Raw genomic sequence first — 57,671 nt, forward strand, 5'->3', positions numbered from 1 at the left:
CCCATCTGGCGCTCCCGGTGGTGAACCTAAGAGATCAGATCACCAAACTGCGGGATAGTTCCCTGATTTGAGCAACAACGCCAGAGAAAGTTATACATGCTACTGACTGCCGACAATTGAGCGTGCCGACTCTCGGATTGATAGCGCAGTAACAGACCGCGGGGATGAGCCTGCATCGACATGACATCACATTCACCAATCAAGGGCCGGTAGAGCAAATATAAGCGCAAGGCTTCACGCAGCGTCGGCGCATTACTGCAAACGCAGGCCAACGGCAGAAAGTCTTCAAAGAGGTGTTGTAATCCTGGCTCTTCCGGCAATTGAATATCCGGTTGATGCTTCATCAACAACTGCAGAAACCGGAAATGGCGGCTGGCATCAATACGCCCCATTGGATTCAATAACTCATAACGGTGGATCCCGCTGGCGCGAAATAGTTGTTCATCATCCAGGTGATCGAGCACACCGCTTCGCAGGCAGTTGATCGCGATTTTAGAGGAGACCGTTTTGATCACAATGAAGACCCAATTTAATGCTGCACCCCGGGGGCGCGATGATTGCCGGTTTTTCGCCCTAACAATGTGATCTAGGCGTCCTTGCTTGTTACATTTATGTAACCAGATGTAAGTTTGCAACCGCTTTCACAAGTTTTATACATTGCCACATCCAGCTAAAAAATCGTTCATTTTGGTAAAAACAAAGTCGACTCGCTTTCCTATAGTGCCGTCTCTGGAACTTCCAGTACCCATAACAATATTCAGACCGACGGAGCTCATCATGCGAACCACCACACGGATCTTTACTCTCACCGCCCTGACCGCCGCCCTGCTGGGCGGTTGTGGCAGTTCTGACTCTGAACCCACGACGAGTTACACCCAACCGACATTGGGATACCGGAGTGCAACCCTGCTGACTGCCGACGGCTACAGCTTTAAAGACCTGAATAAAGACAGTCAGTTAAACCCCTATGAAGATTGGCGGTTGGACAGTGCCACCCGGGCTGAAGATCTGCTAGCCCGCATGACGCTGGCGCAAAAAGCCGGCTTGATGATGCATGGCACGCTCACGCTGACCAGTGCCGGCCGGGTTAATTTCGATGCCATGTCATCGGTACTCAACAGCAATTACGTCAATACCTTCATCACCCGGATGTCCGGTGATCCGGCCACCATAGCCGCCGATAACAATACTCTGCAGCAGACGGTCGAAGCCATCGGACTCGGCATCCCGGTGACCATCAGTACCGACCCCAGAAACCACTTCACCAATGATCCGAATGCGACCAGCGTCAGTGCCGGTGCTTTCTCCCAATGGCCGGAGCTGCTGGGTTTTGCCGCCATCAAGGATGCCGAACTGGTACGGGAATTTGGGGATATCGCGCGTCAGGAGTATCGGGCCGTGGGGATCCAAGAAGCCCTGTCACCGCAAGCCGACTTGGCGACCGAGCCGCGTTGGGGACGGATCAGCGGGACCTTTGGTGAGAGTAACACCGTGGCCAAGGATCTGGTCGGCGCCTATATCGACGGGTTCCAGAAAGGTACAAGCGGCCTCAACGACAAGAGCGTCATTACCGTGGTCAAACACTTTGCCGGTGGCGGTCCGCAACTCAATGGTCTGGATCCGCATAATTCCTATGGCAAGGATCAAGTCTATCCGGGCGACAACTTTGCCTATCATCTGGTGCCGTTCGAGGGGGCCTTCAGCGCCAATGTTGCGGCCGTGATGCCCTACTATGGCAAGCCGGTCGGTCTGAATTATGACGGCAAGGCGATCGAGGAAGTCGGCTTTGGCTTCAACAAGCAGATCCTGACCGACCTGCTGCGCGGCCACTTCGCCTTCAGCGGCGTGGTGCTGAGCGACTGGGGGATCGTCAATGACTGCGTCGATAAATGCGTGTCTGGCCTCAGCGATGAAGAAGTAGCCGCCGGAGTCAGCCCCTGGAGCATGTCGTTCGGTATGTCCTGGGGTGTAGAAAGCATGACGGTCGCCGAGCGCTATGCCAAGGCCATTGACGCTGGTGTCGATCAGTTTGGCGGCGTCGATGAACCCGCCTATCTGTTAACGGCAATCGAGAGTGGTCTGGTTACCGAGGCGCAAATCGATGCTTCCGTGCTGCGGATCCTCAAGCAGAAGCTTGATCTCGGCCTGTTTGAAAATCCCTATGTGGACGAAGCGGCTGCCGTCGAGCTGGTCGGCAACAGTGACTTCCAGGCTAAGGGGCTCGCGGCACAGAGTGCGGCCCATATCCTGTTAAAAAACAATGACAACATACTGCCGCTGAGTGCCGAAACCATCGCCAGTAGCTATAAGAAGGTCTACCTGTACAACGTCAATGCGACCGTGGCCGCGCAATATGGCTTTACGGTTGTCACAGATCCGGCGGAGGCCGACCTGGCTATCTTGCGCATCAGCACTCCGTATGAAACCGATCCGCACTTCCCGTTCGGCAGCGTACACTTCGGCCAGCTCGGATTCGCGGACAGCAGCAGTCTGATCCAAGATACCGACCATGCCGGTGTCTATACCGGTAGTGCCGACTATGCCGCCATCAAGGCTGCCAAAGCCGCCGGCATTCCGGTTGTCGCCTCGATTTACCTCGACCGTCCGGCCATCCTGACCGACGTGATCGGCGATATCGATGCCCTGCTGGCCAACTTCGGTGCTCTGGATACCGCCTTCTTCGATGTCCTGACCGGTGCCGCCGCGCCCAAGGGCAAACTGCCGTTCGAGCTACCGTCCAGCTGGAGTGCGGTGCTGGCACAGGATGAAGACGTGGCTCACGACTCGGCTAACCCGTTGTACGAATATGGCTTCGGGCTGAGTTATTAAGCACAGCTAGCGTGAACCTGTAGAGCTAGCCCCTTGCCCCCGGCGATAGGACCGTACCAGCGGACCGCTCCCCGGGGGCTTCTTATATCCGAACGGCCCAGCACACCCAACGGACTAGTGAGGCGCCAGCATCTGCTGGGGCTGAACCCACTGGTTAAACTCCTGCGCCGACAAACAGCCACTGCGGATCACCTCCTCCCGCAACGTGGTGCCATTGCCCAGTGCCGCCTGCGCCAAGGCGGCCGCCTGCTCGTAGCCGAGACGCGGCGCCAGGGCCGTGACCAGCATCAAGGAGCGCTCCAGTAATTCCGCCATCCGTGCGCGATCCGGTTGCAAGCCCGCAATGCAATACTCGGCAAAACTGGCCATGGCATCACTCAATAGCTGCAGGCTCTGCAGCAGGTTGTAGATCATCAGCGGCTTGAATACGTTCAGCTGCAACTGCCCTTGGGCGGCAGCCATGTTGATGCTGGTATGATTGCCAATCACCTGGGCACAGACCATGGTCAGCACTTCACACTGGGTCGGATTTACTTTGCCCGGCATGATGGAGGAGCCGGGCTCATTGGCCGGTAACAGTAATTCCCCCAGTCCCGACCGCGGCCCTGATCCCAGCAAGCGGATATCGTTGGCCATCTTGTTCAGACTGACGGCCAGTGTCGATAACATCGCCGAGAGCTCGACCAGCGGCTCATGCCCGGCCAGCGCGGCAAATTTATTTTCAGCAGAGGTAAATGGCAGCCCGGTCAACATGGCAATCCGGGCGGCAAACTGTTCAGCGAATCCAATGGCGGTATTCAGGCCGGTTCCGACCGCAGTCCCACCCTGCGCCAGCGGATAAAGCCGCGGCAGTGTCGCCTCCAGCCGCGCGAGTCCCCACCCCAGCTGGGTCACATAGGCGGAAAACTCCTGCCCTAACGTCAGGGGGGTTGCATCCTGCAAGTGAGTACGCCCCAGCTTGATGATGTCCTGCCATGCCACGACCTGCTGCTGCACCGCTAACTGCAATCGCAACAAGGCCGGAAACAACTGCTGGTGCAGTTGCTCGACTGCGGCAATATGCATGGCGGTTGGAAACAGATCATTGGTCGATTGCCCCAGATTGCAGTGATCATTGGGATGAACCGCTCCGGGGGTGCCCGCGAGTTCACCGAGTTGCCGGTTGGCCACATAGGCCAGCACCTCATTGGCATTCATGTTGGTTTGGGTTCCGGAGCCGCTTTGCCAGATGGTCAGCGGAAAATGGGGATCCAGCTCGCCCGCTATCATCCGGATCGCGGCCGCGACGATCGCCTCCCCTCGCCGTGGATCCAACCGTTGCAACTGCATATTAGTTTCGGCGGCTGCCCGCTTGGCCAGACCCAGTGCACGGATAAAACTGCGCGGGAAGCGTTCCTGACCAATGTGGAAATGCAGGAGCGCACGCTGGGTCTGTGCGCCCCAGAAGGCATCCTTCGCCACGCCGATCACTCCCATGGAATCCCGCTCCAGTCGTTCGTCCGTCATGGCCTGGGCTCCCGCAGCAGTAAGTCCAGCTCATCCACCACCTCGGCCCAGTCAGCATCATCCTCCAAAGCCTGAGCTAATAACTGGGCTTGGGCGCTGCTCCAGCAAGGGGCATCCACCAGCAGTAGATGGGCGGGTAATGGCGCCTGACGGGCCACAAACGCGGCAATCGCCTCAGGGGTATCCGCCAACCCTAGTTGGCGAAACAACGCCGGCAAACTATGTAACTGACTTTCCATGGTGTTTTCCCTCTACAGACTCAGATCGTGGGGTCGAAATCCTCTTCGGGCAATCCCGCTGCGGAGAGCGCGAGATGACAGAGCAAGGATTTAACCCTCGCCTAGTCAGTATGGCAGGACAGATCCATGTCGTACCCGCCGCTATTAGACGGCAGAAGAATTATGTAGGCCTGCAAGGCGCGCCGCTTCAGGCTTCTTTACCGCGAGAAACAGGCGGGACAGGATCAGATCAAGACGGGAACAGTTGGTGTCGAGCAAAGCGCCTGGCTTGGCAAAAGCACAGAAGTTCAGCCAGATGATTCCATCGCGGACGCAAATAAGGTACAAGGACGTCATGAAAATTCCAAAACGAATCCAACCTCTGGTTGATGACGGCTTGGTTGATGAAGTCATCCGCCGATTGAAAAGTGGTAAAGAAGCCGACGTCTTTGTAGTGCGTAGCGGTACCGATATTCGCTGCGCCAAAATCTACAAGGAAGCGAGCCAGCGCAGCTTCAAGCAAGCCGTGCAATACCAGGAAGGACGCAAGGTCCGTAACAGCCGGGATGCCCGGGCCATGGAGAAGGGTTCCAAATTCGGGCGCAAGCAGCAAGAAGAGAGCTGGCAGCACACCGAAGTGGACGCCTTGTACAAGCTGGCCAGTGTCGGAGTGCGGGTGCCACAGCCCTATGGCTGTTTCGATGGCGTGCTCTTGATGGAGCTCATCACCGATGAAGAGGGCCATGTTGCGCCACGGCTGGCTGATGTCACCATGTCCGACGAGCAAGCCCTGGAAGATCACGACATCATGATCCAGTACGTGGTGCGCATGTTGTGTGCAGGCCTAGTCCATGGCGATCTCTCCGAGTTTAATGTGCTGGTCGACGAGTTTGGCCCGGTGATCATCGACTTGCCCCAAGTGGTGGATGCCGCCGCCAACAACCACGCCAAGGCCATGCTCGAGCGCGATGTGAATAACCTTACCGAGTATTACGGCCAGTTCGCCCCTGAATTGCTCGGGCGTCGTTACGCCAAGGAGATGTGGGCGCTGTATGAAGATGGCAAACTGACGCCAGAGAGCCAGCTGACCGGCCACTTCGAAGAGAGCACCGAAGCAGTAGACCTGGATTCGATCCTGGATGAAATCAATACCGTGCGTGACGAAGAAGAGGCCCGCCAACTGCGCCTGCGCGAAGCTCAGGAGTTCGATTGAACCAAGCCTTCGGCCATCCTGCACCCGAGAGTCACGTCACGGCGCTGGCTCTCTTTTTTATGACGCAAAAATGCCCTTTTATCGAGCAGGAATGCCCTCCTTGGCCACACTGGAGATCCTGATGGCGAACCCGCGGCTGCCTCACAGCATCTTTATCTGCCTGTTCAGTGCCCTCGCCGTTCCGGTGCAGGCCGATCAGGTATGGCTCAAGAATGGCGATCGACTCAGTGGCACAATCGAGCAACTCCAGGATGGCAAGCTGCGGCTGGCGACGAAATATGCGGGCACCCTCTCTATTCGCTGGCCTGAGGTGCAACGCATCGAATCCACGCAACCCCTACTGATCACCCTGGCCCCGGGTGAACAACCGCCGCCGGCGGGAGCCAGCCTGGTCGAATTCAAAGCGCCGCAACAACAACGGGTGTTGCGGCAAGAGCAGATCACCGATATTCAGCAGCCAGCACATTTCAGTCCAAAGTTCAGTTGGAAAGGCAATCTGGATCTCAGTCTGGATCTGGAGCGGGATCAGGATTCCAGTGACAAACTGCGCCTGAAGACCAGCAACGAATTCTTGAAAGGCTATTGGCGTGACAAACTGAATGCGGATTGGGAATTGCAAAAAACCAACGGCGAGCGCGACCGTCACAATTACGGCCTGACCAACTCGCTGGACTATTTCTGGAGTAAAAGCTGGTTCTGGCGGGGTGATGCCAGTTTCTCTCGCGATTTTCAAAATGATCTCTATCAGGAGCTCAAATATGGCAGCGGCCCGGGCTATCGCTTTTATGACGACAAGAGTGGCCGTTTCGAACTGGGCACCACGCTAGGTCGTCAGGGCTACCGGTATTACAGCCAACCAGATCTGCGCTTTTCCATCCTGACCCTGAACTGGGATTATCGCCGTTTTCTGCTCCAGGATGGTTTACTGGAGCTCTACACCAACGGCGAATACAGCTATCCCTATTTTCAGGAGGTGGACTATGCCATCACCGCCGAAGCTGGGATGCGCATCCGCCTAACCCAACACCTGAGATCGACCTTCTCCACCGAGCTTGATGCCTTGCAAAGCACTCAGGAATCCCACAGCGACTGGAAGCACTTCTTCGGTCTCGGTTACAACTGGTAGCCCCGAGAGCCGATTATTTCGACTTGCGTTTTTCCACCCTCTGTCGCGCAATCTGATACCGCCGCAAACCATCGACATCCGCCAATTTAGTGTTCTCCGGAAGCTGGCCCGTGGTCTTGACGCTCCCCACCCGCTGGGAGCGATAGATACTGGCATAACCAGAACAGAGGTAACTCATGACACAAGCCACCCCAGCATAGATGCCAATCTCGCTACCAAATAACTCCATCGCCATCAGGGTGGAGGCCAGCGGAGTATTGGCGGCGCCAGCAAACACAGCGACAAAACCAATTCCGGCCAAGAGTGGAAACGGCAACTGCAGGACCGGCGCCAGCGCATTGCCCAGGGTGGCGCCGATATAGAACAGCGGCGTCACCTCCCCCCCCTTGAAACCACTCGCCAGCGAGGCAATGGTGTAGCCCATCTTGGCCAGAAAATCATAGGCCGGCAACGGCTGACTGAATGCCTCGAGGATGGTTGGGATCCCCAAGCCGATATAGCGATCGCCATGACAAAACCAGGCGACAGCGGCGATCACAGCCCCGCCGAGCAAAGGCCGCAACGGCCCATAGCTGACCCGTTGTTTGAATTGGGCACCGAGCCAGTGGGTTGCCACGGCAAATAGCTTGCCAGTGAGCCCGAACAGAGCCCCGGCGATCAGCATGGCTCCCAGGCCCCACCCCGTGACCTCGGGGATCTGCGGGATCAGATAATGAGTATGCTGCACACCCCACCAGAGCCCGACCTGATCGGCAATAATCGCCGCGATAAAACAGGGTAACAGCGCATCGTAGCGCATGCGGCCGATGGCCAGCACCTCCAGGCCGAAGATGGCGCCCGCCAAGGGCGTACCGAACACCGAAGAAAAACCGGCACTGATCCCCGCCATCAACAATATCCGCCGATCATCCCGCTGCAACCGAAACAGCCGGGTCACCTGATCGGCTAACGCGCCGCCCATCTGCACCGCGGTTCCTTCCCGGCCGACCGAGGCACCAAACAGATGGGAGATAACGGTTGCCCCCAGCACCAGGGGCGCCATGCGCAGGGGAATGGTATTTTTCGGATCGTGAATTTCATCAATCAGCAGATTATTGCCCGCTTCCACCTGCTGACCGATTTTCAGATACACCCAGCCCACCGCAAAACCGGCCAGCGGCAACAAGGCCAGCAACCAGCGGTTGGCGACCCGGGTCTGCGTGGCCCATTCCAGCGCAAACAGAAACAGGGCCGAGGCAGAGCCTGCCAGCAGGGCGACTAAGCTGGCCAACAGCAACCATTTCCCCAGGTAGGGCAACAGTGCAAATGGCGGTGGCGCGAATCTGAATTTCATAGCAATCCCTTGGCATGGTAGAGCCGGCATATTGAAGCGAGGCAAGAGCAAGCTGGCGCTGTGCAAATACTCCTACGGCAGATGGTGTCAATCTTACCCTGTCAGGGTATTCCATCGCCAGCAACCGGGAGGCCGGAGTCCACTCACCCCCAGCGGAAACGACTCCAGGCCTGTTGTTGGGCCAGAGGCTGGAAGGTCCAGGCCACCAGACGACTGGTTTTTTGCCCTTGCGCCATATCGATCACCCGCACCTCGACCGCCTTGGCCGCGATCAGAGCCTTGCGGAGCGGCGCGACATGTTCGACCTTGGAGACCAGGGTGGAAAACCAGAACACTTGACCGGCAAACCGCTGGCTGTCGTGGATCATGCGCAGGATAAATTTCAGCTCGCCACCCTCGCACCAGAGCTCATTCTGCCGGCCACCAAAATTCAGGGTCGCCTGATCCAGATTGGCCCTTTGTTCATTGCGGGCCTTCTGGCTATTGAGGTTGCGCACCTTGCGCAAACTACCGGCCGCCGCCTCCTGGGCCGAGGCATGAAACGGCGGGTTGCACAGCGTCAGATCGAAGATATCGCCGCCCTGGATGATATTGCCAAAGATCTGGCTGACATCCGGCTGCAGTCCGCACACCAGAGCCTGTGACAGTGATGGATTGGCCGCCTGGATACGCGCCACCGAGGCCAGGGAATCGGCATCGACATCGCTGCCGACAAAAGACCAGCCATAGGCGTGATGACCGATGATGGGATAGATGGCATTGGCGCCCACCCCGATATCCAGCACCCGGATCTGGTCGCCTGTGGGTACCTTGCCCTTATGACAACTGGCCAGTAGATCGGCCAGATGATGAATATGATCCGCCCGTCCCGGGATCGGCGGACACAGGTAACCCTCCGGGATATCCCAGCCCTGAATGCCATAGTCAGCCGCCAGGATCGCCCGGTTCAGGGCCTTGACCGCCAGAGGATCGGCAAAATCGATTGTCTGTTGCTGGCTCTGGGCCTGGATGCGCACAAACGGCTGCAACTCCGAAGACGCGGCTTGCAAGCGGCCAAAGTCATAGCGCCCCTGATGGGGATTGCGCGGATGCAGGCTGGCTTTGATGGACGCAGCAGGCGGCGTTGTGCGGGATGCGCCTCGGGGCTTAGAGGGTTTCGACATAACAGACTCGAAGGTAGAAACAGATCAGCGGCGATCTTGGCGATTGGCGGGCGCAAGTGCAAGCAAAAGCCGGTGTTCCCCCATAACCCACTCGAAAAGACACGCTGTTTGCTGGCTCAGATTCTTGGGCCGCTGATGTATTGCGCATAATTTGCGCCGGTTCACAGAATCAGGACTTTACAAAATTTAACGCCTATTTATTATGTCGACATGTTTAACATATTCGAAATGAGTCCATGCATCACGACTACTCACGCGCCATTCCCGAGACCTGGCAACAGATTGCCAAGGTGTTCAATGCCCTGGGAGATGAACATCGCCAGCGACTGCTGCTGACCTTCGAGCCCGGTGAACGCCTGACCGCGGGCCAGTTGGCCGAAGTCTCCACTCTCTCGCGCCCGACGGTCTCTCATCATCTGAAGATCCTGCGCGAAGCCGGGGTACTGCAGCATGAACGCCAGGGCAAAACCATCTACTTCTGGATCGACAAACCCTATTTGAATGATTCACTGCAGGCGGTGCTCACCTACCTGCAGGATGAGGCCTGAGCCCCAGTAACAAACCCGAACGAGGAAAGGAGTCCCGATGCGAATCCTGATTAAATTGTTGTTGCGTGTATTGTTTACCCTGCTATTTCGCGTGCGAGTCCGCGGCGACTGGCAGGCTCTGAAGCAGGAGCGTGTGTTGGTGGTCGCCAATCATGAATCCTTCCTCGATGGCATGTTGCTGGGGATCTTCATGCCCGGCAATCCGGTGTTTGTGGTGCATACCTGGGTTGCCGAGTACTGGCTGTTCAAACCTCTGCTGGCGCTGGTTGATTATCTGCCAGTCGACCCGACAAGCCCTATGGGCATGAAGCAGGTCGTTCGCCTCATCGAACAGGGCCGTCCCGTGGTCATATTCCCCGAAGGCCGCCTGACGGTCACCGGCTCCCTGATGAAGATCTATAACGGCCCGGCCTTTATTGCGGCCAAGACTGGCGCCACTGTGCTGCCGGTGCATCTGGATGGTCCGGCACGCACCTATTTCAGCCGCATGGGCGGTCACTATCCGCGTCGCTGGTTACCCAAGATGCGCATCACCATCATGCCGACTGAAACCATCGCCATGCCGCAAGCCAGCAGCAGCCACGAACGTCGCGCCAAGGCTGGGGAAGCGCTGCGTCGCATCATGCAACATATGCTGTTTGTCTCCCGCCCCCGCGGCACCCTGTATGAGGCACTGCTCGGTGCCATCTCCTTGTATGGCCGTCGTTATCTGCTGCTCGAAGATATGCGTCAGGTGGAACAAAGCTATGGCGATCTGCTGAAGATGACCCTGGCGCTGGGTCGCATGACCACCCGTCTGGCCGCCCCCGGCGAGCGCATCGGTCTGTTGTTGCCCAATCTCGCCGCCACCTTGGGATTGATGATCGGCAGCGGTGCCTTCGGTCGGGTTCCCGCCATGCTCAACTACACCGCCGGTCGGCAAGGGATAGAATCTGCCTGCCGGGTCGCCGGGATCAAGACGCTGATCAGCTCCCGCGCCTTTATCGAAACCGCACGGCTACAGGAGGTGATAGCGGCACTGCCGGAGAGCCTGAATGTGCTCTATCTGGAAGACTTGCGCGCCGCCTTCACCTGGCAGGACAAGCTGTGGGTGCTGGCGGCCCTCTGCCTACCCCGTCTGCTGGTTCCAACCCAGCACAGTGAGGCCGAAGCCGTCACCCTGTTTACCTCAGGCTCTGAAGGGGTACCCAAGGGGGTGGTGTTGACCCACCGCAACCTGTTGGCCAATCTGGCACAGATCCAATCGGTCATCGACTTCTCGGTGGATGACAAGTTTATGAATGCACTGCCGATCTTCCATGCTTTTGGCCTGACGGCCGGCACCTTGCTGCCAGTGGTCACCGGGACCAAGTTGTTCCTCTACCCATCGCCCTTGCACTACAAGGTGATCCCCGAGGTGGTCTATGATCGCAACTGCTCGGTACTGTTCGGCACCAGTACCTTCCTCGGCAACTATGCCAAACACGCCCACCCTTATGACTTCTTCCGTATGCGCTACGTGATTGCCGGGGCCGAGAAGCTGGCACAACCGGTACGCGAGCTGTGGTTTGAAAAGTTCGGTATCCGCATCCTCGAAGGCTACGGTGCCACCGAAACGGCCCCCGTGCTGGCAGTCAATACCCCCATGGCCTATCGCACCGGCACGGTCGGCCAATTCCTGCCCGGTATCGAATGGCGTCTGGTTCCGGTTCCGGGTATCGAACAAGGCGGTATCCTGCACGTCAAGGGTCCCAATCTGATGGCTGGTTACCTGCGTGACAGCAATCCTGGCGTGTTGGAGGCGACGGCCTCGGAGCTGGGAACCGGTTGGTACAACACCGGCGATATTGTCGCCGTGGATGAGCAAGGCTTTGTCACCATTGCCGGTCGTCTCAAACGCTTTGCCAAGATTGCCGGCGAGATGGTCTCGCTGGAGGTAGTGGAAAAACTGGCAGCTCTGGCCAGCCCGGAGCAACAGCATGCCGCCAGCGTGCGACCGGATGAGAGCAAGGGCGAGGCTCTGGTGCTGTTCACCACGGATCCTGAACTCAACGCCGAACAACTCAGCCAAGTGGCTCGTGAACTGGGAGCCCAGGCCCTGGCGGTGCCGCGGGATATCCGCCGGATCGACGCCCTGCCGTTGCTCGGCACCGGTAAAATCGACTATGTCAGTCTCAAGACCCTGGCTACGGCCTGATCAAGGAGCGATCACCATGCATACTTCAACCCCTGTTGCGGCCAGCAAGCCGCTCTTTTCCCGCGGCATGAGCGCTGTACTGGTCGCCCAGTTCCTCTCAGCCTTTGCGGACAATGCCATCCTGGTCGGCGCCATCAAGCTGGTGCTCTTGTTGTCCGCCGAAAAAGGGATGGATGCCCTGCTGCAGGGCAGCTTCGTGATGCCCTATATCTTGCTGGCACCCTTTGTCGGCCTGCTGGCCGATGCCTTGCCCAAGGGACGCGTGATGTGGCTCGCCAACAGCATCAAACTGATCTCCGGCATCGTCATGCTGACCATCGCCTTGCAGGGCGATCAAGCCACCATCCTCTGGGTGATCATCGCCTATGTGCTGACCGGGATCGGGGCGGCGGTCTACTCGCCCGCCAAGTACGGCATCCTGACCCAGCTGTGCGGTACCGAGCAACTGGTTAAGGCCAACGGCCTGATGGAAGGCTCGACCATAGTCGCTATTTTGCTGGGCTTTGTTTGCGGGGGCTGGTTGGCTGATAGCTCCTTGGTGCTATTGTTGGCGGTGGTGACCGGCTGCTACGCGCTGGCGGTGCTGTTATCGCTGCTGATCCCGCGACTGCCCATAGTGCACGCGCTGGAGCAGGCTTCGGTGGCCGTGATGGTGCGGGATTTTGCCGGTGCAGTGGTCACCTTGTTGCGGGATCGCCAGGCCCGCACCTCGCTGCTGGGCACCAGTCTGTTCTGGGGCTCCGGTTCGACCCTGCGTCTGGTGCTGTTTGCCTGGGTTCCCTTTGCGCTGGGATTGGCGGACACCAGCTCGGCCACTAATCTGGGCGGCGTAGTCTCCATCGGTATCATAGTCGGCGCCGGTCTGGCCGGGGCCTTCATCCGCCTGGAGCATGCCCCCCGCGCCCTGTGGGCCGGTTTGCTGATTGGCGCTCCCCTGCTGTTTATGGGCCTGGCCACCGAGTTGTGGCATGCCGGTGCCTTGCTCATCGGTCTTGGCGCCGCCGCCGGTTGCTTCGTGGTTCCGCTCAATGCCCTGCTGCAATCCCGCGGCCAGGCCAGCGTCGGCGCCGGACACGCCATTGCGGTGCAAAACTTCTGCGAAAACTTGCTGATTGCGGCCTTTGTCGGTCTGCACTATCTGGCCAGCCAGTGGTTCGATCCAGCCCAGGAGGTCTTCGCCTTTGGCGTGCTGCTCATCGCCATCATGGGTCTGCTGTTTATCAGCTATCGCCTGAGTGGTCGTCACGTGGCGCTCGCCGTCGAAACGGCGTAAGCCACCGCAAGATGACAGAGGCGGACCGGTTCGATGACCCGGCCCGCCCATTACCACCCACAAGGAGCTGTTATGCCGAGCGTTTATCAACTCAAGCCGCGCTTTCTGGCGCTGCTCGCCCCTCTTACCGCCCGACTGGCCCACCTGGGCGTTACCGCCAATCAGGTCACGACGTTGGCGTGTCTACTCTCCATAGGGTACGGCGCAGCCCTGAGCCTGCTGCAATGGCAACAGCTGGATGCCGCGCGCTGGCTCTGGCTGGGATTGCCGCTGTTTTTGTTTATTCGCATGGCGCTCAATGCCATCGATGGTCAACTGGCTCGCGACTATGGACAGAAGAGTCGCCTCGGCGGACTACTGAACGAAATGGGCGACGTTCTGGCCGATGGCGCGCTATTTGTGCCGCTGGCTCTGGTGCCAGAGCTCTGGGCTCCGCTCATCGCCCTCTTTATCTGGCTGGCGTTGCTGACCGAGTATGCCGGAGTAGCCGGGCTACTGATTGGCGGTGGCCGTCGCTATGAGGGTCCCATGGGCAAGAGTGATCGCGCTACCTTGATCGGCGCCTGTGGTCTGGCACTGGGCTCTGCCCTACTCGGCGATGTCCTCACGTCCCTCATCAACATACTGCTGCTTCTGGCCTGTGGCCTGATGATCTGGACCTGTTACAATCGGCTGCGAATGGCGCTATCCCATTCGCAGAGTCATTAAGACGACAAGGAGAGCCGCGCTCATGGATCCGCTCTATTACGGCATTGCTTTGGTGGTCAGCGTACTGGCTGCCGGTTATCTCATCACCCGCTGGCGAGTGCCTGCCTGCCATCCGGCGCGCGGCGAGATCCTGCTGCGCATTCGTACCTGGTGCTGGATCATCGCCTTCTTTGTGCCCATCCTGGTGACGCCGCAACCGCTGCCCAGTGTACTGCTGGCCATCGTCAGCTTTATGGCGTTCAAGGAGTACATCACCCTGACCCCAAACCGGCAGCAGGATCGCTGGGCCTTCCTCTGGGCCTATGTCGCTATACCGCTGCAATATTTCTGGGTCGTCCAGGCCTGGTACGGCATGTTCATCATCTTCATTCCTGTGTATCTGTTCCTGCTGTTGCCGACCCGGCTGGTGCTCTCCGGCCATCCCAAGGGATTCCTCAATTCCACCTCGACCCTGCACTGGGGGCTGATGACGACTGTCTTTTCCTTAAGTCATATGGCCTACCTGCTGGTGCTGCCAGATTATCAACTCGATGGGCGCATAATCACAGGTGCTAGCCTGCTGTTCCTGCTTGTATTTCTGACCCAGATGAACGATGTGGCGCAATTTGTCTGGGGCAAGACTCTCGGCAAACGCAAGATTTTGCCTCTGGTCAGTCCGAACAAGACCTGGGAGGGTTTCTTGGGCGGTGCCGTCACCACCCTGCTGGTCAGTTTGCTGCTCACCCCGCTGTTCACGCCACTCGATCTGCCACGGGCGGCACTGGTTGGCCTGGAGATCGGCATATTCGGCTTCATTGGTGATGTGGTGATGTCGGCGGTGAAACGGGATATCGGCGTCAAGGATACCGGTACCCTGCTACCCGGCCATGGTGGCATTCTGGATCGGCTGGACTCGCTGACTTTTACCGCCCCCCTCTACTTCCACACCCTGTACTACTTTTACTACTGAGGAGGAGCGGCATGTACGCCTTGTGTCGCTGGTTATTTGTGACCCTGCTGGCTTGGCCCGTGGTGCTGTTGTGGTTAGGGTTGACAGTGCGCCATCGCCAGCGCCTGCCTCGTCAGGGGCCAGCCATTCTCATCGCCAATCACAACAGCCATCTGGATTTGCTGGTCCTGCTTACCCTGCTGCCGCTGTCGCGCATTCCGCAGGTACGTCCCGTGGCGGCGGCCGATTATTTCTTTCGTAATCGCGTCTTACGGTTTATCACGGTCTGGTTTCTGGGCCTGATCCCCGTGGTCCGCGGCAAGACGCCTCGTCGTGACCGTTCAGATCCTGTGACCACCAACGAAACGCTCGGTGAGAGTGTCGATCCATTAGCGGGCTGTCGACAGGCTCTGGCCAAGGGGGAGATCATCATCCTGTTCCCAGAGGGCACCCGGGGCGAGCCGGAAGTGCTCTCTCGCCTCAAACCCGGGCTCTGGCATCTACTCCGACGCTGGGCTTGCAGGCCATCGAACACGCCGAACAATCCCTCGGTATGTCGGTCGAGTTTTTGCAGATGGCCAAGGAGATCGCTTATGGTCACCACGAGAAATGGGATGGCTCCGGCTATCCCCAAGGGTTAGTTGGCGAAGCCATCCCGCTGTCGGCTCGCTTGATGGCGTTGGCCGATGTCTACGATGCACTCATCAGTCGGCGGGTATACAAGGAAGGGATGCCCCATGCAAAAGCCGCCGAGATCATAGCCCAGGGACGTGGCAGCCACTTCGATCCCGATGTGGTCGATGCCTTTTTCCAGATCGAACAAACCTTTATCGCCATCGCCCAGCGCTATATCGATACGGATCAGGAGTTGCAAGCCAAGGCGGAACAATCCTGAGAGCGACCACCTACCGTCATCTCCGTCCCGACACAATAACAGCCCCTCGCGGGGCTGTTTTATTGACAGATCCGGGGTTACAAGCTGGCCGCGAAGGCTTCCATCTGGGCTAACTCACGCGTGAGCTGGCTGGAGAGCACCGGGAAGCGGCGATAGGTCTTGGGGTCGGCACTATCCGCCTCAATATGGAAGCTGACCGCGATACGCTCGCGCTTCCATTGGTTGCGGCAATAGAGACCATAGTAGCGGCGGATCCAGGCCACCAACTGGCTCATCTCGTACTGGGCGGCAAACTCACCCCGCAGTAACTGCTGCAGCACCCCCTTCGGCGTCAGGTGCTGAGTCTGGCTCAGACGCCGGATGGCATCCAGCACCGGAAATGGCATCAGATCCGCTTCATCCGTCTGCTCGACAGGCCGCAACTCGGCCGTTGGCGCCTGATGGACAATCGCCTGCATCGCCGGCAACGCCAGGCGCTTGATCCCAAGCTCAGCACTATCTTGCAGGGGGATCCCCTGCTCCAGAATATAACGGTTGATCTGCAACACTCTGGATTTGCTGATACCACCGATCGGCGAAAGAACGCCGGACGTATCGCCATCCATGGTGCAGTAACCAACACTGGCCTCGGAGAGGTTGGAAGTCGCAATCAGCAACTTGTTACCCCGGTTGGCCAGCAACCAGATCCCTGGCGCCCGCACCCGAGCCTGGATATTTTGCAGCGCCAGATCGTCGCGCTGCCAGTTGAGCGGATCCTCGGGCGTCAGGCTGTTAGCCAAATCCAGATACCCGCTGACCAGGCTGGCAATCGACCAGGCATGATGGGTCGCCCCCAGCTCGGCAGCCAAACCAGCCGCCGCATTATAGGTGACAGAACCACTGTATTCAGAGCCCTGATAGAGGGTGGTCAAGACCAGCGGCATCACCTGCTCGCGCAGCCAGCACATTGGATCTTGTTCACCACGCGCCATTGGCTTTAACCGCCCTTTGGCCAGTTCAGCCCGATAGGCATCTTCACCCAAGGTCTCATAGGCCTGTACCTGGGCCATATACACCAGAGCCCCACACAGGGCTGAGTCCGCACCACCGGAGAGGCTCAGGGCATAGCCACCGGTATAGGTCTTGCGCTGCCAGTCCCAAAGCCCCAGAGCCACCGCACGGCAAGCTTCGGCGTGCTCATCTTCTACCGCCAGAGCGCAGGCAGGCGACAGTGGCCTATGGTAGGGTTCATCCGCCCAGATAAAATCCACTTCGGCAATCCCGGTCGCGGCATCCGGCACCAGAGACTGGCTACTGATCAGGCGCTGGGCGCGATTGACCTGCAGATCGACCGTGGCGCTATAAACCTTGAGTGGCGCAAAGCTCAGACGCTCGCCCACCAGCACCAAGTCGCCATTACTGGCAATCATGGCGTCACCATCATAAACGGCGCGCCCAGCCTCGCAGCCCAGCAGGTTGGTATAGGCATAAACCGCACCGTAGGCCCGCGAGCCTTCACGGACAAACTGGCTGCGCTGTTGTTGCTTGCCCAGCGCGAAGTGGCTGGCTGAGGGATTGAGGATCACATCGACGCGACGCTCGAACAGAGAGCGACCGGGCCGCGAGGCCACCCAGGAGTCCTCGCAGATCTCGAAGCCGATGCGCACACCGCTGACATCAAACACCAGATCGCCAACCGGTATAGTATGCCCCGCCAAGGTCATGGTGCTGACCAGACCGGCGGGCCAAGGCGTGAACCAGCGCGGTTCGTAATGGATACCGCTGCGTGCCAGATGTTGCTTGCACACCACGCCATGCAGCTTGTCCCGAGACAATAGCGCCACGCCATTGAACACCTGGCCTCCGGCGACATGTAGCGGAAAACCGACCGCCACCAGCAGATGCTCGGGTAAGGATCCGGCCAGCGTCATCAGCTCGCCCGGCAGGGAGTCGAGCCAGTCGGCGACAAAAAACATGTCTTCGCAGCCATAGCCGCTCAGGGATAGCTCCGGCAGCAGCAGCACATCAGCTTGCGCCTGTTCGGCCTGCTGCACCGCCTGGCGGATTAACGCCAGATTGCCATCCAGATCCAGCGGTGTGGTATTGATACAGGCCGTAGCCAGAGTCAGGGTTTGACGCATGATACATCCGCTCCTATCACACCAAGGCATGACTCCGGCATCTAAGAGCCATTTCACACCACTTGGCTGAGAACCTGATGGCGAACACTCGCCTCCACCGCGAATGCCTCCATCAATGAATTTAAATAAGCCCGATCCCGGCAGAGGATCTTGCCCGGACTATCCGATATTTTGGCCACAGGCTGGCGTCCGACCCGCACTAGCTTCATCACCATATTCAAGGGTTGATTCACCCCAAAATCGGCCATCAGCCAGGTCCCGATACCAAAGCTGGTATTGACCCGCCCCGAAAAGTGACGATACAGGGCCACGGCCCGTGAAAAATCCAGACCATCGGAAAAGACCAATGTCTTATTGGCCGGATCGATCTTCAGTGCCTCCAACCGAGCCAGTAACTTCTCCCCCCACAGGATGGGGTCCCCACTGTCCTGGCGGAAGCCACTGTATTGACTTGCCAGTTGAAAATCTAGATCTCGACAGAAGGCATCGATACCAATCACATCGGTCAACGCGATACCCAGCTGACCATGATATTCCCGTACCCAGTTCTCAAGCGCGACTTTTTGGGTGCTCGCCAGCGGATAGTTCAAGCCTTGATGGGTCTGTAGCCACTCATGGGCCATGGTACCCACCACAGGTAATTCAAAGTGCTGAGCCAGCAACGGATTACTGGTTCCCGCCAGCTGCTCGGGTAGATGCTGTTTCAGCAAGCCCAACACCTGTTGCTGGGCAGCAAAGCTGAAGCGGCGCCGGGTACCGAAGTCACTGAAACGAAATGCCGCCAGATCGACACTATCCCCAAGCCGGTGCAGTTCGGCAATTTTGCTGAGTGTACTACGCTCGATCTGTTCCGGCGTCACCTCGGGATAACGCACGCTGTTGCGTAATTCGCTCAAGGTGGCAAGCACCGGGATCTCAAACAGGGAAATGTCAGTCTGCAAACCACGGGCACTAATGCTGAGTCCTCCCTTGTCAATGCCGAGGCGCAGCAAACCTGGGTCGAAGCGAAAATGGTAGAGAAAATCCAGATAATCGGTCTGCAGATACGGCGCCTGCCGCGACAGCGCCCGTAGTTGTGGCAAGGTCACCGCCAGACGATGCATACCATCCAACTCTTCCCGCAACAGATCCAGATAGGGACTCAGATCCTCATCACTACGGCAGTGAAATTCCCATTCAGCTTCAACATCGGGGGCCTGATGCAAATAGGCTTGTTGCATCGTCAATTTATAAAAATCGGTATCCAGGACTCCCTGAATACAAGTATTCATGAGCATAAGTTTTCGCTCATCAATCTGCGCCTCCTATGGGTAATCACCTAGTGGTCTTGACTCGATCGAAGATCTCGAGCTGCCAACAGTCGCGGCGGTGAGAGGTTCGGCCCGGGCGATCAGATGGATAACCTGACGGATACCCTTGTGTCCAGGGGTACCCGTGATCCGTCATCCAGCATTTTATCCGCCGGAAAACGACCTGGCCCCAGGTCGTTTTCCGACAAAAGGCGATTATTCCGCGATCAGGCGCGCACCAACCGGCTGTACCGGGCGATTATTCGGATGCCCCATCAATTGGGCAAATTGCTCAATCTGCGCCTTGGACGCTGTCATCGGGTGCTTCAACACCAACCAGCGAACCCCTTCACTGCAGGGCGGCGTGGTCAGGGAGCCCGCAAAACGGTAGTAGCTGTGATCTTTGGGCAACAGATCGGCGACGTTAACTGACTTGCTCAGCGTCAGTGTGTCACCGGCCTTTTGCGGCAGTTGTTGCCACAGGGTCGCCAGCAACGGATTGGCCGAGCCCTGTTCAAACATCAAACCGACAACCGCCAGGTTACCATCCGGATCGCTGTGCACCAGATGCACTTCCAACGGAAATTGTTTGCCCTGGATCAGGTTCTCACTGGGCGCATGAAAATGGAACTGTTTGAGCGTGAATGGCATGCCATCGACACTCAGTTGACTGCCTGCGGCGTAAGTCACCTGGATCGTATGACCATTGTTGATAATCTGCTGACCACCAGCTTGATAGGCAAAGGGAATGGCCGGGAGCTGAGTCTTGACCGCGTGTTGAATGTCGATGGGGGCCTGGTTTTTACCCGTGTTACAGGTCGCGTATTCGGCACTGAGATGGCCCCAGTTAGCCGGTGCGGCGTCACCTTCATAGCCCCAATGGGCCGCCTCACTGGCATTCGCGGTCGGAAGGAACAGTGCCGAAGTCAATAATGCGGCCAGTACAGTTGAATGATGCATGAGTCTATGTTCTCCAATTGCCGAGGCCCTACGACCTCGTAATCATTCCTGCCTCACGCCTTTTTCAGGAATATACAATTTTAACCTGTTGTTATTTTTCAAGTTTATCTATTGGTGCTGGCGCCATACGGATGATGGTATCCAGCCGTGAGGTCAGGGTTCCTTTGGGCGCAAAGTCCCAGTCGCCACCGTAGACCACATCCTCAACTTGCCAGCCGAGGCGGCCTTGGCGCAAACGGAGCCCATCCTGCCACTCCACCGTTTTGCCCTGATTGTCATAGATCAAATTGAACTGACATCGACTGGTTAATTTTTTGGTCTGACAGCCAATCAGTTCAAAATCGGTGAACCCCTCAAACAGCGAAGTGAATAAACTTCCTTCCGAAAGCGGTGGTGTCGGTTGCGGCTCGTTGGCATGGATTTGCCGATCCACGGCATAAGCCTGCTCCAACCGACGCAATAGACTCTGCTGCAGCAAGGGGCGAAACACCCGGTACTGCTCAGGAGCGGGCAAATCAACCAGCGGGTTCGCCCGTAATGCACGGTAAAATGTCTCAGCAATTTGTTCCGGCCCATTGGTCATCTCACCACTGGGTTGTTTCTCACTGCAGCCCGATAATACCAGTAACACCAGAAGCAGCCGCCCCATCAAAGCCATAGTTTCACTCCGGACGAAGAACCAGATCGCATCCGGGAGGCCAAGATACCCGCCTCGCCGGATACGCAGACCGCTGACGCCACTCAGCCCAAATCAGAGGTGCAATGAGGACAACGCTTGGCTTGGATAGGAATATCCGTACAGCAGTGCGGGCAGTTTTTGCTGGTGGGTGCCGCCGGTTCAGCCGCCTTTTCCATCTGCAACTTGTTCATTGCTTTGACCACCATAAACAGTGCGAATGCGACGATGGCAAAACTGATGACCGAGTTGACAAATAGCCCCAGATTCATGGTGACAGCACCCGCAGCCTTGGCGTCAGCCAGCGTGTGGTAAGGCGCGGCGGCCTTGGCGCCTTCTTTCATCACCAGGAAAAAATCGGAAAAATCGACACCGCCCAGCAACAAGCCAATCGGAGGCATCAAGACATCATCGACCAGGCTCTTGACGATGGTACCGAACGCACCACCGATCACGATACCCACCGCCATGTCTACCACATTGCCGCGCATCGCAAAGTCTTTGAATTCTTTTAACATATAAGGCTCCTGTTCTTGGAATAACATACTGCTAACAGGCTCATACTACCCCATAGGCCCCAAATGGGAGAAGAGATAAAGATGAGCCGCTATCCGACTGATATATCGGTAAAATGGTAGCTGGTTTATCTAAAGTTCAATAAGAATTCGTTAGACTGGACACAGTCGTGGAACGGTCAGCCGGCACTCCAGCACCCTTAGATGACCGTCATCCATCAGGCTCCGATACGCGGGATCTCATTCCTGGTCGCCACTCGAGGTATTACCGATGCGGATTTTGCTCGTCGAAGACAATCTGTTATTGCGCCATCATCTGGGCGTCCAGCTTCAGGAACTAGGGCATCTGGTTGACAGCGCCAGCGATGCCCAGGAGGCCGACTACTACTGTCAGGAACATGAACTAGACCTGGCTATCGTCGATTTGGGGTTGCCCGATGAGGACGGCCTGAGCCTGATCAAGCGCTGGCGCCAGCATGGCATCGCCTTTCCCATCCTGATCCTCACCGCACGCGAAGCATGGGAAGATAAGGTCAAGGGCCTGGAAGCCGGGGCCGATGATTACGTGACCAAACCGTTTCAACTCGAAGAGGTGGTGGCGCGGATCAATGCGCTGGTCCGTCGCGCCAGCGGTCTGGCCTCTTCGCTCATCCAGGCACCACCCTATCTGCTGGATTTGAGCCGCAAGGAGCTAAAAATTAATGACGAGGTTGTCAAGTTGACCGCCTTTGAATACCAGATCTTGGAGTTCCTGATGCGACGCTCAGGCGAAGTGATCAGTAAAGATACCTTGATGTTCCAACTGTATGCCGATGCGGAGCTACGCGAGACTCATACCATTGATGTGTTGATGGGTCGATTGCGGCGCAAGATGCAACTGGAGAATCAGCCGGATGCGATCCAGACCGTGCGTGGTCAGGGGTATCGCTTTGATATGCCGACATGAAGGCTCTACGCGGTTCGTTACGGCTACGCTTTATCGCTGGCACCGCGACAGGGTTGCTGCTGATCTCCATGTTGTACGCAGTGCTGGCCGTCGTCGGCCAAAATATGATGCAGCTGCGTTATACCAACCAGTGGATGGAGCGCGATATTGATGCGTTCATGACACTGGTTCAGGTCCAGGATGGCCAAGTCAGTTTGCTCAGTCCGGGAAATGCCTTGCGTAAACGGTTATATGCCACCTGGGTATTCGATACCAACAACCAACTCATCTGGCAGTCACGAGACCTACCTGAATTTCGGCGCTACCTGACGGAACAATGGCTCAGACAGGCTGGCTTGTACGAGATTGAACATCCACAACTCTTACCTGGATCCCACGATCGCAAGGGTAACCCCCTGCCCGTCGAAGAAGAAGGCTTACTCCAACAATTCGACGATTACAGCTATTCTGTCCGAATACAACACTATCCGGCTACCGCAGAACGACCTGCTTTGCGGGTTGCCATGATCGATACCGTACCGGAGGAGCGCGAAGACAATTCCTACCTATGGCACGCCTTTCAGACCGTCACTCTGGTGAATCTACTGATCTTGCTGCCCATAGTCTGGTTTGCCGCCAAATGGAGTCTGCGCCCTATCGATAAACTGGCGCTTGCCGTACGGCAACTGGAGCGGGGCACCCAGCAACAGCTTGAGTTTGTGCCCCCCCGTGAGCTCGATGATCTGGTCAATAACCTGAATTTGCTGCTGCAGCAACAGCGTCAGCAACTCGAGCGCTATCGTCACTCCTTGGGCGATCTGGCCCACAGTATCAAAACGCCATTGGCGGTTCTGCAGTCAACATTTCATTCCCTGCGCGAAAAACCAGAGCTGATGCCCACACAAGAGCCGCTCATGCAAGAGCAGATCAGCCGTATCTCCCAGCAAATTGGCTATTATCTACGGCGCGCGGCCAGCGGACCCGAGCCGGGATTATTCCAGCAACGACATGACGTCGAATCACTGATCAGACCGCTCTGTGATGCACTGCGAAAAGTCTACGACCGCAAGGGCGTGGTGCTAACCCTCAGTTGCGACAGTGGATTGGTCTTCTACGGTGATCGCAATGACTTCATGGAAATTGCCGGCAACATCATCGAAAACGCCTGCAAGTACTGTCTGGAATATGTGGAAGTTCGGCTATACCACGATCAGCAGCAGTTGGTGCTGGATGTCGCCGATGATGGTCCGGGCGTGGCGGTGAATCGGCGGGAGCAGATTTTGCAACGAGGTGTACGCATTGACACGCTGAAACCAGGGCAAGGCATAGGCCTCGCTGTCGCCACTGACATACTCCAGGCCTATGGCGGTCAAATGTCCATCGAGCAGAGCAAACTGGGAGGAGCTCGTTTCGTGCTTCATTTCAGTCGTCCAGTCAAATCACGCTGAACACAGCCGCTGTGGTTTCGGCACGGATGACAGCAGAAAATTGCATAATCGGTCGCTCTGCCTTAATGTGGCCTCGAACAAATCCATATCAACTCCATGGTTAGTATCATATAAAGTTTCAAGGCTGAGCCATGCTGTCGCAAAGCTCGGAACAACATCATAACAATAGGGGCGAGCAACCAGACTCGTACCCACCAGGATTCACGGGATTAAAAAATGAACCAGAACAAAACCACACTCACTGCCGGAGTGATCGGCAGCAACTGGGGCCGCGTCCACGTCGCTGGCCTACGACAAGCCGGGTGTCAGGTCGATGCCCTAATGGCCCACGATGCGGATCTGGTGGCACGTATCGCGCAAGAGGAGCAGATCCCGCGTTTCGGTACCGATCTTGATACCTTGGTCGACTGCGATGTCATCGCCATCGCTACCCCGACGTCGAGTCATTTAGGTTATCTGCAAGCGCTTCAGGATCGAGCCATCCTCTGTGAAAAGCCCCTCGGCATAACCCCCGACAATCAGGTTGCCTTCTCATCGCTGATTTCATCCCGCATCTATGTCAGCTATCCATTCACCCTTTTGCAAACCGCGCAGGCCCTCAAAGCCCGGATCCAGGCTGGCGATCTTGGAGAGCTCCGCCGCATCTGCCTCGTTGTCGGCGTGAACCTGCCCTACCCCAAGAGCCCGGTTGAATGGTTCGTCGAAGATGTAGTGCATCCGTTCTCTCTGCTCTATACCCTGTTCGATGATTTCAAGTACCAAGGGGTGATTGCCGGTCAGGGCAATAACATGACCGTACAGTTCACCTGTCAGGGAGCCCTGCTAGATATATTGCTTTGTGATTGGCCTATGCCCGGGTTGCACTTTGATATGACCCTGATCGGTAGCCAGAACGCTTATCAACTGCGCGGTGGTTTTCGTCCCGAGCGCGGCTGGTGGTTCGAGCCATTGCTGGCGGACGGAGTGGCCATCACGGATGGGGAGCCCGCCGAGGTCAACCCCTGGATCCGCGCCAATCATCAGGTTGCGCACCATTTTGTCGATGTTCTGCAAGGCAACATCAGTGCTGAAGCAGCAAGTGCAGTAGGGCTTTTTGATTTGGCGCGCGCCCGACAGATGGAGTTGCTCTTCTTGCCCCTGTGGCAATCACACCCACTTCGCAGCAGCCATGGCCATCGTCCGACCGCGACGGCCTTTGACTGGAAATTGTCCGGTTAGCGATTTCGAACTCTGGACTACCGACGTTCAGCCAATGGCACGCGCTCATAGCGCAGATAACCCGCCTGCTGATCACTCCCCAGATAGTGATACAGCCGGTTACCATTGAGTTGCAGATGAACCGAGTTCAAAAAATTGCTGCTGATATAACGGGCCGGATTGCCCAGACAATCCGGTTTGCCATTGTGTTGTGGCGAACTGAGCGTCAACAAAAATCGACTGCCCTGTTGTTTGATACGAGCTTGAGCACGAAAGGAAAATAGCTCTCCGTGGGCAGATTGACTCTGTTCACTGACATAGCCATCCGGGGAGATCCGCATCAGGGTCCGCCGGCAGTTTACCGGGACCGCCATCGATGCGCCCACCAGCTTCCACTCGCCATAGATCGAGGGCGATACCACGTCACTGGATCTCGTGTGAACCTCGTTCGCACACACCACCCCTGACATTGGGAGCCAACAACAACCGACGATCAGCAGCTCTTTGAGCATGGTTTAGCACTCCTTGTCACCCTATTTTCATTGCGAGTTAAGCGGAATATCCGTCTGTCGAGTGGGTATGCCGCTCACTGCAAAAATCGGATTATTCCTGATGGCATAGCGGATCAGTTGTCGATCCGAGACGCGATAGCATCGGAAAAATTAGAGTGATTACCCTGCTATAAGTTCCAGTTTTATAAGGACTCAATCTATTTCCGTGATCCATGCGGCATAAAAAATAGACAGTTCGTAGGCATAAGAGTCCCCCAACTACGGCTGGATATCAAAAAATAACCTTTTCAAGATACTTTTTCAGATATCCCCCCTTCCGCCCCGACGCATATGCAGTACCATTGCTATCTGCATGAAAGGACAGTTGACAGGATGTTTGCCATGAAAATGACCAAGGTGATAACCGCTGGCCACTGCCGAGAACTCGGCGCCACCGTCGAACACGACGGGGTCAATTTCGCCATCTGGGGGCGTTTTGCCAAAGAGATGGAACTACTGTTGTTTCGCTCTGAGCTGGACACAGACCCAGAAGTCATTCTTCTCAAGGCACCAAATCACCGCTCTGGCTATTACTGGCATGTGCATGTCACAGGAGTCCTGCCGGGACAACTGTATGGTTGGCGCATCCCGACCCTGTTATTGAATATGCCGGGTAACCGCTGGGAGCCAGAGAAAGTATTGCTCGATCCCTATGCCAAGCGGATCGTCCTGCCTGACAACTACGATCGGCAAAAAGCAGCTGCGCCCGGATCTAATTTGGAAGGCTGCGCCAAGTGCGCCGTCATTTCCATGGCGAACTATGACTGGGAAGAGGACAAAATGCCGCGGCATCCACTCTCCGCCTCCGTGGTGTACGAGATGCATGTCGCCGGTTTTACCAAGGATCCCAGCTCTGGACTGCCTCAAGTCCGTCGCGGAACCTACGCTGGCGTCATCGACAAGATCCCTTACCTGCAAGAATTGGGTATCACGGCCATAGAACTACTGCCGGTCTTCCAGTTCGACCCTCAGGATGCGCGTCCCGGTAACAGCAATTATTGGGGCTATAGCCCAATGGGCTTCTTTGCACCCCATGCCCAATACGCCAGTGACAGCAGTTATAATGGTGTGCTGGATGAGTTTCGTGACATGGTCAAGGCGCTGCACAAAGCCAATATCGAAGTCATCCTGGATGTGGTCTATAACCACACCGCCGAAGGCGATGATGAAGGTCCGACCTTTTGCTTCCGCGGCCTCGATAATTCGGCGTTTTATATCCTTGATGAGAGTCGTCGCTTCAATACCAACTACTCCGGTTGCGGCAATACCCTGAATGCCTCCCATCCGATGACTAAACGTCTGATCACTGACAGTTTGCGCTTTTGGAAAGAAGAGATGCACATCGACGGTTTCCGTTTCGATCTGGCAGCCATTCTCTCGCGCGACAAGAACGGACATCCGCTGAATGATCCGCCCACTCTGCTGGCCATCGACAGCGATTACACCCTGGCAGAGACCAAGATCTTCGCCGAAGCCTGGGATGCCAGTGGCCTGTATCAAGTGGGCCGCATGGCTGGTGCGCGTTGGCGCGAATGGAATGGCCATTTCCGGGATGATGTGCGTAGCTTTATCAAAGGCGACAGAGGCATGGTGTCCCGCCTGGCCAGCCGTCTGACCGGTAGTCCGGATATCTATCAGGCACCCTATGCCGATCCTCACAAGAGTCTGAATTTCGTCACGTGCCATGATGGTTTTACGCTGTGGGATCTGGTCAGTTATAACCAAAAACACAATCTGGCCAATGGTGAGGAGAATCGGGACGGTAGTGATGCCAACTACAGCTGGAATCATGGCGTCGAAGGTCCCACTGATGATCCCGAGTTGCTAACCCTGCGCCTGCGTCAGGCCAAGAACCTGATGGCGATTAATCTGATCTCGGTCGGTACCCCTATGTTGCTGATGGGGGATGAGCGGCTACGCAGCCAGCAGGGTAACAACAATGCCTACTGCCAGGATAACGCCATCAGCTGGATGAACTGGGACTCCAGCCCAGAGCGTGACGAGATGTTCCGGTTTGTGCGTGAGCTGCTGAGCTATCGCGCCTTGCGCGGGACTGGGACATCCGATTTGATTTCCTTGGGCGATGCCCTGGAAAACGCCCGCATCGTCTGGCACGGCGTCAAACCCTATGCGCCTGACTGGGGTGACGACTCGCGAGCTATCGGGCTTACCGCCTATTCACTCAGCCATGAGGCTGACTACTACGCCTTCTTCAACGCGTTCTGGGAACCCTTGACACTGGAATTGCCTCCCCCGCCCCATAACCCGCAAGGGACCTGGTTGCGGATCACCGATACCAGTCTCTCGGCACCCGATGATATCAACTCTCATGGGCGGCCACTGCCGGAGGTCGGCACCAGCTACACCCTTGGTGCACGAGCCGTCTTGTTGCTGGTGTGCGCTAGCTGAGACACCAGCTAATACCGACGACCATAACGCTCCCAGTGGAGCGTTATGGTTAATCACAATGTCATGGCAGCAATCACTTGCACAACCACTCAATTCAGGCTCGAATAGCACCATGCTTTAGCCTGCGTATCCAAGGAACTATCGAGTGGTACATCTATTCTTGGCACTGGCCTTGGGGAATCCCTGGCCTTTGCTGACAACACCAGCCCCCGGACATCCAGAACCCATAGGCTCTTACAGTGCCGGATGTTTACAAGGTAGCCAGCAGATGGCGTTGCATGGCCAGGGTTATCAACTGTTGCGCCCAGCCCAGCGGCGTTACTTCGGTCATCCGGTGCTGGTGGATTACCTGCATGATTTAGTCGCGCGCAGCCAATCCCAAGGACTGCCACCGCTATTGATTGGTGACATGGCCATGGTGCGAGGCGGACCGTTTAGCTCAGGTCATCGCAGCCACCAGAATGGTCTAGATGTGGATATCTGGTTCCGGTTTGCCGCCCCACCATTGTCCCGGCAACAGTTGGCCAATCCAACCCCTTTGGATATGGTCCGCGCTGATAACCGGCATGTGAGTCGCGCCTTCAGCGCACAGCAACAAACCTTGCTCCGGTTAGCCGCATCCGACTCACGGGTGGAGCGTATTTTTGTGCATCCTGCGATCAAGCAGGCTCTGTGTGCACAAACGACGGGCGATCGCAGTTGGCTCCACCGGATCCGCCCCTGGTTCGGCCATCGGGCTCATCTGCATGTCCGCTTGCAATGTCCTAATGGCGCCCGGGACTGCCAAGCGCAAAAACCAATCCCGCCGGGTGACGGTTGTGATGACGAGTTGAAAAGCTGGTTTAGTGGTCCTACGGAAGTCAGCAGCAGCTCAAAACCCAAGCCGCTACCGATCCTGCCACTTCGCTGCGAGCAAATACTGACACCTCGAACCTAGCAACGACCCTCTACGACTGTAGCCGAAAAGCCGCCAGCTCCTGATGGATCAAGCTGGCGGCTTGATCCAGCAACACCGTCTGTTGATGGCTTTCAATGACCACCTGTCGCGTCCCATCGGCCAGGAGCGCAACCTGCTCTACCTGCTCATTCAGCATCTGTGCGACTCGGGTTTGTTCGTCCACCGACTCGGCAATTTGTCCGATGACGCCACTGAGGCTATCAATATGGCTAAATAACGTCACCATGGCATGTTCAGAACGCCCAATCGCCTCCGCAGTCTGCTCCGTGCAGGCATGACTGCGGATCGTTTTCTCCAGCGCTTGTTTGGCACCCTGTTGCAACGCCGCAATCATAGTCCGGATCTCTTCGGTCGCGCCTTGACTCTTGCTGGCCAATTGCCGGACTTCATCGGCCACTACGGCAAAACCTCGGCCCTGCTCGCCCGCACGCGCGGCTTCAATGGCCGCATTGAGCGCCAACAGGTTCGTCTGCTCGGCGATAGCACTGATGGTATCCAGAATCGAGCCGATCTGCTGACTACGGGCCGCTAACTGCTCAACCTCGCCATGGGTCAACTTGATTTCATGGCTCAAGGTGGTGATGAGTTGATTGGCATGACGGCTGATATCCCGATTTTCAGCCCCTAGGCCACGTACGGCCTGAGTATCAGTAGCCGCCTGCTGGGTGTGCCGGGCAACCTCGACGCTGGACTGCGCCATCTGGGTCACGGCAGCAGCAATTTGATCGGCATGTTGATGGGTCATGGCCGCTTGCTGTTGCCCCTGCCCGCTCAACTGATCAACAGCTTTGGCAACGGCTTGCGCCTCCACTGAATGAGCATGGATCTCCCCAAGCAGGCGGACCATCTGCTGCAATAAGTTATCGACCGCAGTACTGATATGAGCTAATTCGTCCTGTCCAGGATCGCAAATCCGTAGGGTCAAATCCTGGTGCTCGGCGATCGCCGTCAGCGTTTTTTCGATGCCTCGAACTCGTTGACTGGTGATCCGGATCAGCAGACAACTCATGCCAATCAGCAGAATAGTCGAACTGACAGCCAGGAAACCGGCTATCCAGACCGCAGATTGGTTGCTCTGCACCCGCTGTCGGGTATACGTCATCATGGATTGCAACTGGGTCGCTGAAAGCTGGCTCAACTGCTGAATATGGGCTGTTACCGCGTTAAACCAGGAGCCCGCCTGTAAACCGGAATAGGGACCGGCCCCCTGCTGCCGAACCCGATCCAGCATGGTTTTGACGGCAAGCCCTTCAGCTCCCTGCCGCCATTGTTGCACCGCAACCTGCAAGTCTGGTGATGCCGTCAGTTCCAGCTGTGCCATCAGCCGTCCATCCTCCGTGTTCAAGGCGAGCAACTTAAACAAAGCATCAGGGGTGGCGTGATTAGCACTGAGCATGCCATTCACCAGTCCTCTGAGTTGCGCGGTATTCTCTTTGAGTGACAACAACTCCAGTAGCGCCTGAGCTTGTTCACGAACGGTTTCAACCGGGATCCGGTTGATTAAAACCCGCAACCCATCCAGCGAACCGCCATTGAGCTGACTGTATGCCGCAAAGACCCCTTTGGAGTCGAGCTGATCCGCCTGGCTCCGGATCGCCGCTCGCAGCTCAAAGGATGCGGGGATCCGTGCTAATACGGTTAACTGCTCCACATCGGCGAGTTGTTGTCTCAACTGCTGGAGAGCCTCGTCACTCTGCTGACGAGCGTGCCGAAGCTCATCGACAAAACGACCACCCTTGCTGGCAAGATAGCCCATGCTGATCCCACGCTCTGCCGCATTAGCATCCACCGCCCGATCCAAAGCACGAGTCACCTCCATCAGACGAAGTGTCTGTTGATCCTGATCGACAGATTGCTGCAAGCCAGAAATCAGGTACCCTCCGACGAGTAGTGCATACACCACCGGACACATGGCGATCACCAACAACAGGGTGGTGAGTTTGAAGCGGGAAAGAAATTCGCGCATCGATACGTTCTCTTGCCAAGGACATTGGTTAAAATCTAGCGGATCCTGATAAAAGCGCCGCAAAAGGCCCCCAAATGAGCTCTGGGTCCTTGAAGCAACCACCAGTTTTCCTTCCTTGCTTTGAACTTTGTGAGCAAGATCGCTACTATGGCGCCTGTTTTCATTAATTGGCCTAGGTTCGCGCGTGCGGAGCCCTGATGGCCACCACTCGCCTTCACCGGCTGGAGCTTAATCTTGCTTTCTACCAACAACATCACCATGCAATTCGGCAGCAAGCCGCTGTTCGAAAACATTTCCGTTAAATTTGGCGATGGCAATCGCTATGGCCTGATCGGTGCCAACGGTTGCGGCAAGTCGACCTTTATGAAGATCCTCGGTGGTGACTTGGAGCCGAGCGGGGGCAACGTATACCTTGACCCGAACGAGCGCCTCGGTAAGTTGAAGCAGGATCAATTCGCCTATGAAGAGATGCGCGTGATTGACGTGGTGATGATGGGCCATAACGAGCTATGGGCCGCCATCGCAGAACGTGACGCCATCTACGCCAATATGGAAGCCAGCGACGATGATTATATGCGTGCGGCCGAGCTTGAAGGCAAAGTAGCCGAATACGATGGCTACACCGCTGAATCCCGAGCCGGTGAACTGCTGCTGGGTGTTGGCATTCCGGTGGAACAGCACACAGGCCCGATGAGTGAAGTGGCCCCCGGCTGGAAATTGCGGGTGTTGCTGGCGCAGGCGCTGTTCTCCAATCCGGATATCCTGTTGCTCGACGAACCGACCAACAACCTGGATATCAATACTATCCGCTGGCTTGAGCAAGTGCTGAACGAACGCAACAGCACCATGATTATCATCTCGCACGATCGCCATTTTCTGAATATGGTCTGCACCCACATGGCGGATCTGGATTACGGCGAGTTGCGCGTCTACCCGGGCAACTATGATGAATACATGACAGCGGCCACTCAGGCACGCGAACGTCTGCTCTCTGATAACGCCAAGAAGAAAGCCCAGATTGCCGATTTGCAATCCTTTGTCAGTCGCTTCAGTGCCAACGCCTCCAAGTCGCGCCAGGCCACTTCCCGCGCTAAACAGATTGAAAAAATCAAGATTGAAGAGGTCAAGGCATCCAGTCGCCAGAACCCTTTCATCCGTTTCGAGCAGGAGAAGAAGCTGTATCGCAATATTCTCGAAATCGAAAACTTGGCCAAGGGTTACGACAAGGGGCCACTGTTCAAAGATTTCCGTCTGATGGTGGAAGTCGGTGAAAAGATTGCCATCCTCGGCGCCAACGGGATTGGTAAATCCACACTGATCAAGACGCTGGTGGGTGAGTTAACCCCCGATGCGGGCAGCATCAAGTGGTCGGAAAATGCCAAAATTGGTTATTACGCTCAGGACCATGCCTCTGACTTCGAGACCGATAAGACCGTCTTCGACTGGATGGCGGACTGGAAACATGAAAGTGATGATGAGCAGGCGGTCCGCAGCATTTTAGGGCGTCTGCTGTTCAGTCAGGATGACATCAAAAAATCGGTGAAGGTTCTTTCCGGTGGTGAGAAAGGGCGGATGCTATTCGGTAAGCTGATGCTGCAACGCACCAATATTCTGGTGATGGATGAACCGACCAACCACTTGGACATGGAATCCATCGAATCCTTGAACATGGCGCTGGAGATGTATCAGGGCACCCTGATTTTTGTCTCTCATGACCGTGAATTCGTCAGCTCCCTGGCCACTCGAGTGCTGGAAATTACCCCCGAGAAGATTATCGACTTTGGTGGCAACTACGAAGATTACCTGCGCAGCCAGGGTATCGAGTCCTAATCTATTCGCATCATCAAACATCAGTGAGGCTGCCCATGGCAGCCTCACTTCTATCTGCAGCCTACCACCCGTTAATCCGGATACTTGCGATAAATCTCTTCAATCGCGGGTAAATTGGCTAAAAATAATGCGACCAGTTCCGGGTCGAAATGCCGCCCAGCCCCCTGTCGGATATAGTCAACGGCATCACTGAATTGCCAGGCAATCTTGTAACAGCGCGGGCTGACCAAAGCATCCAGCACGTCCGCAATCGCCACAATCCGCCCAGCGATATGGATATCAGCTCCCTTCAAGCCACGAGGATATCCCTCACCATTCCAGCTTTCATGATGTTCATGCGCTATGGTCGCACCCAACTGCAGCACTCGCTTGTCCGACTTGTTGAGCACCTCAAAGCCAATCAGGGCGTGAGTCTGCATAATTGCCCACTCATCTGGATCCAGCTTGCCTGGCTTGTTGAGTACACGATCCGGAATGCCGATTTTACCGACATCATGCAGCGGAGCGGCCTGCCGCAAGAATTCGACATCACGGAGGTTCATACCCGAGAGCTGACCCAGTAATGCTGCAATTTCACCGACCCGCTTGACATGGGCGCCCGTCTCTTTGGAACGTTTTTCTACCGCCTCACCGAGAATGAAAATGGTCGATCGCTGAGTATCCTCAATCTCTTCCCGCAGCAGCAGACTCTCGTAGGTGATGGCAACGTTGGCAGTAAAGATCTCCAGCAATTCCCGGGCATCGGCGCTGATTACATCCGCAAACGACATATAGACCACGGTCTCGGAACCGGCCTTGCTGTGGTAATAGCAGGTAAAGTAGTGAGCGCCGAACTGGCTGCGGCGATCCCGCAACGCATTGTGAAATGCCTCCTGCACATCGGAGGGTAACTGCTCGACATCCTCATCAATCTGCAGGCCGGAATAGGCTTCCGTAGCGGCGAGCACCTTGAGTCGTCCATCTTCGGAAGACGCGGCATAGGCGGAAACCCGACTGGCGCAGAGACCATCGCCATCCAGGTTCAGCAGATAGTTGACCTGTTCCAGCACCGCAGAAGCAAAACGTCGTAAGTTGTGAGAATCGTAGACTTCGGTGATGGCATCAATGGCCCGGCGTAATCCCAATCGGGCGCGCTCCAGACGCATAATGTCCCGATAGGCTCGCAAGGAGGCATAAAATACCGTCATCAGCTTGCCATGGGTCAGGTCGGTCTTTTCTTTGTAATCGTTGATGTCATAGGTCTTGATCACATGCTCTTCCGGCGCTTGCCCAGGCTGCCCGGTACGCAGCACGATACGGACATTCAGATTTTTCAGGTCTTCACGGATATAGCGGGCCAGATCCAGTCCAGCACTATCGGTCTCCATCACCACATCCAGCAGGATGAGGGCGATATCATTGCGTTCACTCAGAATATCGACGGCCTCACCGGCACTATAGCAATGGATAAACTCCAGTCCTTTACCATCAAAGGTAAATCCCGACATGACCAGCCGGGTTACCTCGTGCACCGCTGGTTCGTCGTCCAGGATCATAACCTGCCACTGCGCCAAGCTACGCACCGTCTCTTGAGCCGGTTCATCGTCGATAAAGAGCAGATCATCACTCATGAGCCCATTCCCCTTGAGGCGACGCCGCCGCCAAATTACCCGTTGGAAACCGCAATCCGCTACCGCACCCTGCGAACACGCTGCACGCATGTTCTCTATCCTGACCTACCATCAGCGTAGTGCATATTATTTCATTGCAATGCTAGGGAGCCTACTGATTGTGAGCAATGTAACGACTTGAGCCATCAGTCATTCCCTAAAAAACGAGCCGGATCATCGGTGAATATGGCATCCATTCCCCATGCCCAGTGTCGAGCAACGGCTTGCGGGTCATTTACCGTATAACAGAGCAACCGATAACCCGCCGCCTTGATACTCCGAGCCAACATGGCATCGAGTGCCTGGTAGTCGCAGTGCAAGCTATATGCCTCAATGTCCTGCAACTCTTGCTGCCAGTTCGCAGGAATCGACTCATATAATTGCCCGCGGCGCAGGTGAGGCGCCTGATGCTGGCACAGACATAACGCCTGATGATTGAAGCTGGACAACAAGAGCTTGTCGCTGTCGCGCCACTCGTGTGCCAATGTCGTCAGCACAGAAGCGACCAACCGCTCCAAACCCAGCCCATCATGCTTGATTTCAAGATTCAGCCCCATGCCTAGACGTTGGATTTCCTGCAACGCCTCGCTCAGGGTCGGGATCCGCTCTCCGGAAAATTGTGGCGCAAACCAACAACCGGCATCCAACTGCTGCACATAGGCGAAGTCAACTTCGGCGAGTCGCCCTCGGCCATTACTGCACCGCTCCAGCTCTTCGTCATGAAAGATGACGGGAGCACCATCCGCCAGCACAGAGACATCCATCTCGACCCAGCGGACACCCAAAGCCGCGGCGGCACGGAAGGATGCAAGGGTATTTTCCGGCGCGACAGCAGCAGCACCACGATGGCCAATGATGCGCACATCACTTTGTGGGGTATCAAACATCTCATGTCTCAACTAAAAAATGGCTCGGTAATTCCCGAGCAAAAGCGCCGGATGCAAGGTCAAAGCGGTACGCTCACTACCTGCGGTGCAAGGCAACCAAACTTGCCGTCAATTGAGTCGCACCAGACGATTCGACAGCTGCTGTTGGGGAGCGCTGGCTGGGAACAGGGTGATTAACCGGGCCCCCACTTGTGCGACGCATTGCCGATAACCCACGTCAATCTGACCCGATTTGAGCTGCTGCACGAAATCGTTAATGATCTGCTGCCACTCGCTATCATCAACCCGCGCGGCAATCCCCTGATCCACCAGAATTTCCACATAACGTTCGGCTTCAGAGACAAAAATCAACACGCCCAGGCGCTCCCGGGTATGGTGCAGTCCTTGGGCCAGAAATTGCTGGCGCGCCATCAGGCTAGCTCGGTGTCGACGAACATGACGAGGCACAAGCAGCATTTTCAGCGGCATCCAGCGACAGGCAACAGATGCCACGAACCAGATCCCCCATTGCCAGATAAAGATATCCTGCCACTCCAGCCAGAACCCCAGCTCATAGGCCATCAACGGCGTCAACATGGCGATAAACGCCGCCCAGAGTGTCGGGATGTACAGATAGTCATCACTCTGCCGCGCCAGGACCGTGACGATCTCGGCATCTGTTTGTTCCTCGATGAGCTGGATCTGTTGAGCCAGCTCATCGGCAAACCCATCATTCATTAAACTCATGACCCACTCCGTTACCAACCACCCGATGCACCGCCGCCGCCAAATCCGCCGCCACCGCCGCTAAACCCACCACCACCGAAACCACTGCCCCCAGAGCCACCACTGCCCCAGCCGCCGCCCCAACCGCCGTTGCGATGGGAGCTTCCACGAAGTGCCTGTCGTAAACCAGGAGGACCAAACATGCTTAGAAAGGTCAATCCGACAAATGCCAGCAGCAAGAACCAGAAAATCAGACTCGAGTAACCATTCTTGTGGCTGACCTTCTTCGGCTTATATTCGCCCTGGGCTGCCTGCAAAATGGCACTCACCCCGGCGCTGACACCCGCCGCCATATCACCCTGTTTAAAGTGCGGCAGTATGCGGGTCTGGATAATATTGGCCGCGATCGCATCCGGCAAAGCCCCTTCCAGCCCATAACCAACCTCGATACGCACCTTGCGCTCCTGCAAAGCCAGGATCAAGAGCACACCATTGCTATGCTCTCGCGTACCAATGCCCCAGTGTCGCCCCAGCTGATAGCCATACTCTTCGATGCTCAGACCATCCAGGGTCGGCACAGTGACGACCACCAACTGGTTACTGGTCTGGCGTTCATGCTCGGTCAGCTGTGCAACCAGTTGCTCATGCTCATCCGCCGTCAAGATCCCGGCCAGATCCACCACCCGCCCGGTCAATGCTGGAAAGGCAACCTCGGCTCGTACCATGACGGAGAACAGCAGCAACAGGGTGAGCCAGCAAGCCGCCCAGGGTACACGTCTGGCCATCCCCTTCATCAGAAGTTCACCTCAGGAGCCTGCTCGGCACCGGGCTTGGTGGCTTCATAGTTTTCTTTTGGCGCTAACTCGCTATACAGAACTTTATGCCAGATAAGACCCGGGAAGGTACGGATCTCAGTATTGAAGGCCTGCACCGCCGCGATGTAGTCACGTCGCGCTACACTGATGCGGTTTTCAGTCCCTTCAAGCTGAGCCTGCAGACTCAGAAAATTCTGGTTTGCTTTCAGATCCGGATACTTCTCCGCAACCACCATCAAACGCTGCAGTGCTCCGCTCAGCTGTCCCTGTGCCTGCTCAAAGGCTTTCATCTGAGCCGGATCACTCAAGGCAGCGGCATCCAGACGCATGCTCCCTACCTTCGCCCTCGCCTCGGTGACGGCTTGCAGCGTCTCCCGTTCATGGCTGGCATATCCTTTGACCGTTGCTACCAGATTGGGGATCAGATCGGCGCGACGCTGGTACTGATTTTCAACCTGCGCCCAGGCTGCTTTGGTCTGCTCATCCAGCGTAGGGATGCGATTGACATCACAGCCACTCAACCCCAATACCAGTAGTAACCCGCTGATCGGCCAAAGAAATCGCCGCCAGCTCTTCATCAGAGCCCTACTTTGGGTTGCCGTCATCATGCATGTGGATCCGCTCATTCCCATGTTCCTCGTTCTCCATCATGTGTCCGCGTGGTACCTGTTTCCTGGCACCAACATGCGCGACCTGAGTGTGTGGTGAGTTGTGACACTACTGTGGACCAATACGGCTTCATATGAAATCTAATTTATTCTGGAATCGCCTGTGGTCTCGACTTCAGCACCGACTATGGCGTCTGCTGGGACGGTTACCGTCGCTCCGGTCAACACACGACCCAATTTACTCGCCAGCAGCGACAACAATTCGCGACGGATCTGGCCCAAACGCGGTTTTTCGTCGGCACTGAAAGGAATGGGACGACAAACCTGCATGGTCTGCAGCCCAAGACGCGCGGTCAACAAGCCCGCACCAACTCCTTGCGCCAGCCGGGCGGAGAGACGAGCCGAGAGCTCCGCCCCCAGCCAGTCGAGACCCACATCGGTGATCAGCTCGGCGGCTCCGGCATAGAGCATATGACGAGCGATTTGCCGCAACAGCCGGATCCGACTGGAATAACCCAAACGGATACCATAGCTGGCGGCTACTTCATCAATCATTTTCAGGCTGCGCCAGAGGATCAGCAACATATCCACACTCGCCAACGGGCTGATGGCAACCAGCACCGCCGCCTCACCACTCCAGCGCGAGATGCTGGCTCGGGCTTGTCGATCCTGCTCGCTAAGCACTTGTTGGCTATAGAGTCGCAGTTGTTCGACACTGCTGTGGTGTAACTCACAATCCGCCTGCCAGCGGGCATATCCTGCCGATCGATTGGCACCGGTTTGGACCGCCAGGGCCTCGCAAAAACCACGGGCGCCATCCGGCTGATTCGATTGCAGCAACACCCGCGCCTGGCTCTGGCTATCCTGCCGTCGTTTAAGCAGATGCAACTCGCGCCACTCGCGCCACAACAGACGGGCCCCGCCAACCGCTAACAGTCCCAGTGCGCCAGCCCAGAGTCCGCCCCACAGCCAGGAATCCTGAAATGATTGCCAGACGAAACTCCCCAACTGCACCACACTGAGCGAGGCGACCCCGGCCAATCCCCAGCCTAGAGCCCCGAAGCGACGACGCTGTAACGCCCGTGGCACCAAGTCCTCGGTGGCACTGGCGAGTGGATCCTCGTACGGTTGACTGTGCGCTAATTCAGACTCCGACAGCCGGATGGCTCCCTGATGCGGCAAGGCTGGCTCCTCCGCAGGCAAGGGGAGATCGACACGCCCCTGTGGCCGCGGCTGTTCCTCGGTCGTACTCATTGCATCTTATCTCCCAGCAAAAACTCCAGAACCTGATCCAGGCGCAAATGAGGCATCGCCACTCCGGGCTGCAAGCTTGGAGGACGTAACGCGATAAACCCGAACGGGGTGTCCGCGCGCCAGTAATCACCGCCTGGACGCGCGGCAGGGACTTCACCAGGAAACAGGTGTACCGGCTCACCATCGAGGGTGGTGCCTGACAATGCGGTCAGGGTCCGTCCCTCATGGGTCACCTGCCGATAATCACAACAGCGCACCGATGCGATGGGTAAACATTCGATGGTGATGCCCTCAAATCTCGCCACGCCATACGCGCGCTGGACCAAATCCCGCAGCAGGCTCTGCAGATTGGCATGCTGATCTGGCGTGACATGGTCGGCCTTACTGGCGGTAAACAGCAGCTTGTCGATCCGGGGGGCAAACAGCCGTCGCAGCCAGCTGCTCTGGCCATAGTGAAAACTGCGCATCAACAGCGCCAATGTCTGCTCCAGATCGGCAAATGCTCGGGCGCCGGCTTGCAAGGGCTGCAAACAATCCACCAGCACGATCTGACGATCGAAGGAGGCGAAATGATCGCGGTAGAATCCCTGGACCAGATGCTGTTTGTAGGAGGCAAACCGCTCCTCCAGCATCGCCTGTAATGAGCCTGGAATAGCGGTTTCCGCTAGCGGCTCCCAGACCCAGGGCACGAACTGCAACATGGGAGCATCCGCATACTCTCCCGGCAGCACGAAACGACCGGGCTGGATCAACGACAAACCCAGCTGGGACTTACAATGATGCAACCAGTCAGTATAACGGGCGGCCAGGGTCCGCAGGGCGCCATCATCCCCTGGCTCACTCAGCGACAAGCCGGCCCCCAATGCCAGCCACTCGCTGGCGGCAGCGGTCAGGACCGGATCCGCCAGCTGGTGTCGCATCTGCTCGCTCCACTGCTGATAGCTCATCTCCAGCAACGGCAAATCCAACAGCCACTCACCGGGGTAATCGACGATATCCAGAAACAGCGAACTGGCATCCCGCTTGAGATGACGCAACAGGGGATGATGACTGTCAAAGCGTAATTCCAGACGGATCTCGCTCACGCCTCGTGTTGGCTCGGGCCACTGCGGCGGATCGACATACAAGCTGGTAAGCCCGGCCTCATAGGGAAAACTCGGGATATGGTGATGGCGCTGGGGTACCCGACGCGCACCCAGCAGGCGTCCCGATTGCAGCACCTGCCAATGGGGCAAGCGGGCAGAAAATCCGGCCTGCTCCAGCTGTTGCACCAAGGCGGTGATGAACGCAGTTTTCCCACTCCGGGAGAGTCCGGTCACCGCCAATCGCAGGTGGCGATCCAGCGAACGATTGACCAGTGTCTCTGCTTTTTCCTGCCATTGTTGCCACTGATACTTGTCAAACAGGGTCATTACAGCCTCTGCAGATCACGACGAAGTTGGTATTCCTTGGAGGTAACACAGCGCTCCATAGCCTGCAAGCGCCGCTCGAGCGCATCCAGCTGCTGGGCCGTGCGATCCAGAGCCTGGTGGGGCATTAAGCCTTGCTGCCAGCCGTGCTGTTTGAGTTGTGCCGCACCATAACTCGCGCTCGCTCCGCCCTCGACTCTGGGCTTTTTATCCAACATGGCCCAGGCTGCCAGATAGAGCAGCATCGTCAGAAAGGAAGCAAAGATCAGCGCCGTCACTGCGACCAGCCGCACCACCCAGATCTCGACGCCCAGGTAATCCGCCAGTCCAGCACAGACCCCCCCCAGCGCACCCCGCTGGGGATCCCGGTACAGGTTCTTACTCATGTCCACCTCCTCGCGGTTCCCCATCGCCACGCCACTGCGGATTATCAACATCCAGTAGCCGCTCCAGGGTATGCACTCGTTGTTGCAACAATTCAGCCTGGGCCACCAGAGCCGTCAGACGAGCCAACTCTTGTTCGTTGAGACCGTTCCCCAACTGGCGATTGCTACGATAGTGCAGCACCAGCCAGATCGGAGCGACGAAGATCATGAACAGGATCGCAGGCACCACAAAAACTATCCAGATGGCGCTCATTTACTCCTCCTTTGTGGCAGCGGTTTGCAACCGCTCCTTCATGGCAGCCAACTCACGGGATATCGCATCGTCAGCCTCCAGTTCGGCAAATTGTTGCTGCAAACTGGGATTCGGATGGTATACATCGGCTTTGCTTTCCATTTCTTCGATCTTGCGCTCCATCCGATCAAATTTCTCCATGATGGAGTGCGGCGTCGCACGCTGTCCGTGCTGCTGCACGTTCAGCCGACTCTGAGCCGCCGCCGAACGCAGCAACATGGCTTTTTGACGTCCGCGCGCATCCTCCAGCTTGGCTTCCAACAGCTCAATTTCCGCCGTCAATTTGGCAATCCCCTCCTCAACCGCGGTAAACTCCTGACTCAAGGCATCGACCAGTTGCTGCTGTTTGCCCTTTTCAATCAGGGCAGCACGGGCCAGATCGTCACGACCCTTTTGCAAAGCCAATTCCGCCTTACTCTGCCAGTCTTGTAGTTGAGACTGATTGCGCTCCTGTTGCCGACGCAATTCCTTCTTATCGGCCAGATAACGGGCCAGATTGGAGCGCTCGCGCACCAGTCCCTCTTCCATCTCCTGAATGATCAATCGCACCATCTTGGGCGGATCTTCGGCTTTGTCCAGCAAGCTGTTGAGGTTGGCATTCACAATATCGGTCAAACGAGAAAAAATACCCATGGTGGTCTCCTTACAAGATCCTGTGTCACGAGTGTATCCAGGCGTAGCGTGTTGATTTCGCCAGATACAGTTACCACTTCGAATAGAGCAATAATCAGGCCAGACACAAAGATACTTATAACTCATTGATTAATAATCTTAATAAATATAAATAGGCTTTTAGCGTGGCAACGACCATGATTAAATAAACCAATAGTTGGTGAAATTAACCAGGTGAAATGATGCAAGAGGAACGGTTGCTAGGTGAATCCAATGCGTTTGTGGAGGTCCTGGAGCAGGTATCACGATTGGCGCAGATCCCACGTCCTGTGCTGCTGATTGGTGAACGCGGTACCGGCAAAGAGCTGTTTGCCCACCGACTGCATTATCTCTCCTCCCGGTGGCAGCAACCCTTCATCTCCATTAATTGCGCGGCTCTCAATGAGAGCCTGCTGGAAACCGAATTGTTCGGTCATGAGGCGGGCGCTTTCACCGGAGCGCAAAAGCGTCATCCCGGCCGTTTTGAACGCGCCGATGGTGGCACGCTATTTCTGGATGAAGTCGCCACCATGAGCCCCCGCTTGCAAGAGAAGCTGCTCCGCGTCATCGAATATGGCGAGTTCGAACGTGTCGGCGGACAACAATCCTTGCAAGTGGATGTGCGGCTGGTCTGCGCCACCCATGCCAACCTGCCCGCCTTGAGTCGTAATGGCCAATTCCGTGCCGACCTGCTCGATCGACTGGCCTTTGATGTCATCACGCTGCCACCCTTGCGCGCCCGCCGTGAAGATATTTTGTTGCTCGGGCGACACTTTGCCGAGCGCCTGAGCCAAGAGCTGGGGCTACCTGCCTTTGCCGGATTTAGTCCCGAGGTTCAGCAGCAACTGCTCGCCCACTCCTGGCCGGGGAACGTGCGCGAGCTACGCAATGCCATCGAACGCAGTCTGTATCGACAGGCTGAACCCGAGCTTCCGCTGACGTCGCTGGTTCTGGATCCATTTGCCTCGCCATGGCGTCATGAGCCGGAGGAACTGCAGGAAGTGTCGTTACCGACAACCCCGCTGAACTGGAAACAGCACCTAGCCGACTACGAACGACAGTTATTGCAACAAACATTGCGACAACAACACTTTAACCAGAGATTAGCTGCACAATCCCTTGGCTTAAGTTACGATCAGCTACGTGGATTACTCCGCAAATATGGGCTCAATACCAGGCCTGTTGCTAATGAGATGAATGAATGATGAGCACTTTGGAGATATGGCGCGCAGGACGCGTCCTGCTGTTCTGCAGCCTGGGATTACTGCTCGTCGGGTGCCAACAGGATGAGGCACAACAACAAAACGGTGCCGTCTACTGTGTCGAGAGCTCCCCCTCCAGCATGAACCCGCAACTGTATGGTCAAGGCACGCTCGGCTCCTCACTCTCCCATCAACTCTATGACCGACTGCTCACCGTCAATCCCGCCACCCAGCGTCTGGAAGGGGCTCTGGCAACGGGTTGGACCATTAGTCGTGACGGGTTGACCTACACCTTTACGTTGCGTAAAGGGGTGCAATTCCATCGGGTGGACTGGTTCAGCCCTACCCGTGGATTTACAGCCGAAGATGTGCTGTTTAGCTTCAACCGCATGCGGATACCGAGCCATCCCTATCACGACATATCCGGCGGTCATTACCCCTTCTTTGACAACACCGGCGTTGGCCAGCAGATCCGGGATATCCGCAAACTGGGCGACCATCAGATCCAGTTTGAACTCAACGCGCCCAATGCCTCCTTTCTCGCCAATCTAGCCAGCGATTATGCCGTGATCCTCTCGGCTGAATATGCTCAGGAATTGCTTCTCAGTGGTCGACCCGCGCAGCTGGATCAACTAGCCGTCGGTACCGGGCCCTTCATGCAGCAAGAATTTCGCAGCAATGAATTCATTCGCCTGCATCGCAACCCGCTGTACTGGGATCAACCTGCGGCATTGGAGCGACTGGCATTTGACTATACCCCTCGTCCGACCAAGCGTTTGGCCAAGTTACTGACCGGTGAGTGCCAGGTCATGGCGTTTCCCGCCGCCAGCCAGCTGGATTTCATCCGTAAACAATCGCACCTGCGACTCGATGAGGAAAGCGCGCTCAATACCGCTTTTTTAGCGCTGAACGTCCGGAAAAAACCATTCGACGATTTACGAGTGCGCCAGGCCATCGCCATGGGCATCAATCGCGATAATTTGCTCAAAGCTGTCTATTTCGGTACCGGTGAATGGGCCAATACCCTATTACCGCCCATCTCCTGGGCACACAACCCGAATATTGGCGAGTACGGTTACGACCCGATTGCCGCGAAAGCCTTGCTTAAAAAAGCCGGGCTCGAAGCTGGTTTCGAGATGACCCTTTGGGTCCAACCCGCGAATCAAACCTACAACCCTAATGCGCAGAAAACCGCCCAGCTGATCCAGAGTGATCTGGCCAAGTTGGGGATCGAGGTACAAGTCGCCCAACTCCGCGGCACGCTGATGCAGATCCTGCTTCAGGAGGGGCGCCATGATGCCGTCGTCATGAGTTGGAATGCCGATACCGCCGATCCAGACAGCTTCTTCCGACCGTTGCTCAGTTGTCAGGACTCCGGAGAAAAAGGTGCCAACTATTCGCGCTGGTGCGAGCCGGCGTTTGATCGGTTAATGGAACAAGCGATTGCTACCACCCGGATGGCACAACGCATCGAAGCCTATCAGCAGATGCAGGAAATGGTGTATCAGGACGTTCCGCTGATCCCTCTGGCACATTCACAATATCTCTATGCCGGTTGGAAGAACCTGCATAATCTGGAACTGACCCCTATGGGGGGCATCTCCTTCAAGCGGGCCTATCGAGAATAAAACATGCTGATCTACACCCTGAGACGACTCAACTTGTTGATCTTTACCTTGCTGATCCTCAGCCTGTTCGCCTATTGGCTGGAGTATCGCCTCGGTCCTGGTGGACAGAGTCTGTGGAGCGGCTATCTGGATTATCTGCGCCGCCTGTTTTCCGGCGACTTTGGCGTGTCCAGCCAATCGGGGCGGCCGATCCTCGAAACCATCATGTTGCATCTTCCTGCCACTCTGGAGCTTTGCTTTGCGGCTGTGTTACTCGCCACGGTGATCGGCATTCCATTAGGCACCATTGCCGCGCTTAATCAGGGACGTTGGCTGGATACCGGCATCATGGGCTTCAGCGTGCTGGGCTCTTCCATCCCCGTCTACTGGCTGGCCCAGCTCCTGATCATGGCGTTTGCGATGCACTTCCAGCTGTTGCCTTCCTCGGGTCAACTGAATCTGTTATACGAAATCAAACCGGTGACCGGCTTCATGCTGATTGACACCTGGCTGATGGCGGGGCCCCAACGCTGGCCTGCTTTTATGAGCGCGGTACAACATCTGTGCCTGCCCGCCTTGACTCTGGCGCTGTTACCGATCACCGAGGTCACACGTCTGGTGCGCAGCTCTATGCTGGAAGTGCTCAAACAAAACTATATCAAGGCCGCCTTCAGCCGTGGCTGGTCACCGCTAGCGGTTATCTCCCGTCACGGCTTGCGCAATGCCCTACCACCGATCTTGCCGCAACTGTCGTTACAATTTGGAGCCATCATCACCTCGGCCATCGTCATCGAGCAGGTTTTTGAATGGCCAGGTCTGGGTCACTGGCTGATTAACAGCATCATGAGCCGCGACTATGTGGCCATCCAGGCCAGTATGTTGCTGATCTCCAGCGTATTGGTGGTACTGAATATTGCCACCGAGCTGCTTTCCACCCTGCTCTATCCTGCCAAGAGGAAGGAATCCTATGGCCAGCAAGGCTAAAACCTATCCGGAAATCCGCATTCCGTCACCGGTCACCCAGACGTGGCTGGCCTATAAGGAGAATCCGGTCGCCATGGCCGCCTTGTGGGGCATGGCGTGTCTGCTGCTGGTGGTGATCTTCGGGCCGTCCTTTGTCAGTTACAATCCGCTCCAACAAGACCCCAATGCCTTGTTATTGCCGCCTTCATGGGCCGCGCACGGTACCATAGTGCATTTCCTGGGTACTGATGATCTCGGTCGGGATCTACTGACCCGGCTGATCTACGGCGCCCGACTCACATTTGGCAGTGCCGTGGTCGCGACCTTGATTGCCATGCTGTGCGGTTGTGCCGTTGGTCTGCTGGCGGGTATGAGCCGAGGGCTAAAGTCCAGTGTGCTGCACCATATGCTCGATACCTTGCTGTCCATCCCATCACTGTTGCTGGCCATTGTGCTGGTCGCAGTGTTGGGACCCGGCCTGGATAATGCGGCGCTGGCCGTCACCCTGACCCTGACACCGCAGTTTATCCGTGCGACCTACAATGCTGTGAATGACGAGCTGCAAAAAGAGTATATCGTCGCGGTCCGACTGGATGGCTCACCACCGTTGCGAATCCTGCGACTGGCGATCTTGCCAAATATCGTCGACATCATAGTGGCGCAAACCACTCGCGCATTGTCCACCGCCATTCTCGATATCAGCGCAGTCTGCTTTTTGGGGATCGGTGCCCAGTCGCCGTCTCCGGAATGGGGAACCATGTTGGCCGACGGCATGGATCTCATCTATATCGGGGCCTGGACCGTGACACTGCCGGGCTTTGCCATCATCTTCAGTGTCCTGGTCACCAATCTGGTCGGCGATGGACTGCGTAGTGCGTTACAGAAGGGTATTGATTGATGCCATTGCTCGATATTCGCAACCTCACCATCGAAATCGATACCCCCCAAGGTCGCGTCAAGGCCGTAGACCGCGTGAATCTGACCCTCAATGAAGGGGAGATCCGAGGTCTGGTGGGTGAATCGGGCTCTGGCAAGAGTCTGGTCGCCAAGGCGATCATGGGCATGAAGAAAGAAAACTGGCGTGTCACCGCAGATCGGATGCGGATCAACGACATCGACCTGATGAGTTTGAGCCCGCGCGAGCGACGTAAAGTCATTGGCCGTGATATTGCCATGATTTTTCAGGAGCCACGCTCCTGTCTCGATCCCTCCATGCCCATCGGTGCCCAGCTCATCGAAGTGATCCCGGGACGGGTATTTGAAGGTCGTTGGTGGCAACGCCTGTTCTGGCGCAAGAAGCACGCCATCGGCTTGTTGCACCGGGTCGGCATCAAGGATCATAAGAAAGTCATGGCCGCCTTCCCCCACCAACTCTCGGAAGTGGTGTGTCAGAAGGTGATGATCGCCATGGCCATTGCCATCAAGCCTCGATTGCTGGTTGCCGATGAGCCCATCAGTGCCATGGAGTCCACCACCCAGGCGCAATTGCTGCGGCTGCTGGATCGGATGAACCAGAACAACAACACCACCATTTTGTTGATCAGTAACGATATTTCCACCATCGCCAATCTGACGGAGACCATTACCGTCATGTATTGCGGGCAGATGGTCGAGACCGGAAGCCGCGAGCAATTGCTGGCTACTCCCCATCATCCCTATACCAACGCCTTGTTGAATGCGATCCCCGACTTCAGTGGCCGACTGCCCCATAAGTCACGGCTCAATGCCCTCCCTGGAGCCATACCACCGTTGCAGCATCTGCCGATCGGTTGCCGCCTGGGTCCGCGCTGCCCCTATGCCCAGAAGTTATGTGTCCAAACTCCGCCCATCACCCGACTCAAAAATCAGCAGTACAGCTGCCACTTCCCGCTCAATATGGAGGAAGCTAAAAAATGAAGGCCGAGCCGCTGTTGCGCGTGACCAATATTGGCAAGAGTTTCATTGAACGCCGAGGGCTGTTTCGCAAGGAGGCGGTACGCGCCCTCGAGCAGATCAGTTTCACTCTGGAGCCTGGTGAAACCCTGGCCCTGGTCGGCGAAGCCGGATCCGGCAAGAGCACGCTCGCCAAGATACTGGCGGGTGTCGTCGCCGCCAGCGAGGGAGAAATTCGTGTCGATGGACAACTGATAGCGCCCGATGATTATGAGCAGCGTTGCAAGCAGATCCGGATGATCTTTCAAGACCCGAATTCATCCTTGAATCCCAGATTGCGTATCGGCCGGATCCTCGAAGCTCCGCTGATGCTGAATACCGCCATGACGCCGGAAGAGCGCGCCCATCAGGTGCAGGAAACCCTGCGCATGGTCGGTCTGCTGGCAGAGCACGCGCTCTTCTACCCGCAGATGATCTCCTCAGGCCAGAAACAGCGTGTGGCTCTCGCCCGGGCCTTGATCATGAATCCGCGCATCATAGTGGCCGATGAAACCTTCTCAATGCTGGATCTTTCGGTACGCTCCCAGATCATCAACCTGCTGCTGAAATTGCAGCAGGAGCTGGGGATTGCCTATGTGATCGTGGCCAATGACCTCGGGCTGGTGCGCCATATCAGTGACAAGGTCATCGTCATGCATCAAGGCAAGCTGGTTGAAAGCGGCGAGACTCAGCAGGTCTTTGCCGCACCGCAGCATGAAGTGACCAAGCGGTTGATCCAGAGTTATGGTCACGAGTATCGGCGCTAAAACCTGTTCTTGTTACAGGTGCGGATTCAGGTAATACGCACCTACCTCTACTCCACCATGGCGCAAACCGGCACACCGCTATGAAAGCGGAACTGCGGATCCTGAGCCAGGATCAAGCTGGCTTCTTTCTCAGCAAGAGTGGCAACCCGTTGCTGGATATTGCCGTCACTATAACGCTCGGCCAGCGCCAGATAATCGGCATAATGGCGAGACTCCGAGCGCAGCAACGATAAATAGAAGCGACGTAGCGTCTCGTCCAGATACGGAGCCAATTTGGCAAAACGCTCGCAGGAGCGCGCTTCAATCAGGGCACCAATAATCAGCTTATCGACCAGTGCTGCAGGCTCATGGGTCCGCACCTCCTTGATCAGGGCCGCGGCATAACCCGATGGGCTCAGCACCCGGTAGCCGATCCCCCTCTCTCGCAGGATCTCGACCACCTGCTCGAAGTGGTGTAGCTCCTCCCTCGCCAATCGCGAAGCCATGATCAAGAGCTCGGAGCGCTCCACATAGCGGTGCATCAGGCTCATCGCCGTGGCGGCAGCCTTCTTCTCGCAGTTAGCATGATCAATCAGCAATATCTCCTGCTGCCGCACGGCCTCGTCAATCCAGGCATCGGGAGTCGGACAGGCAAGAAAAGCATGGATAGGGGCAAGTAGTTCGGAATACACAATCCACTCCGGAAAAATCAATGAAAAAACGCGCCCGTACGGGCGCGCTCCAGTTTAGCAAAGTGTCGTCACATGCACACATCCGGGCATTTATCGCTCCCAGTAGACCTCTTCCAGACTGTCTTCCCGCTCCGGTAAGCCCCGCGACAGCCGGGGACTGCTTTGCATCAGCACTTCATAGCTGACCCGATTGGCATATTTACAAAGTTGCGAAAACGAGGAGTAGCTTAAGAACGGCAACTGATGCTTGGCCGAGTTGGGCGCCGCCTGACGGTGATAGTGATTGGCCGCCATATCGTGTAACACCGCCGACAGAGCCCCATCACCTGCCCCATTGGTATTTTTGATGGCTTCTGGCCCGCCCATGTAGGGCGCTATATGGGCAAAAACCCGCAATGGATGCTGACAATCTTGCTGCAACATGGGACGGCTGAATTCGTAGCGATTGAACTCCGGGATCGCCCCCGGTAACAAGGGGTGGCTAGTTTCCCGCTTGGCCGCCTGTTCCGTGTAACCGGCCATATAGAGACCTTGGGCACCTGCGGTACACAGCACCAGATCGGCCCACTCCAGGGTCTGATTGGCCGCCGCCAGCGGATCCGAAAAACCGGTCAGCGCCTCGCCCTCATCTTCGTTCATCGCCACCACAGTGACGTACTGGCGAATAAAGTCACGCCACCACTGAGGATCGGCATCAATCACAAAGCGGGTGCCCAGAGTTAACACCACCGGGACACCATGCTGGGTCGCGAGCTCGACGGCCTTCATCGTCGCCGCTTTGATGGTATCGCCCTCTTCGCCTCGCACCAGATAGGCGCTGATGACCAGGGCCGAGGCGCCTGCCACCAGAGCTTCCGGTATATGCTCCGGGGTCAATCGATTCATCATGCCGGCATTGATACCGAAGCTACGATCCCCGTCCTCGGAGATAAAGGTAAAGCAGCGACCAATGGGCCCTGCTACCGGCTGCAAGTAGTTGAGATCGACCTTGGAGGAGGTATTGCACAGGTAGCGATAGGCATAGCCGCCGACTTCGATATTTCGGCTCATGACCCCGAACAGAATCGACGCCGAGTCGCTCAGCACCGAGTAGTTATGCAGGGTATTGCCAATGGTACCGCCAGCAAACTGGCTCTCAATGAGTTGGCGCGAGACCAGCTCGTGGTACATGGCTTCGGCCGTTGCATCGGTGACCAGCATCGAATGACCCTTGCTCAGGCCATAGCGTTGCAGAAACTGGCTATCCACATGGGCTTCGATATCCACCAGAGTTTGATCGATACCGACGATATATGCCGGGCTACGCGCCGACAGGGGATTGACAGCCGACAGCAAGGGATCTCGCCGTCCGACCGGGAAGTAATGTTTGGATTTGCGCTGACCGGGAAATTTCATAATGAGTGCTGTGGGCAACAGCCAGACCAGGACGAAAGGCCGCGGATCCTAGCACATTCCCCAGCCTTGCATAGGGGGGAATCGGGGCTTTCGCCCCCTTGTATATCAGGCAAACCTTTGCGCGATGAGCTGGGTCAATAAATGCACATGAGCCGGCTCGGCATTCAGGGCCGGAATATAGTGATAACGCTCTCCACCCGCCTGTAAAAAGCTCTGTTTACCCTCGACCGCAATCTCCTCCAGCGTCTCCAGACAATCGGCTGCAAACGCCGGACAGATAATATCCAGCTGCCGTCGGCCGGAATGAGCTAGCTGGATCAGCGTCTGATCGGTATAGGGCTGCACCCAGGGTTCGCGGCCAAAACGAGACTGGAAGGAAACACCCCACGCCCCATCCTCCAGAGCCAACTGCTCGGCGACCAGGCTTGCTGTCGTCCGGCACTGTTGGGGATAGGGATCGCCCCGCTCGGCATAGCGCTCGGGGATGCCATGAAAGGAGAACAACAAGTACCCCGGCCCATGCTCTTGCCAGTGCTGTCGAATACTCTGGCTCAGGGCAGCAATATAGAGCGGATGATCATGATAGTCATCCAGAAACAGCGTGGTCGGGATTCGGTGTTCAGTCGCCATCACTCGCGCCCAGGCATCAAAGATCGGCGCCGTAGTCGTCGATGAGTACTGGGGATAGAGCGGCAGGATCAACACCTCATCGGCGCCCTGAGCTTTGAGCCGTGACCAGGCGGTGCCCAGTGACGGTTCGCCATAGCTCATCGCCAACTCGACCGGCACCCCATACCCGAGCCCCTGCACCGCTTCTTGCACCGCCACTTGCTGTTGCCGCGAGATAACCATCAGCGGTGAGCCCCCTGGTTGCCAGATCTGGGCATAGGCCTTGGCTACCCGTCGACTGCGGAGTGGCAGTATCACGCCATGCAATAGCGGCCACCACAACCAACGCGGCACATCCACCACCCGGCGATCCGAGAGAAAGGCACGCAAGAAATCGCGAACACCCTGCGCCGTCGCGCTGGCAGGTGTCCCCAGATTAACCAGAATGACTCCGCGTTGTGGCATCTTGTCTCCTTAAAATGCAAAGGGCGCCCGTACCAATGATACGGGCGCCCGGTGTCATCCGATCACCGCTTAGCCGAGCAGATTGGCCAACTGCTGGCTAACCACGTCAACGGCCTGAGTACCATCCAGACGTTCGTAACGAGTCCGGGCAGCAGCCGCCTCAGCCTTGTAATAGCCGACCAGTGGTTCGGTCTGCTGATGATAGATATCCAGACGCTTACGCACTGTGGTTTCTTCATCATCGGCGCGGATCACCAGATCTTCGCCCGTCACATCATCCTTACCGGCTTCTTTCGGCGGATTGAACACCACGTGATACACCCGACCTGAGCCTGGATGCACGCGACGACCACTCATCCGCTTGACGATCTCTTCGTCCGGAACATCAAACTCCAGCACAAAATCGACCACAACACCGGCCTCTTTCATGGCATCGGCTTGCGGGATAGTGCGCGGGAAACCGTCCAGCAGGAAGCCCTTGGCGCAATCGTCCTGAGCGATACGTTCCTTGACCAGACCAATGATGATGTCATCAGAAACCAGTTGTCCCTGATCCATCACTTCCTTGGCTTTTAAACCCAGAGGGGTCCCCGCCTTGATAGCGGCTCGCAGCATGTCGCCAGTAGAAATCTGCGGAATGCCGTACTTATCCATCAAAAACTGGGCTTGCGTACCCTTACCAGCGCCTGGAGCGCCCAGCAGAATAATGCGCATTATGTATCCCCTATGGTCCATGTAATTAACGTCAAAAATCTCGAGAGGCGAAAATTACACGCTTTCTCCTGAATGCTCAAGCGTTTGCTCATGACCCGAGCGCTTGCGCTCATAGTACGCTTGCTTCTGTTGATACATGGCTTTATCCGCCATCTTATAGAGCAAGGAGAAGGGGGTATGCTTGCTATCCGCGTAACCGACACTGAAGCTGATGCCATGTTCACGCCCCGCCAAACTGGCCGGTTGGAACTGGGCTTCCTGCAGACGACGGAGTAATGCATCGTGACTGGCGACGGCGTCGCCTTCCAGCAGGATGACAAACTCATCACCGCCAATCCGGAATAACGAACCAGGCAGATCCTTGAGACAGTTCAGCAAACGACTCGCCACGGTGCGCAGCAAGGCATCCCCGGCCTCATGGCCGCGGGTATCATTGAGATCCTTGAGGCCATTGACATCAATGAGGAACAGCCCGGCCTCCTTATCCAGCGAGGTTTCCAGACCCGCCATGCTCTGATCGAAAGCTATGCGGTTTCCCAGCCCGGTCAGACCATCGGTTCGAGCCCAGAAGGCCAAGCGAGACGTCAAGGCCCGGTTTTCCAGGAAGCTGCTGAGTTCACGGGCAAACAACAACATGCCCTTGAGCTCCTCCTCGCGAAGGGTTTGAGCCTGAAACAACAGCCAACCACCACCAAATGGCGGCGGTAACGGCATGCTATAAATGCCATCATTGATGTGATAATCGGTGCTCGGCTCCTGCACCGGCAGCAGAGGTTCGCCGACAAAATCCGGATGCCGGTACGACATCACCGGGCTATTCGGCACTGTCAGTACCACCATAAAAGGAACGCCCAGCTCACAAGCCTGCACCCGTTTGATCACGGCATTGAGTACGGACTGATCCGTGCTTTCGGTGCTCAACTCCTGACGTAAATGAATCACCTGGTTGTAGATGCGATTGCTGATTTCGATGCGCTGCAGGATCAACGCTAACTTATTGGTCCGCTCTTGAACCTTTTCTTCCAGACTATGATTCAACTGACTGAGTTCATGCAGGTAACGATCCTTCTCTTCCGCCAGATGAGCCAGATCGCGGTTGTTATGCTCCAGTGTTGTGAGCTGCTGGCGGATGCGGGCCTGCATATCGATCAGTAGACGTTCGGTGTGGGCAAATTCCCAAATTCGCGAGGTCGTTCCCTGCACCAGTTGTCCGGCCTCCATGCGCTGAATAATGCCATACAAGACATTGAAGGCACGGAAGATAGGACGGGAAAACAGCACGAACAACACGATCATCACCAACATGACCACCAGCTGATAACTGATGAAGGGACGGATCGCTTCCGTGACCGCCTGGCTCATACTTTCTGGCGAGCGGCTCACCTTCACATACAGATTGACGCTGGGAGAGTAATCCTTTTCGCCAATGATCAAGCGCTGACTCTGACTGATCTGTCCTGCTTCATCCGGTGGCAACGCCACCCCGAGCTGAATGACCGAACTGTGCTGGTTAGCAGAGGAGCTGACCTGCGCCAGCATATTGCTAAATGGCACGACCGCGATGAGATAACCCTGTAGCGAATCACTATTGCGCACAATGACGCTATTGATGATGGATATGAACACCAAGGCACGGTGATCCGCCCCCGGGACCAGCTCAGGAGACTCGATCACCACCACCCGGCCCCCCGTCACACCGGATTCATAGGCTCGTCCCAAATTATGCACGACCTCCAGGATCTCCCGGCTCCTCTCGACCGGGCGGATCTTGCCACCAAAGTTCTCCCGAACCCGGCCATCACGCGTCAGCAGATACAAGGAAGAAACCATGCTATAGCGGTTGGTAAAGGATTCGAATCGCTCCCGGACCTGAGAGCTGTAGTAGAGGCTGGAAACCCCCTTGATGATGGTTTCGTGCCCGGTCAATAAGCGTAAACCACTGGTGATGGCTCGTAATTCATTGTCCAGCTTCTCTTGGGTAACATGCACCTCGCTGTCCAATTGGGTCATCAAGGCCTGGGTCGCAAACTGCTTCAAACCCTGATAGTGGATCACGCTGAGCACCAGCAAGGGCACTATGATCATGCAAAGCATCAAAACGATCAGAAACCGACTCAGTCGGATCATTGATGGGATCCCTCTTCCTCAGCCAACGACTGCATATTCTGGGCAGCCTCGGCAGCATCGTACTCACCAGCCAGGAATAACTTCAGCGTCTTACCCATCACCAGCCAGACTATCAACATTTTTCGATCATTCGGCATCGGCTTGCTCAGTTGCAGTTGGCGATGCAGGGTCTTCATATCCTCAGACATGTTACCCGCCAGTTGCTCCACAACCCGATCCACCGCCGGAAACAGCTTGGAGCGCTCATACAAGGAACGCTGGCTGGCATCCGAGAGTAAAAAATGCACCAGTTCAACCGCCGCTTTTTGTTTAGCCGCGGAAATATCAGCTCGCATGGCCAGTACGTAGGAACTACTCAAGGGGATCATCGGCTTGCCTCCCAGAGTGGGCAGCAGGGCAACACCCAATTTGTCACCCAGCACATCATGCAACATCTGGTAAGCCCAATCGCCGTCCATCAGGTAGGTGACCTCGCCCTTGATGAACGCTTGCTCATTGCACATCAACTCACAATGACTGGCCGGAAAGCGGTCCATGGTTTGCTGATATTGCGTCAATGCCGCTACCATTTGCGGCGTATTCAGCGAGAATTGTCCGTTGTTGAGTGGCCAGCCGCCGTTGGCGGTTAAAAAGGTCATAAACCAGAATGCCTGGTCGCGGGGCCAAGCCAGTTGTTTATCGGGGATACTTTCTAGCGTGAGCGCAGGCTTGACCTGGTCTTTGCGATAATACAGCACCAGCTGGTTGCCCATATTAATGGGAATACCGTACCAACTATCCTCCAAGCGGCCATCTTCACGCAGACCAAATTGGGCGGCTATCGCCTCAGGCCAAACACCAAGGTGGTACTCCTGCTTATTACTGATCTGATCACTGGGTATGAAATAGAGATCCGGCAGCAGGACCGATGACATCACCTTGTCGCGAAACTGGTCGGCACGAAAGTGCTGCTGCACCACCTGATGACCACTCTGTTTGGCAAAGCGATCCAACTCGGGTTGCAGGTGTTCGAGACTGTGACCATTCCATAAGGTGAGCGTTTCGGCGACAGAGGAAGAAGACCAGCCGATGGATATAGCAAGCAGCAGGTAAAATAGACGCATAACGACTCCTTGCGTAGCACTCTCGACAATTGTCTCATCCGTATTGGACATGGCAATGTTTTGTTGAACAAGTTGTGACAATCCGACTGATAGCAGCAAACACGGACAACCCCCTCAAGATTCAGGTTGCCGACGATTCAGTCTCCAGTCTAGCAACTGACCGCTATCACTACCCTTAATCAAGCGGCAACAGAGCGTTAAATTCTTAATTTTTATGAAAAAAAAGCCGCGCATCTGCGCGGCTTCCCGATATGACACCCACTGAAACTATTAGCCCATCAGAAGTCGATTCAAACGAGCCACGAAACCAGACGGATCTTGCAAACCACCCTGCTCGGCCAGCTGTGCCTGCTCCAGCAATAGTTCACACCACTCGCCAAACTGTGCCTCATCCGCAATGCCGTCAATCCGCTTGAGCAGGGCATGCTCGGGGTTCAGCTCCAGAATGAATTTCTGCTCCGGGACTTTCTGACCTGCCGCCTGCATCAGCTTCATCATATGGCTGCTCATGCCATGGCTATCGGTAACCACACAGCTCGGCGTGGAGGTCAGGCGATGACTGATACGCACATCCTTCACCTTATCCGCCAGCGCTTTACGTACGCGGGCCACCAGCTCCTGATTGGCTTCAGCCAGCGACTCCTGCTGCTTGCGACTCTCGTCGTCTTCCAGATCGCCCAGTTGCAGATCGCCTTGGGTTACGGAGACAAACTGCTTGCCATCAAACTCGGTCAGATGGTTCATCAACCACTCATCGATCCGCTCCCACAGCAGCAGCACTTCCACACCCTTCTGGCGCAACAATTCCAGATGCGGGCTCTTGCTGGCAGCGGTGTAATTGTCGGCAATGATGTAGTAAATCTTGCTCTGCTGCTCCTTCATCCGACCAACATAGTCTTCCAGACTCACGCTCTGGGCATCGGATTCGGTATGGGTTGACGCAAATCGCAGCAGCTTGGCAATCTCTTCCTTGTGGGCATAATCTTCGGCTGGCCCCTCTTTGAGCACATTACCGAACTCAGTCCAGAAGCGCTGGTACTTGTCGCTGTCATCTTTAGCCAGCTTGGCCAGCATACTCAAAACTCGCTTGGTGCATGCTTTGCGCAACTGCACAGTCACCTTGTTTTCTTGCAGGATCTCCCGCGATAGATTCAGCGGCAAATCGTTGGTATCCAGCACCCCCTTGATAAAGCGCAGGTAGGTCGGCATAAACTGCTCGGCGTCATCCATGATGAAAACGCGCTGGACATACAGTTTCAAGCCATGCTTCTGCTCACGATTCCACATGTCCCACGGTGCACGAGCCGGGACATACAGCAGACTGGTATACTCCTGGGAGCCTTCAACCTTGTTGTGCGCCCAAGCCAGCGCATCTTCAAAATCGTGGCTGATGTGCTTGTAGAACTCCTGATACTCCTCGTCCTGAATATCGCGGGGAGTCCGGGTCCAAAGCGCGGTGGCTCGATTGACCTGTTTCCACTCACCTTCTGTGACAGTTTTTTCACCCGACTCGCTCTCCTCGGCCGCCGGTTGCTCCCACATTTCGACCGGAATACTGATGTGATCCGAGTATTTTCCAATCACCGAGCGCAGACGCCAATCATCCAGGAACTCGCTCTCTTCCGCCTTGAGATGAAGAATGACATCGGTCCCGCGGCTGGCTTTATTGACATCCGCCACGCTAAAAGAGCCTGAACCATCAGATTCCCAGCAGACACCGCGATCGCTGGACTCACCGGCCGCACGACTCAGGACCGTCACCTTGTCTGCGACAATAAAGGCGGAGTAAAAACCGACCCCGAACTGGCCAATCAGTTGCGAGTCTTTGGTCTGATCACCCGACAGGTGGCTAAAAAACTCGGCGGTACCGGAACGCGCGATAGTACCCAGATGTTCAATTGCCTGATCCCGGGTCATACCAATGCCGTTATCGGAAATGGTCAGCGTCTGCTTCTCCTTATCCAGGATCAGACGCACGCGCAGCTGACCGTCATCTTCGTACAGCTCAGCGTTGGAGAGTGCCTTGAAACGCAGCTTATCGGCCGCGTCCGCAGCGTTGGATATGAGCTCACGTAGAAAAACTTCTTTATTCGAGTAGAGGCTATGCGCCATCAGGCTCAGCAGTTGTTTGACTTCGGTCTGAAACCCGTGGGTTTCCATGTGAGTGGCTTCGGTCATCGTTGCTTTCCTTGATGAGTAGTGTTGTTACGACTGAAAGCAAGATGGGGGCAGGATTGAGCTTTTCAACCCCGGACCGGAGCCCGGGGATGAAAATTGTGACTTACTCCAGAGGACGACGACCACTGAGGGAGTGGGATAAAGTCGTACCATCCACCAGCTCCAGCTCACCACCCACAGGTACACCATGGGCAATGCGCGTCACGGCAATACCGGCCTGCCGCGCCAGATTGGCAATATAGAATGCGGTGGCATCCCCTTCGATGGTCGGATTGGTGGCCAGGATCAACTCATCCAGCGGCTCCTGCTGCAGACGCTGCTCCAGCAAGTCCAAACCGAGTTCGCGGGGGCCTATGCCATCGAGCGGTGACAAGTGTCCCATCAGCACAAAATAGCGACCGGAATAGAGATGGGTCTGCTCCAGAGCCGCGACGTCGGCAGGCGATTCGACCACACACAGCTGGCGTTTTTCGGCGCGTTTGGGGTTGGCGCACAGCTCGCACAACTCGTTTTCGGTGAAGGTGCGACACTGCTGGCAATGGC

At 56.4% G+C, this 57,671-nt stretch carries 51 protein-coding genes and 2 pseudogenes (1 of these 53 running past the window's edge); 22 read left to right on the forward strand and 31 right to left on the reverse strand.

The window, feature by feature from the left end:
• Positions 1-26 precede the first annotated feature (26 nt).
• Positions 27-464 (reverse strand): AraC family transcriptional regulator ligand-binding domain-containing protein, encoded by a 438-nt coding sequence (locus ACYVG7_RS20640; RefSeq protein WP_460884989.1) that lies wholly within the window; start codon positions 462-464, stop codon positions 27-29.
• 313 nt (positions 465-777) lie between these two features.
• Between ACYVG7_RS20640 and ACYVG7_RS20645 the strand changes: the two genes are divergently transcribed.
• On the forward strand, positions 778-2,829 hold the full coding sequence (locus ACYVG7_RS20645) for a glycoside hydrolase family 3 protein (RefSeq protein WP_460884990.1): 2,052 nt from the start codon (positions 778-780) through the stop codon (positions 2,827-2,829).
• 114 nt (positions 2,830-2,943) lie between these two features.
• Here the strand turns inward: ACYVG7_RS20645 and ACYVG7_RS20650 are convergent, their stop codons facing one another.
• The 3 genes from ACYVG7_RS20650 to ACYVG7_RS20660 all read right to left on the reverse strand — a co-directional run bounded on the left by ACYVG7_RS20650 (position 2,944) and on the right by ACYVG7_RS20660 (position 4,910).
• Complete coding sequence (locus ACYVG7_RS20650) at positions 2,944-4,335, reverse strand: class II fumarate hydratase (RefSeq protein WP_460884991.1); 1,392 nt, start codon at positions 4,333-4,335, stop codon at positions 2,944-2,946.
• Positions 4,332-4,574, reverse strand: coding sequence for a DUF2789 family protein (locus tag ACYVG7_RS20655; protein ID WP_460884992.1), 243 nt, complete (start codon positions 4,572-4,574; stop codon positions 4,332-4,334). The genes ACYVG7_RS20650 and ACYVG7_RS20655 overlap by 4 nt, the downstream gene beginning before the upstream one ends.
• A 144-nt stretch (positions 4,575-4,718) precedes the next feature.
• Positions 4,719-4,910, reverse strand: a complete 192-nt coding sequence (locus ACYVG7_RS20660) for a hypothetical protein (protein ID WP_460884993.1) — start codon at positions 4,908-4,910, stop codon at positions 4,719-4,721.
• Here ACYVG7_RS20660 and ACYVG7_RS20665 point away from each other — a divergent pair.
• Entirely contained in the window at positions 4,909-5,766 is an 858-nt protein-coding gene (locus tag ACYVG7_RS20665; protein WP_460884994.1) for a PA4780 family RIO1-like protein kinase, read from the forward strand. The two genes, ACYVG7_RS20660 and ACYVG7_RS20665, sit on opposite strands and share 2 nt — an antisense overlap.
• A 121-nt stretch (positions 5,767-5,887) precedes the next feature.
• A complete protein-coding gene (locus ACYVG7_RS20670; protein WP_460884995.1) occupies positions 5,888-6,892 on the forward strand; it encodes a DUF481 domain-containing protein in 1,005 nt (334 codons plus the stop codon).
• A 13-nt stretch (positions 6,893-6,905) separates the two neighbouring features.
• On the opposite strand, the gene ACYVG7_RS20675 is transcribed toward ACYVG7_RS20670, so the two are convergent.
• Together ACYVG7_RS20675 and rlmF are read right to left on the reverse strand one after the other, a co-directional pair.
• Entirely contained in the window at positions 6,906-8,225 is a 1,320-nt protein-coding gene (locus ACYVG7_RS20675) for a voltage-gated chloride channel family protein (protein WP_460884996.1), read from the reverse strand.
• Between the two features lie 143 nt (positions 8,226-8,368).
• A complete protein-coding gene (gene rlmF / locus ACYVG7_RS20680; protein WP_460884997.1) occupies positions 8,369-9,388 on the reverse strand; it encodes a 23S rRNA (adenine(1618)-N(6))-methyltransferase RlmF in 1,020 nt (339 codons plus the stop codon).
• Positions 9,389-9,624: 236 nt separating this feature from the next.
• Between rlmF and ACYVG7_RS20685 the strand changes: the two genes are divergently transcribed.
• The 7 genes and pseudogenes from ACYVG7_RS20685 to ACYVG7_RS20715 form a co-directional block, all read left to right on the forward strand.
• The gene (locus ACYVG7_RS20685) at positions 9,625-9,936 is read left to right on the forward strand and encodes an ArsR/SmtB family transcription factor (protein WP_460884998.1); all 312 of its coding nucleotides are present in this window, start codon (positions 9,625-9,627) and stop codon (positions 9,934-9,936) included.
• A gap of 37 nt (positions 9,937-9,973) precedes the next feature.
• Positions 9,974-12,112 (forward strand): bifunctional acyl-ACP--phospholipid O-acyltransferase/long-chain-fatty-acid--ACP ligase, encoded by a 2,139-nt coding sequence (gene aas / locus ACYVG7_RS20690; protein WP_460884999.1) that lies wholly within the window; start codon positions 9,974-9,976, stop codon positions 12,110-12,112.
• A 16-nt stretch (positions 12,113-12,128) separates the two neighbouring features.
• Positions 12,129-13,385 carry a lysophospholipid transporter LplT gene (gene lplT, locus ACYVG7_RS20695; protein ID WP_460885000.1) on the forward strand — a complete coding sequence of 419 codons (1,257 nt, stop codon included), beginning with the start codon at positions 12,129-12,131 and terminating at the stop codon, positions 13,383-13,385.
• A gap of 72 nt (positions 13,386-13,457) precedes the next feature.
• A complete protein-coding gene (locus ACYVG7_RS20700) occupies positions 13,458-14,093 on the forward strand; it encodes a CDP-alcohol phosphatidyltransferase family protein (protein ID WP_460885001.1) in 636 nt (211 codons plus the stop codon).
• 22 nt (positions 14,094-14,115) lie between these two features.
• Positions 14,116-15,042, forward strand: coding sequence for a phosphatidate cytidylyltransferase (locus ACYVG7_RS20705; RefSeq protein WP_460885002.1), 927 nt, complete (start codon positions 14,116-14,118; stop codon positions 15,040-15,042).
• Between the two features lie 11 nt (positions 15,043-15,053).
• Positions 15,054-15,473 (forward strand): annotated as a pseudogene (locus ACYVG7_RS20710) (lysophospholipid acyltransferase family protein); the annotation flags it as partial.
• 59 nt (positions 15,474-15,532) lie between these two features.
• Positions 15,533-15,916: pseudogene (locus ACYVG7_RS20715) on the forward strand (HD-GYP domain-containing protein); the annotation flags it as partial.
• 77 nt (positions 15,917-15,993) lie between these two features.
• Here the strand turns inward: ACYVG7_RS20715 and nadE are convergent.
• The 5 genes from nadE to mscL all read right to left on the reverse strand — a co-directional run bounded on the left by nadE (position 15,994) and on the right by mscL (position 21,479).
• Entirely contained in the window at positions 15,994-18,036 is a 2,043-nt protein-coding gene (gene nadE, locus ACYVG7_RS20720) for an NAD(+) synthase (protein ID WP_460885003.1), read from the reverse strand.
• Between the two features lie 53 nt (positions 18,037-18,089).
• A complete protein-coding gene (gene pncB, locus ACYVG7_RS20725) occupies positions 18,090-19,313 on the reverse strand; it encodes a nicotinate phosphoribosyltransferase (protein ID WP_460885004.1) in 1,224 nt (407 codons plus the stop codon).
• 228 nt (positions 19,314-19,541) lie between these two features.
• A complete protein-coding gene (locus ACYVG7_RS20730) occupies positions 19,542-20,285 on the reverse strand; it encodes a carbonic anhydrase (RefSeq protein WP_460885005.1) in 744 nt (247 codons plus the stop codon).
• Positions 20,286-20,376: 91 nt separating this feature from the next.
• Positions 20,377-20,943 carry a hypothetical protein gene (locus ACYVG7_RS20735; RefSeq protein WP_460885006.1) on the reverse strand — a complete coding sequence of 189 codons (567 nt, stop codon included), beginning with the start codon at positions 20,941-20,943 and terminating at the stop codon, positions 20,377-20,379.
• 83 nt (positions 20,944-21,026) lie between these two features.
• The gene (mscL, locus tag ACYVG7_RS20740) at positions 21,027-21,479 is read right to left on the reverse strand and encodes a large-conductance mechanosensitive channel protein MscL (RefSeq protein WP_460885007.1); all 453 of its coding nucleotides are present in this window, start codon (positions 21,477-21,479) and stop codon (positions 21,027-21,029) included.
• 268 nt (positions 21,480-21,747) lie between these two features.
• Between mscL and phoP the strand changes: the two genes are divergently transcribed.
• The 3 genes from phoP to ACYVG7_RS20755 all read left to right on the forward strand — a co-directional run bounded on the left by phoP (position 21,748) and on the right by ACYVG7_RS20755 (position 25,067).
• Positions 21,748-22,422, forward strand: coding sequence for a two-component system response regulator PhoP (gene phoP / locus ACYVG7_RS20745; RefSeq protein WP_460885008.1), 675 nt, complete (start codon positions 21,748-21,750; stop codon positions 22,420-22,422).
• On the forward strand, positions 22,419-23,849 hold the full coding sequence (locus ACYVG7_RS20750) for an ATP-binding protein (protein WP_460885009.1): 1,431 nt from the start codon (positions 22,419-22,421) through the stop codon (positions 23,847-23,849). The genes phoP and ACYVG7_RS20750 overlap by 4 nt, the downstream gene beginning before the upstream one ends.
• 216 nt (positions 23,850-24,065) lie before the next feature.
• Positions 24,066-25,067 (forward strand): Gfo/Idh/MocA family protein, encoded by a 1,002-nt coding sequence (locus ACYVG7_RS20755; protein ID WP_460885010.1) that lies wholly within the window; start codon positions 24,066-24,068, stop codon positions 25,065-25,067.
• Positions 25,068-25,084: 17 nt separating this feature from the next.
• Here the strand turns inward: ACYVG7_RS20755 and ACYVG7_RS20760 are convergent, their stop codons facing one another.
• Positions 25,085-25,558, reverse strand: a complete 474-nt coding sequence (locus tag ACYVG7_RS20760; RefSeq protein ID WP_460885011.1) for a hypothetical protein — start codon at positions 25,556-25,558, stop codon at positions 25,085-25,087.
• Between the two features lie 381 nt (positions 25,559-25,939).
• Between ACYVG7_RS20760 and glgX the strand changes: the two genes are divergently transcribed.
• Together glgX and mepA are read left to right on the forward strand one after the other, a co-directional pair.
• The gene (gene glgX / locus ACYVG7_RS20765) at positions 25,940-28,006 is read left to right on the forward strand and encodes a glycogen debranching protein GlgX (protein WP_460885012.1); all 2,067 of its coding nucleotides are present in this window, start codon (positions 25,940-25,942) and stop codon (positions 28,004-28,006) included.
• Positions 28,007-28,151: 145 nt separating this feature from the next.
• The gene (gene mepA / locus ACYVG7_RS20770) at positions 28,152-28,943 is read left to right on the forward strand and encodes a penicillin-insensitive murein endopeptidase (RefSeq protein ID WP_460885013.1); all 792 of its coding nucleotides are present in this window, start codon (positions 28,152-28,154) and stop codon (positions 28,941-28,943) included.
• Positions 28,944-28,953: 10 nt separating this feature from the next.
• Here mepA and ACYVG7_RS20775 read toward each other — a convergent pair whose 3' ends face one another.
• The gene (locus tag ACYVG7_RS20775; protein WP_460885014.1) at positions 28,954-30,930 is read right to left on the reverse strand and encodes a methyl-accepting chemotaxis protein; all 1,977 of its coding nucleotides are present in this window, start codon (positions 30,928-30,930) and stop codon (positions 28,954-28,956) included.
• A gap of 234 nt (positions 30,931-31,164) precedes the next feature.
• Between ACYVG7_RS20775 and ACYVG7_RS20780 the strand changes: the two genes are divergently transcribed.
• Entirely contained in the window at positions 31,165-32,760 is a 1,596-nt protein-coding gene (locus ACYVG7_RS20780) for an ABC-F family ATPase (RefSeq protein WP_460885015.1), read from the forward strand.
• Positions 32,761-32,831: 71 nt separating this feature from the next.
• Here ACYVG7_RS20780 and ACYVG7_RS20785 read toward each other — a convergent pair whose 3' ends face one another.
• The 10 genes from ACYVG7_RS20785 to pspA form a co-directional block, all read right to left on the reverse strand.
• Positions 32,832-34,370 (reverse strand): DUF3369 domain-containing protein, encoded by a 1,539-nt coding sequence (locus ACYVG7_RS20785; protein ID WP_460885016.1) that lies wholly within the window; start codon positions 34,368-34,370, stop codon positions 32,832-32,834.
• A 185-nt stretch (positions 34,371-34,555) separates the two neighbouring features.
• Entirely contained in the window at positions 34,556-35,296 is a 741-nt protein-coding gene (locus ACYVG7_RS20790) for a glycerophosphoryl diester phosphodiesterase (RefSeq protein WP_460885017.1), read from the reverse strand.
• Positions 35,297-35,404: 108 nt separating this feature from the next.
• Entirely contained in the window at positions 35,405-36,022 is a 618-nt protein-coding gene (locus tag ACYVG7_RS20795; protein ID WP_460885018.1) for a TPM domain-containing protein, read from the reverse strand.
• An 11-nt stretch (positions 36,023-36,033) separates the two neighbouring features.
• The gene (locus ACYVG7_RS20800) at positions 36,034-36,786 is read right to left on the reverse strand and encodes a TPM domain-containing protein (protein WP_460885019.1); all 753 of its coding nucleotides are present in this window, start codon (positions 36,784-36,786) and stop codon (positions 36,034-36,036) included.
• An 8-nt stretch (positions 36,787-36,794) separates the two neighbouring features.
• On the reverse strand, positions 36,795-37,394 hold the full coding sequence (locus ACYVG7_RS20805) for a LemA family protein (protein WP_460885079.1): 600 nt from the start codon (positions 37,392-37,394) through the stop codon (positions 36,795-36,797).
• Between the two features lie 171 nt (positions 37,395-37,565).
• On the reverse strand, positions 37,566-38,678 hold the full coding sequence (locus tag ACYVG7_RS20810) for a YcjF family protein (protein WP_460885020.1): 1,113 nt from the start codon (positions 38,676-38,678) through the stop codon (positions 37,566-37,568).
• A complete protein-coding gene (locus ACYVG7_RS20815; RefSeq protein ID WP_460885021.1) occupies positions 38,675-40,090 on the reverse strand; it encodes a YcjX family GTP-binding protein in 1,416 nt (471 codons plus the stop codon). The genes ACYVG7_RS20810 and ACYVG7_RS20815 overlap by 4 nt, the downstream gene beginning before the upstream one ends.
• A complete protein-coding gene (gene pspC / locus ACYVG7_RS20820) occupies positions 40,090-40,473 on the reverse strand; it encodes an envelope stress response membrane protein PspC (protein ID WP_460885022.1) in 384 nt (127 codons plus the stop codon). Before pspC ends, ACYVG7_RS20815 begins: the two co-directional genes overlap by 1 nt.
• Positions 40,466-40,726 carry an envelope stress response membrane protein PspB gene (pspB, locus tag ACYVG7_RS20825; RefSeq protein WP_460885023.1) on the reverse strand — a complete coding sequence of 87 codons (261 nt, stop codon included), beginning with the start codon at positions 40,724-40,726 and terminating at the stop codon, positions 40,466-40,468. The genes pspC and pspB overlap by 8 nt, the downstream gene beginning before the upstream one ends.
• Positions 40,727-41,398, reverse strand: a complete 672-nt coding sequence (gene pspA, locus ACYVG7_RS20830; RefSeq protein ID WP_460885024.1) for a phage shock protein PspA — start codon at positions 41,396-41,398, stop codon at positions 40,727-40,729. It lies immediately after the preceding gene.
• A gap of 221 nt (positions 41,399-41,619) precedes the next feature.
• On the opposite strand from pspA, the gene pspF reads away from it, so the two are divergent.
• The 6 genes from pspF to ACYVG7_RS20860 are packed head-to-tail and all read left to right on the forward strand — an operon-like array spanning position 41,620 to position 47,866.
• The gene (gene pspF, locus ACYVG7_RS20835; RefSeq protein WP_460885025.1) at positions 41,620-42,621 is read left to right on the forward strand and encodes a phage shock protein operon transcriptional activator; all 1,002 of its coding nucleotides are present in this window, start codon (positions 41,620-41,622) and stop codon (positions 42,619-42,621) included.
• On the forward strand, positions 42,618-44,246 hold the full coding sequence (locus ACYVG7_RS20840; RefSeq protein ID WP_460885026.1) for an ABC transporter substrate-binding protein: 1,629 nt from the start codon (positions 42,618-42,620) through the stop codon (positions 44,244-44,246). Before pspF ends, ACYVG7_RS20840 begins: the two co-directional genes overlap by 4 nt.
• A gap of 3 nt (positions 44,247-44,249) precedes the next feature.
• Positions 44,250-45,209 (forward strand): ABC transporter permease, encoded by a 960-nt coding sequence (locus tag ACYVG7_RS20845; RefSeq protein WP_460885027.1) that lies wholly within the window; start codon positions 44,250-44,252, stop codon positions 45,207-45,209.
• Positions 45,193-46,086 (forward strand): ABC transporter permease subunit, encoded by an 894-nt coding sequence (locus tag ACYVG7_RS20850; RefSeq protein WP_460885028.1) that lies wholly within the window; start codon positions 45,193-45,195, stop codon positions 46,084-46,086. Before ACYVG7_RS20845 ends, ACYVG7_RS20850 begins: the two co-directional genes overlap by 17 nt.
• On the forward strand, positions 46,086-47,084 hold the full coding sequence (locus tag ACYVG7_RS20855) for a peptide ABC transporter ATP-binding protein (protein WP_460885029.1): 999 nt from the start codon (positions 46,086-46,088) through the stop codon (positions 47,082-47,084). The genes ACYVG7_RS20850 and ACYVG7_RS20855 overlap by 1 nt, the downstream gene beginning before the upstream one ends.
• Complete coding sequence (locus tag ACYVG7_RS20860) at positions 47,081-47,866, forward strand: peptide ABC transporter ATP-binding protein (protein WP_460885030.1); 786 nt, start codon at positions 47,081-47,083, stop codon at positions 47,864-47,866. Before ACYVG7_RS20855 ends, ACYVG7_RS20860 begins: the two co-directional genes overlap by 4 nt.
• Positions 47,867-47,913: 47 nt before the next feature.
• Here ACYVG7_RS20860 and ACYVG7_RS20865 read toward each other — a convergent pair whose 3' ends face one another.
• The 8 genes from ACYVG7_RS20865 to recR all read right to left on the reverse strand — a co-directional run.
• Positions 47,914-48,537: a MiaE family protein gene (locus tag ACYVG7_RS20865; RefSeq protein WP_460885031.1), complete on the reverse strand. Its 624-nt coding sequence runs from the start codon at positions 48,535-48,537 to the stop codon at positions 47,914-47,916.
• 90 nt (positions 48,538-48,627) lie between these two features.
• A complete protein-coding gene (locus ACYVG7_RS20870) occupies positions 48,628-49,932 on the reverse strand; it encodes an inosine/guanosine kinase (protein WP_460885032.1) in 1,305 nt (434 codons plus the stop codon).
• A 105-nt stretch (positions 49,933-50,037) separates the two neighbouring features.
• Complete coding sequence (gene hemH / locus ACYVG7_RS20875) at positions 50,038-51,006, reverse strand: ferrochelatase (RefSeq protein WP_460885033.1); 969 nt, start codon at positions 51,004-51,006, stop codon at positions 50,038-50,040.
• Between the two features lie 69 nt (positions 51,007-51,075).
• A complete protein-coding gene (gene adk, locus ACYVG7_RS20880) occupies positions 51,076-51,720 on the reverse strand; it encodes an adenylate kinase (protein WP_460885034.1) in 645 nt (214 codons plus the stop codon).
• Between the two features lie 54 nt (positions 51,721-51,774).
• Positions 51,775-53,847: a GGDEF domain-containing protein gene (locus ACYVG7_RS20885; RefSeq protein ID WP_460885035.1), complete on the reverse strand. Its 2,073-nt coding sequence runs from the start codon at positions 53,845-53,847 to the stop codon at positions 51,775-51,777.
• On the reverse strand, positions 53,844-54,950 hold the full coding sequence (locus tag ACYVG7_RS20890) for a sugar ABC transporter substrate-binding protein (RefSeq protein ID WP_460885036.1): 1,107 nt from the start codon (positions 54,948-54,950) through the stop codon (positions 53,844-53,846). The genes ACYVG7_RS20885 and ACYVG7_RS20890 overlap by 4 nt, the downstream gene beginning before the upstream one ends.
• Before the next feature lie 270 nt (positions 54,951-55,220).
• The gene (htpG, locus tag ACYVG7_RS20895; RefSeq protein WP_460885037.1) at positions 55,221-57,128 is read right to left on the reverse strand and encodes a molecular chaperone HtpG; all 1,908 of its coding nucleotides are present in this window, start codon (positions 57,126-57,128) and stop codon (positions 55,221-55,223) included.
• Between the two features lie 103 nt (positions 57,129-57,231).
• Positions 57,232-57,671: the 3' portion of a recombination mediator RecR gene (gene recR / locus ACYVG7_RS20900; RefSeq protein ID WP_460885038.1), read on the reverse strand. The gene runs 163 nt beyond the window's last position; only the last 440 of its 603 coding nucleotides appear in the window; its start codon lies off the right edge, out of view; its stop codon occupies positions 57,232-57,234.

It is taken from the genome of Pseudaeromonas pectinilytica (assembly GCF_054780855.1).

What these genes read in the sequence shown, in the direction of transcription:
- ACYVG7_RS20645 (WP_460884990.1), top strand. Translation starts at nt 778, where the DNA reads ATGCGAACCACCACACGGATCTTTACTCTCACCGCCCTGACCGCCGCC.
- ACYVG7_RS20650 (WP_460884991.1), bottom strand. Translation starts at nt 4,335, where the DNA reads ATGACGGACGAACGACTGGAGCGGGATTCCATGGGAGTGATCGGCGTG.
- ACYVG7_RS20655 (WP_460884992.1), bottom strand. Translation starts at nt 4,574, where the DNA reads ATGGAAAGTCAGTTACATAGTTTGCCGGCGTTGTTTCGCCAACTAGGG.
- ACYVG7_RS20665 (WP_460884994.1), top strand. Translation starts at nt 4,909, where the DNA reads ATGAAAATTCCAAAACGAATCCAACCTCTGGTTGATGACGGCTTGGTT.
- ACYVG7_RS20660 (WP_460884993.1), bottom strand. Translation starts at nt 4,910, where the DNA reads ATGACGTCCTTGTACCTTATTTGCGTCCGCGATGGAATCATCTGGCTG.
- ACYVG7_RS20670 (WP_460884995.1), top strand. Translation starts at nt 5,888, where the DNA reads ATGGCGAACCCGCGGCTGCCTCACAGCATCTTTATCTGCCTGTTCAGT.
- ACYVG7_RS20675 (WP_460884996.1), bottom strand. Translation starts at nt 8,225, where the DNA reads ATGAAATTCAGATTCGCGCCACCGCCATTTGCACTGTTGCCCTACCTG.
- rlmF (WP_460884997.1), bottom strand. Translation starts at nt 9,388, where the DNA reads ATGTCGAAACCCTCTAAGCCCCGAGGCGCATCCCGCACAACGCCGCCT.
- ACYVG7_RS20685 (WP_460884998.1), top strand. Translation starts at nt 9,625, where the DNA reads ATGCATCACGACTACTCACGCGCCATTCCCGAGACCTGGCAACAGATT.
- aas (WP_460884999.1), top strand. Translation starts at nt 9,974, where the DNA reads ATGCGAATCCTGATTAAATTGTTGTTGCGTGTATTGTTTACCCTGCTA.
- lplT (WP_460885000.1), top strand. Translation starts at nt 12,129, where the DNA reads ATGCATACTTCAACCCCTGTTGCGGCCAGCAAGCCGCTCTTTTCCCGC.
- ACYVG7_RS20700 (WP_460885001.1), top strand. Translation starts at nt 13,458, where the DNA reads ATGCCGAGCGTTTATCAACTCAAGCCGCGCTTTCTGGCGCTGCTCGCC.
- ACYVG7_RS20705 (WP_460885002.1), top strand. Translation starts at nt 14,116, where the DNA reads ATGGATCCGCTCTATTACGGCATTGCTTTGGTGGTCAGCGTACTGGCT.
- nadE (WP_460885003.1), bottom strand. Translation starts at nt 18,036, where the DNA reads ATGCGTCAAACCCTGACTCTGGCTACGGCCTGTATCAATACCACACCG.
- pncB (WP_460885004.1), bottom strand. Translation starts at nt 19,313, where the DNA reads ATGCTCATGAATACTTGTATTCAGGGAGTCCTGGATACCGATTTTTAT.
- ACYVG7_RS20730 (WP_460885005.1), bottom strand. Translation starts at nt 20,285, where the DNA reads ATGCATCATTCAACTGTACTGGCCGCATTATTGACTTCGGCACTGTTC.
- ACYVG7_RS20735 (WP_460885006.1), bottom strand. Translation starts at nt 20,943, where the DNA reads ATGGCTTTGATGGGGCGGCTGCTTCTGGTGTTACTGGTATTATCGGGC.
- mscL (WP_460885007.1), bottom strand. Translation starts at nt 21,479, where the DNA reads ATGTTAAAAGAATTCAAAGACTTTGCGATGCGCGGCAATGTGGTAGAC.
- phoP (WP_460885008.1), top strand. Translation starts at nt 21,748, where the DNA reads ATGCGGATTTTGCTCGTCGAAGACAATCTGTTATTGCGCCATCATCTG.
- ACYVG7_RS20750 (WP_460885009.1), top strand. Translation starts at nt 22,419, where the DNA reads ATGAAGGCTCTACGCGGTTCGTTACGGCTACGCTTTATCGCTGGCACC.
- ACYVG7_RS20755 (WP_460885010.1), top strand. Translation starts at nt 24,066, where the DNA reads ATGAACCAGAACAAAACCACACTCACTGCCGGAGTGATCGGCAGCAAC.
- ACYVG7_RS20760 (WP_460885011.1), bottom strand. Translation starts at nt 25,558, where the DNA reads ATGCTCAAAGAGCTGCTGATCGTCGGTTGTTGTTGGCTCCCAATGTCA.
- glgX (WP_460885012.1), top strand. Translation starts at nt 25,940, where the DNA reads ATGAAAATGACCAAGGTGATAACCGCTGGCCACTGCCGAGAACTCGGC.
- ACYVG7_RS20775 (WP_460885014.1), bottom strand. Translation starts at nt 30,930, where the DNA reads ATGCGCGAATTTCTTTCCCGCTTCAAACTCACCACCCTGTTGTTGGTG.
- ACYVG7_RS20785 (WP_460885016.1), bottom strand. Translation starts at nt 34,370, where the DNA reads ATGAGTGATGATCTGCTCTTTATCGACGATGAACCGGCTCAAGAGACG.
- ACYVG7_RS20790 (WP_460885017.1), bottom strand. Translation starts at nt 35,296, where the DNA reads ATGTTTGATACCCCACAAAGTGATGTGCGCATCATTGGCCATCGTGGT.
- ACYVG7_RS20795 (WP_460885018.1), bottom strand. Translation starts at nt 36,022, where the DNA reads ATGAGTTTAATGAATGATGGGTTTGCCGATGAGCTGGCTCAACAGATC.
- ACYVG7_RS20800 (WP_460885019.1), bottom strand. Translation starts at nt 36,786, where the DNA reads ATGGCCAGACGTGTACCCTGGGCGGCTTGCTGGCTCACCCTGTTGCTG.
- ACYVG7_RS20805 (WP_460885079.1), bottom strand. Translation starts at nt 37,394, where the DNA reads ATGAAGAGCTGGCGGCGATTTCTTTGGCCGATCAGCGGGTTACTACTG.
- ACYVG7_RS20810 (WP_460885020.1), bottom strand. Translation starts at nt 38,678, where the DNA reads ATGAGTACGACCGAGGAACAGCCGCGGCCACAGGGGCGTGTCGATCTC.
- ACYVG7_RS20815 (WP_460885021.1), bottom strand. Translation starts at nt 40,090, where the DNA reads ATGACCCTGTTTGACAAGTATCAGTGGCAACAATGGCAGGAAAAAGCA.
- pspC (WP_460885022.1), bottom strand. Translation starts at nt 40,473, where the DNA reads ATGAGTAAGAACCTGTACCGGGATCCCCAGCGGGGTGCGCTGGGGGGG.
- pspB (WP_460885023.1), bottom strand. Translation starts at nt 40,726, where the DNA reads ATGAGCGCCATCTGGATAGTTTTTGTGGTGCCTGCGATCCTGTTCATG.
- pspA (WP_460885024.1), bottom strand. Translation starts at nt 41,398, where the DNA reads ATGGGTATTTTTTCTCGTTTGACCGATATTGTGAATGCCAACCTCAAC.
- pspF (WP_460885025.1), top strand. Translation starts at nt 41,620, where the DNA reads ATGCAAGAGGAACGGTTGCTAGGTGAATCCAATGCGTTTGTGGAGGTC.
- ACYVG7_RS20840 (WP_460885026.1), top strand. Translation starts at nt 42,618, where the DNA reads ATGATGAGCACTTTGGAGATATGGCGCGCAGGACGCGTCCTGCTGTTC.
- ACYVG7_RS20845 (WP_460885027.1), top strand. Translation starts at nt 44,250, where the DNA reads ATGCTGATCTACACCCTGAGACGACTCAACTTGTTGATCTTTACCTTG.
- ACYVG7_RS20850 (WP_460885028.1), top strand. Translation starts at nt 45,193, where the DNA reads ATGGCCAGCAAGGCTAAAACCTATCCGGAAATCCGCATTCCGTCACCG.
- ACYVG7_RS20855 (WP_460885029.1), top strand. Translation starts at nt 46,086, where the DNA reads ATGCCATTGCTCGATATTCGCAACCTCACCATCGAAATCGATACCCCC.
- ACYVG7_RS20860 (WP_460885030.1), top strand. Translation starts at nt 47,081, where the DNA reads ATGAAGGCCGAGCCGCTGTTGCGCGTGACCAATATTGGCAAGAGTTTC.
- ACYVG7_RS20870 (WP_460885032.1), bottom strand. Translation starts at nt 49,932, where the DNA reads ATGAAATTTCCCGGTCAGCGCAAATCCAAACATTACTTCCCGGTCGGA.
- hemH (WP_460885033.1), bottom strand. Translation starts at nt 51,006, where the DNA reads ATGCCACAACGCGGAGTCATTCTGGTTAATCTGGGGACACCTGCCAGC.
- adk (WP_460885034.1), bottom strand. Translation starts at nt 51,720, where the DNA reads ATGCGCATTATTCTGCTGGGCGCTCCAGGCGCTGGTAAGGGTACGCAA.
- ACYVG7_RS20885 (WP_460885035.1), bottom strand. Translation starts at nt 53,847, where the DNA reads ATGATCCGACTGAGTCGGTTTCTGATCGTTTTGATGCTTTGCATGATC.
- ACYVG7_RS20890 (WP_460885036.1), bottom strand. Translation starts at nt 54,950, where the DNA reads ATGCGTCTATTTTACCTGCTGCTTGCTATATCCATCGGCTGGTCTTCT.
- htpG (WP_460885037.1), bottom strand. Translation starts at nt 57,128, where the DNA reads ATGACCGAAGCCACTCACATGGAAACCCACGGGTTTCAGACCGAAGTC.